This window comes from Maricaulis sp., from assembly GCF_034670125.1.
Taxonomy (GTDB): domain Bacteria; phylum Pseudomonadota; class Alphaproteobacteria; order Caulobacterales; family Maricaulaceae; genus Maricaulis.
Genome location: NZ_JAXMOC010000006.1, coordinates 57,193 through 114,580 on the forward strand (window position 1 = coordinate 57,193; position 57,388 = coordinate 114,580).

The following is a 57,388-nucleotide window of genomic DNA, read 5'->3' on the forward strand; positions in this document are numbered from 1 at the left end:
AGCTGGACGGCCCTGGCCGAAAAAGCCCTGCGCGGCGCCGATTTCGACGCCACGCTCGGCCGCACCACGATCGACGGCATCAAGCGCGGCCCGGCCTTCTTCGCGCGCCCGGATGGCAGCCATGCTGTCGATGCGGCGCCGCGCGACCTCCACCTGCCCTGGGGTATCCGTCAGACCCTGGTCGAAGCCTCGCCCGAGGCGGCCAATACCGCCGCGCTGGATGATCTGATGGGCGGCGTCTCCGAATTGGAGCTGCGGCTCGATCCGACGGGTCAATTCGGCCTCAAGGCGAATGAGATCGAATTGCTGGACGCGGCCCTGAAAGGCGTCGACCTCACCCTCGCGCCTATCCATCTGGACAGTCTGGGCGGACAGGGCCACCACGCCCACCTGCTGCTGACCCTGTTTGCCCGTCGCCGCATCGACGGGGAGCTTGTCAGCGGGGGACTCGGGCTCCACCCGGTCGAGCGCGCCGCCCGGCAGGGTATCGCGCTGGATGAGGATTGTTTCCCCAAGGCCGCCGCCCTGACCGAGCTGGCCCAGGCCGCTTTCCCCAATCTCAAGGTCTTCCGCTGCGACGCCGCCCACATGTTCGAGGCAGGCGCCAGTGAGAGCCAGGAACTGGCCATCATGGCCGCATCGGCTGCGACCTATATGCGCCTGATGATGAAGACCGGGCTGGACGCCAATGCCGCAGCCAAAGCCATTGAGGCGCGCCTGGCCGCCGACGCCGACATCCACCTCACCATCGCCAAGCTGCGCGCCGCGCGCCGCATCTTTGCCCGCATCGCGGAAAGCTTCGGCGCTACGGGTGAGGCGCGGCGCCTGTCGCTGCATGTCACCACCGCCGCGCGCATGCTCTCAGCCCGTGACGCCTGGACCAATCTGATCCGCAATGCCTGCGCCGGTTTTGCCGCGGCCGCTGGCGGCGCCGACGCGATCACCGTGCGACCGATGACCGAAGCCATCGGTCGCCCGACCGGCTTTGCGCGCCGGGTCGCCCGCAATCTTCACATCCTGCTCGCCGAGGAGAGCCATCTGGGCAAGGTCACCGACCCGGCTGCCGGCTCTTACCTGCACGAGACCCTGGCTGACAGCCTGGCGCAATCGGCCTGGTCCCTGTTCCAGGAGATCGAGCGTCGCGGTGGTCTGGTCGACGCCTTTGCCACAGGCTGGCTGCAGGGCGAGATCGGCAAATCGCGCGAGGCCTCGCTGGCCCGGATCGCCAGCGGCGAGGCCCAGATCCTCGGTGTCACGCAATACAAGGATCCCGACCCGCGCCCCGTCGAGACGGACGGGGCCTGGCCAGACCTCGACGCGCCGGAGGATGCACTTGTCGCGACCCGTTTCGCCGCGCGATTTGAAGCTGAGATGGAGGCGGCACAATGACCCTGACATCCCAAAACATTGCCCCTGATTTCACCACGATCGAGCTGGGCGAAGCACGCAGCCCCGGCAGTGGCTCCCGTGAGCCCTGGACGCCCGCCGAAGGCATTCCGGTGCAGTCGCAATACCGCGCCGAAGACAGCAACGGGATCGACTTTCTGGGCTCCGTCCCCGGCGCCGCCCCCTTCGTGCGCGGCCCCTACCCGACCATGTTCGGTCAGCGCCCGTGGACGATTCGCCAATATGCCGGTTTCTCGACGGCAGAAGACTCAAACGCCTTTTATCGCCGCAATCTGGCGGCCGGCCAGAAAGGCCTCTCTGTCGCTTTCGATCTGGCCACCCATCGCGGTTATGACAGTGACCATCCGCGCGTCGCCGGTGATGTCGGCATGGCCGGCGTGGCCATCGATTCGATCTATGACACCCGCACCCTGTTTGACGGCATTCCGCTGGATGAGATGTCGGTGTCGATGACGATGAATGGCGCCGTCCTGCCGATCATGGCGCTCTATATCGTCGCCGCCGAGGAACAGGGCGTGAAGCCGGAACAACTCTCGGGGACGATCCAGAACGACATCCTCAAGGAGTTCATGGTCCGCAACACCTATATCTACCCGCCGGTGCCATCGATGCGGATCATTTCGGACATTTTCGAGTACACGTCCGAGCACATGCCACGCTTCAACTCGATTTCGATCTCCGGCTATCACATGCAGGAGGCGGGTGCCCCGGCGGACCTGGAACTCGCCTACACGATCGCCGACGGGCTGGAATACATCCAGACCGGGATTGATGCCGGCCTCGACGTCGACACCTTCGCGCCGCGCCTCTCCTTCTTCTTCGGCATCGGCATGAATGTCTTCATGGAGATCGCCAAGCTGCGCGCGGCGCGCCTGCTGTGGGCCAAGCTGGTCAAGGAGCATTTCAATCCCAAGTCCGACAAGTCGATCTGCCTGCGCACCCACTGCCAGACATCCGGCTGGTCGCTCGCCGCCCAGGACGTGTTCAACAATGTCGGCCGCACGGCGCTGGAAGCCATTGCTGCCGTCGATGGACACACCCAGTCCCTGCACACCAATTCGCTGGACGAGGCCCTCGCCCTGCCGACTGATTTTTCGGCCCGCATCGCCCGCAATACCCAGCTATTGCTGGCTGGCGAAGCGCATCTTTGCGATGCTATCGATCCTTGGGGCGGCTCTCACTACATAGAACGCCTGACCCATGACCTCGCGGCCCGGGCGCTCGACCATATCGCCGAGGTCGACGCGCTGGGCGGCATGGCCAAGGCCATCGAGGCCGGCATTCCCAAACTGCGCATCGAGGAAGGCGCGGCGCGCACCCAGGCCCAGATCGACAGCGGTCGCCAGACCATTACCGGGGTCAACAAGTTCCGCCTCGACGAGGAAGAGGACGTGCCCGTCCTCAAGGTCGACAATTATCTCGTCCGCAAACAGCAGATCGAAAAGCTGGAACGCCTGCGCGCCGAACGTGATCCCAAGGCGCTCAAGGCCGCGCTGGACGCTCTCGCCGAGGCGGCCCGCACCGGGACCGGCAATCTGCTCGCCCTCTCCGTCGATGCCGCGAGGGCCAAGGCCACGGTCGGCGAGATCTCCGACGCGATGGAAACCGCCTTCAACCGACATGTCGCCAAGATCAAGACGGTCAAGGGTGTCTATGGCGAGGTCGCGGGTGATGATGACCGGGTGAAGAAAGCCCGCTCCCTCGCCGAGGCCTTCGAGGCACGCTTCGGTGAAAAGCCGAAAATCCTGATCGCCAAGCTGGGTCAGGACGGCCATGACCGTGGCCAGAAAGTCGTCGCCTCGGCCTATGCGGATCTGGGCTGGGAGGTCGTCGTCGGACCGCTTTTCCAGACACCGGAAGAAGCCGCCGGCCTGGCTGTCTCCGAGAAGGTTCACGCCGCTGCGGCCTCGTCCCTGGCTGCCGGGCACCTGACCCTGGTGCCGGAGTTGAGAACCGCCCTCAGCCAGCGCGGCCGTGATGATATCCTTATCGTGGTCGGGGGTGTCATCCCGCCCGATGACGAACCCGTGCTGCGCCAAATGGGCGCCGCCGCAGTCTTCCCGCCCGGCACCGTGATCGCCGACAGCGCCCTGGTGCTGCTGGAGCGCATGGGGATGGAGCTGGAGGACGGTTGAGGCAGCCGGTCCTCGCCCGAAAAAGGCGCGGTGGTGGTGCGCGCAGCGGGGGAGAAAGAAACGCGCCTGCCCCGCCGAAACTCGCGCGCCCCGCGGTTTGCGCCATACATGACTTGTCAGCGAGCAGGCCGCATCCGGTTTTCCAGCTCAAGGGTGAAACCGCGAAGCGGCGGCTATGCCGCCCTTGACCTGGAAAACCGGATACGGCGACGTCCCGGCAAGTGATGAATGGGCGGGTGAGCGCTGCGCGCCCCCTCCCGGACGCGACTTATCCCCGTTGTGCGCCTCTTTCCTTCTCCCTTGGGAGAAGGTGGCCGGAGGCCGGATGAGGGGGGAATTTTCCTGCGGTCACCGGGATTTACCCCTCACCCTGACCCTCTCCCAGGGGAGAGGGAAAGTGCGCGCCAGCTAATAATCGAGAAAACTTATCCTCCCCCCTTATCCGCCGACACATAATGGCTTCGGTTTTCGGGACGGGAGGCACGAGCTCAGTCACTTGTGCCCGGAAACGAGCGGAGCCTGTCCGCGCCTTGGATGTGACACTCCAAAGCTCCGGCAGGGCGTGCGACCAGGTCGCGGGGCACTAAACGACCGACCCCATCTACCTGACGCATTGGAATCGGGGTGGAGACAGCCCGGGAAACCTCCGCGAGCGGGATGCCGAGGACACCACGGACACCGCCTACCAGCCAAACGGACACCCTGGTGTCCGCCGACATCCCGTTCCCTCCCATCCTTCGGCGCTATTGCGTGCGAAGACGAAAAGCCGTGAACGTTGCCGAGGGAGAAATCCCTGGCGTGATACATTCGTCCTTCATCGACCTGTCAGCCAGCCTGTGTCACCCTGCGCTGTCATCATGCTTCAGGAGACAGCGATGCGACCGGTCCTTGCTTGCCTCATCCTTGCCGCCACGCTGACCGCTTGCGCCAGCAGCCCGTCCGTTTATGCGCCCGCTGGCGATGGCGACCGGGGCTATACAGACACCAGGATCGAACAGGACCGTTTTCGTGTCCGCTTCGCGTCCGGCGCGGACATGGAATTTGACGAAGCCGAGAGCATGGCCCTGCGCCGGGCCGCCGAGATCACGCTGAACAATGGTGGCGATTGGTTTTTGGTAACCAGCCGCACCCTGGATGGCAATGACCGCAACCCGGTCGGGGTTTCGACCGGCGTCAGCATCTCATCCGGGTCACGCGGGCGGTCATCCCGCGGTGTCGGTCTCGGCCTGCGTTTTGACGGGGATGCCGGTGAAAAATCGGTCTCGCTGGTGATTCTGATACGATCGGGGCCCTTGCCGCCAGATCCCAACGCCTATGACGCGCGCGACGTCCTGGTCAATCTGGCCGGGCCCTGAGACCTGTCACCGTATCAACCCGACCGCGTTCAGCCAGCCAGCTTTTTGGCCTGACCGACCCAGTCATCCCGCTCGATCCGGCCGCGACCATTGATGGCCGCGTCCCAACGCTCAATATCTGCGTCCGACCAGGCGGCAATCTGGGCCACCGAGGTCACGCCTCCCGCCTTCAGGGCAGCTGCAGCCTTCGGGCCGAGCCCCTTGATGGCACCGAGGTCATCACCGGCTTCGGCGGCTGGCTTGCCCGGCTTCGGCGCCGATTTCGGCGTCGGGCTGACTTTGGATTTGACGGCGGCCTTGGTGTCTCCAGCTACGACCTTCTCGGGCGCGGGCTTCGCGGCAGTTTTCGGCTTGGCTGACTTGGCCGCGGGTTTCCGCTTCGGTGTTGCCGGCGTCGCCGCGGCAGCTTCACGCTCGACCGTCTTCGGCATCGCGATCTCTGGCGCTTCGACGCGGGCCGGCGTCGGATCCGGCGCAGCCACGCGAGTTTGGGACATGGCCTCGCCGAGGCGGCGCGCCAGGTTCTCGTTTTCCTGACGCAAGCGCGCATTCTCGGCCACGGCCGCGTCGGCCTCGGCGCTGCGGGCATCGCCGGACCAGAGTTGGTAGCCGACGAAGACGCCGAACCCGACCGCCAACAGCAACAATATCCCCATTTCCCAGATCAGGTAAAACATGCCTCAGCCCTCAAGCGTCGCGATTGCGAATGATATGGCGTCGTCCTGACGATCAGTCAGAACGACGAAAACGCGCGGATTGTCCGCGACTACATTGGTGACCAGCCCGGTTACGGCGGCGACCCGCGCCTCGTCCAGCTCGGCATCATCGGCGCTGCGCCTGACCGAGACCGTCAAGGCCGCGTCGGCCGGGCACGCTGCGAACATGCGCCCGACCCGCCGCAGGGCAACCGATGTAAAGGGGCTGGGCGTCGCACCGGCGCGCTCGAAGCGCGGCATCTCGGTGCCTTGCGCAGCGAGGATCACCGCCGAGCAGGCGGCGACATTTTCCACCCGCACCTCCGCCGGTGCGCCGGCAGGTGTAATCACCGTCGCCGCCCGAAACGGGTCCGGCATGGCTTGCAGGGTCTGGGTGACCGAACGCGCGATCTGCGGGTTTGAAGCCTCTCCCACCAACGCGCCCTGCTCACCGCGCAGAACCAGCGCCCCACGGTCCAGGCGAGCGAGCTGCCCCAGGAGGCGCTTCGCGGCCTCCTCCCAATCCGGCGAGGCAGAGCCGCCCGGCACGAGGGTCAGATCGGTATCGGCCCCACCGGGAAAATTGGTGCTGGCATAGCGGGCAATGGCGTCACGGGCACCGGCATCGGTCGCATCACCCCGGATCAGCACCCGGCCATTGGTGGCGACGTCGGCGCGGAATACGAAACCGGCCTGCAGGCGTGCTTCAACCGTTTGGTCAATGACCCGGGTGACACCACCGGCAACCACACCGCCGCTCCAGCTTGAAGTCAGGACAGTGGCGATCGCATCATCGCGGGCTTCCACATCCGGCGCCGCCCCGGTCAGTATGGCGCGCTGGCCATCCATCTGGACGCTGGCCCAGTCATGATCACGCGAATCAAGGGCCTCACGCGCGCGCTCTGCGAGCCGGGCCTCGATCGAGCCAACCGAAAACGGTCCAAACGAAAACAGGATGACGGCTGCGAGGACAACGAGTCCGGCTGCTATCAGGACAGTTTTGCGAATGCGGGGAGTCATAACGAGGTCAGGCATGAATTCTTCCATCGAATGCGGCCAGAAATCACCGGAAAGAGGCGAATTGAAGGCCCGCGTCCACCCTCGAAATAGCATTAAAGGTCAGTGACCTCCATAGGGGAAACCGCATCCCCGCATGCAAAAAAGGGCCGGAGCTTGCGCTCCGGCCCTTCCTGTCACGAATGACCGTGTGCCTAGTTGCGCATACGCAGGGTCACGCCGTAGGTGCGCGGCTGACCAAGGAAGGCGTTGAACGAGCCAGGCTGGAACGGTCCGTCAAAACCGACCTGCACATATTCTTCGTTCAGCAGGTTGCGACCCCACAGCTCGAACGACCAGGCTTCGTCCTCGGCGCTGAGACCGACGCGGCCATTGAAGACCATGTAGCCGTCCTGGACCTTTTCCGGGTCAAGGTCAGAGCCGGTGTTCTGCTCGGACATCCAGCGGCCATCGAGGTGGGCAAGCCAGTTCATGCCGCCCTCAAGCTGACCGGTGTAGGACACCGAAGCCGAGGTGTACCATTCCGGCGCCAGCGAGAAGTTCTGGCCAGACAGGCGATCGACATCGGCCGTACCGGTCGGTGCGAAGTTGTCATAACGCGCGTCGGCGTAGGTGACACCACCCTGAACGGTCAGGCCCGGCATGCTGTCCGGCAACCACAGGATTTCCGCTTCCGCACCCTGGGTCGACGCGCCGTCGATGGAGGTGACGAAGAAGCCGATGCCGTTGAACGTGTTCAGTTGGTAGGTCTCAAAGTCAGAGCTGAACAGGTACAGGTTGGCCAGCAGCGTGTCGTTGAACCATTCGGTCTTGAAACCGAGCTCGACACTGTCGACGACTTCCGGATCGAAACGGGCCGGATAGGACGTCGGATCAGCCAGGACAGACTGGAAATCAACCGCAGACGAACCCGCCTGTGTGAAGCGGTCCAGGTTGAAGCCACCCGCCTTGTAGCCGCGCGAGAACGTACCGTAGACGAGAAGGTCGTCATTGATGCGGTGCGAGACGGAGAGCAGGCCGGAGAACTGGTTTTCTTCCAGCGACTGGGTGTTGTCGATCTGGGCGTAGACATCACGCGAGAACGGCAGGCAGGTGAAGGTACCGAACTGGACCAGCGAGGCCACCGGCACGCCCGAACCAGCCGAGAAGCCAGCCAGGATGGCCTGGTTGGTCGGGGTCGAGAAGTCCAGCGCATCGCCGAACACGGCTTCCCAGACGTCACAGGCCGGCACGGAGCTGTCTGCAAAGTCAAACGTCGCTTCCTTGTCGGTGCTGGTGTGACGCAGACCGAAGGTGATGTCGGTGTTTTCCAGCACATGCCAGGTGTTGTGCGTGAAGAAGCTCAGGCTTTCACCCTGCTGGGTGAAGGTGTCACCCAGCGGGTTGCCACCGCCGAGCGGGGCGCCGGAACCCGGAGCCAGACCGCCGAAGCCCGGAATGAAGGTAAAGCCGAGACCATTGGCCAGATCGGTGACCAGGGTCGGGCTGCCACCGAGCAGGCCGAGATAGGGTTCAAAGACACTGCCCATCTGGATGGCATCGCCGCGAACGAGGTTCTCGTCCGAGAAATACATGCCGAACAGCCAGTCGACGCTCTCGCCCTCGCCGGAGAAGCGCAGCTCGAACGTGGTGTTGTCGAAGTCAAACGTGTTGTTTTCCGCATTACGGAACACGATATCGGCACCGGTGAAGTCGGTGTCCTGACCGGAACGCAGGCTGTAGCTGCGGTCCGAGACGATGGCCGTCATGTCAAAGTTGTCGAACTCCCAGGTCAGCTCGCCGCTGTAACCGTGGTCGATGATGTTCTGACCGGTATCGCGGTTGGCCTGGATCACGCGGCTGAACGGGTCTTCGGACCCGGCCAGCGGGCGCGCGCCCGGCACCAGGGCATTGATTGCAGCGGCGGTCGGACCGGAGACAAGGCTCGGTGCGCCACAGCAGAATTCTTCCCGCTTGGTATAGTCAGCCGACAGGAGCAGGCTGATATTGTCGGTGAAGTCGAGCAGGAACTGCGTGCGCAGCGTGTAATAATCCTGATCGCCATCGCGGTCTTCGGTGCGCGGTCCGCCGAACGTTTCCACCGTCTGGAAACCGTCACGCTCGCGATAGGCGCCGAACACGCGCATTGCGAGGTTGTCGGCAACACCACCGGTGAAACCGCCAGCCACGCCATAGCCCTCTTCGGAGCCGGCGACATATTCCAGTTCCGCGTGCGAGCTGAACTCGTATTCCGGACGCTTGGTCACGACATTGATGATGCCGGCCGAGGTGTTGGCGCCGAACAGTGTCCCCTGCGGGCCACGCAGCACTTCGATGCGCTCAAGCTCACCAAGATCATTGAAGCCGACGCCATTACGGGCGCGCGGCACACCGTCGATCACGATGCCGACCGATGATTCAAGACCCGGATTGTCGCCAACCGTACCGATGCCGCGGATGCGGGCGGTGGTGACGAATTCATTCGAGGTCGACGTGACGTTGATGCCCGGCGCGATGACGGCCAGGTCTTTCAGGTCACGAACGCCGGCGTTCTGGAGCAGCTCGGCGTTGTAGGCCGTCACGGCAACCGGAACGTCCTGGATACCTTGTTCGCGCTTTTGCGCCGTCACGGTGATGACGTCGACTGAGCGGCTCTCCTGGGCGGCAGCCTGGGCGCCGGTCAAAGCGATGGCCGAGGCAGCTGCGAACAGAAGTGTGCGTTTGGTGGATGACATACTCTAACTTCCTCCCGTTGGGTCGACGGTCATGCCGTCGCTCGTTATTTCGTGCGGCCGACAGGGGGATGCCCCATCATTCGATCCCAACTTGATCGAATTGCGATGACGGGTGAAGCACAATTGCAGCGTTGCCCACACGGAAATCCGCACCGGATGCTCGAAAACAGACACTTTTTGGACAGCTGTTGCATCCAGGGCACAGAATTGTGACGCGCGTATGAGATGGATGACCGGGCGGCGCAGTCATCCGCCGAGCGAAGGACGGAGATAGTTTGTGTTCAAACCGATAGCGGGACTGTTTGCCGGCATATTCCTCACAAGTGCAGCCTGTGGGCAAACGAGCACACCCCTGACTCCCGACCTGATCTTCGAGCTCGAAGCCGCGTCTGCGCCCAGCATAACACCAGATGGTCGACAGATCGCCTATGTGCGCCGCACGAACGACGCCGGGACTGACCAGACCCGATCTTCTATTTGGCTGATCCGGGCGGATGGCTCCGACCATCAGCCCTTGGCATCGACGGCTGACACAACCGGTTCGCCACTATGGTCGCCGGACGGCCAGACGCTGGCCTATACCCACGCCGGTGAATCCGGTGTGAGTCTGCGCACCCGCAGGCGTGATGGACGGGACACGCTGGTGACCGAATTGCCCGGCCCGCCAGGCGGGCTGGCCTGGTCGCCCGATGGCCAGCGCCTGGCCTGGTCAATGTTCAAGGCCCTGCCGGGACCGGTCGCAGCCGCCCTGCCCGAGGCGGACGAGAATGCCGACCGCGCAGCCCCTGCCGAGGTCGAGAACCGGCTCACCTTCCGCCTCGACGGAGCCGGCAACATTCCGCCGGGTGTCCAGCAATTCTACATGATCGACCTGCGAACCGGGACAACCACCCTCCTCAGCGAAGATGGCTTGGGGGGGTCCGGCGACTTCGTCTGGTCAAGCGACGGCGCGTCCCTGATCTTTGCTGCCGACCGGCGCCCGCAATTGGGACAGTTGCCACCAGACAGCGAACTGTACCGACTGGACATCGCAACCCGTGAGGTCACCCAGCTGACGGATCGCGCAGGACCGGACGGGTCACCGCGAGCCTCGCCGGATGGCAGATGGATCGCCTATCTCGGTTTTGATGACCGCCGGATGGGGTATCACAATACCGAATTGTACATTGTTCCGAGCGAGGGCGGAGCCGCCCGGTCTCTGACAGCATTCCTCGATCGTTCGGTCGGCAATCCCCTGTGGGCCGCCGACAGTTCCGGCATCCATATCCAGTTTGATGACCGGGGCACGACCCGTGTCGGACTTGTCGGCCTGGACGGCTCATTTCGGATTGTCGCCGAAGGCCTGATCGGCTCGACATTCGGCCGCCCCTATACCGGAGGCGATTATGCGGTCTCGGCGACCGGCGACGTGGTCTTTACCACGGGTTCTCCGCAGCAGCCCGCCGAGCTGGCACTGGTCTCCGCCGATGGCGGACAGCGAATGCTGACCCGGCTGAACAGCGACGCGCTGTCCGGGGTCGCCCTGTCACCGGCCGAAGCTGTGAGCTGGGCCTCGCCGGCCGACGGGCGAGCCATCCATGGCTGGGTGCTCTACCCGCCGGGTTTTGACCCGTCACGGTCCTGGCCGATGATCCTGGAAATCCATGGCGGTCCGTTCACCGCCTATGGTCCGGCCTTTTCCGCCGAACTGCAGCTGATGGCCGCCGCCGGTTATGTCGTGCTCTACACAAATCCGCGCGGATCGACGAGTTATGGCTATGATTTCGCCAACCTGATCCACCACGCCTACCCCGGTGAGGACTACGACGACCTGATGGGTGGGGTCGACTACATGCTGGAGCGCGGCTTCATCGACGAGAACCGGCTGTTCGTGACGGGCGGCTCCGGGGGCGGGCTGCTGACCGCGTGGATCATTGGCAACACCGACCGCTTCGCGGCCGCAGCCTCGGTCAAGCCGGTGATCAACTGGACCAGCTTCGTGCTCTATTCCGACTTGCCGCAGTTTTTCTACCGCTACTGGTTCGCCAGCCCGCCGTGGGAAGATCCGGACGAATACTGGCGTCGGTCGCCGCTATCGCTGGTCGGCAATGTGACCACACCCACCCTGATGATGGTTGGCGGAGCCGATGTCCGTACGCCGCGGGCGGAAACCGAACAGTATTATTCGGCACTGCATATCAATGGGGTGCCGACGCGACTGGTCATCATTCCGGACAGCTTCCACGGCATATCCAACTCGCGCCCGAGCCGGCTGTTGACCAAGGTCGCCGAGATCCTGCGCTGGTTCGAGGAGCATGATCCGGGCGCCGCACCCCGATCTGCGCCGCAGACACCATGACCGCGTTCAAGCTCGCCGCCATCCAGGCCGCTCCGATTGTCTTCGACCGGCAGGCCTCCACCGACAAGGCCTGCGAACTGATTGCAGAGGCCGGACGCAATGGCGCGAGCGTGGCGGCCTTCGGCGAAACCTGGCTGCCCGGCTACCCCTTCTTCATCGAAGCGCCGTTGGGCGATCTGTGGTGGGAGGCCGCCGCGCTCTATCTGGAACAGGCCGTGCGTCTGGACGGGCCGGAAATCGCGCAAATCTGCAAGTCCGCCCGCGCGGCGGGGACAGATGTGGTGATCGGAATCGCCGAACTGGACCCGGCCACCGAGAGCTCGATCTATGCCAGCCTTGTCTTCATCTCGAAGGATGGTGAGGTCATGGGGCGGCACCGTAAACTCAAGCCAACCCATCATGAGCGCTCGGTCTGGGCGGATGGTGACGCGGAAGGACTGGTGGTTCGCCAACGCCCCTATGGCCGTCTGTCCGGGCTCAATTGCTGGGAGCACAATATCGTGCTGCCGGGCTTTTCCCTGATCGCCCAAGGCACACAGGTCCATGTCGCCGCCTGGCCGGGTCACGAGCCGCAAAGCGCGCCCAGCGATCCGGTCTGGGCGCGACAGGTATTATTGTCCCGGGCCTTTGCCAGCCAGGCTGGCGCCTATGTCATCGCCGCCGCAGGCCTGCGGCTCGATCAGCACGTGCCGGATCGGTTCAAGTCTCTGAACGCCTTTGAACACACCGGCCAGAGTGTCATCATCGATCCGCGCGGCGAGATCATTGCCGGACCGGCCAATGGCGAGACCATCCTTTATGCCGAGGCCCATCTGGACGAAGTCCGAAAGGCGAAAGCCGCCTGTGATCCGGCCGGTCACTATTCGCGGCCGGATCTGTTCGAACTGCGCCTGAAGGGTCAGACAGTGTTCCCGACCCGGCAGAGCTGACCCGGGCCGGCCCAAACCAGCTTCAGTTGTCAGGCATCGATGCTGGGGCGAGCGGCGACCGCCTCACGCCAGCGGGCCAGATTGTCCAAGCCTTCCGGCATGGGCAGTTTGATCCAGGCACTGAAGTCGACGAACACAAAGGCGGCGATATCAGCCGCACTGAACGCCTCGCCAGCCAGATAGGCCGCCTCACCCAGCCGGGCATCCAGATCCTTGAGGCAGGCCGTCGCCCGCGCCCGTCCGCGCTCGACCAGTTCAGGCACCTGGGCGTAGCGATTGGGGCCGGTGACCGAGGAATCCTTGAAAAACTCGGACCGGTTACGCAGCGCTTCGGCGACGCCCATCAGGCCCTCGCCCTCGACCCGGGCCGTCCACTCGGCGACCAGCGCCTTTTCAAGCGGCGTGCGGCCCAGCATCGGCGGATCCGGAAAGATTTCCTCGAAATAGCGGGCGATCGAGGCATTGTCGCACAGCACGGTGCCGTCATCGAGCTGCAGGGCCGGCACGGTACAGCGCGGATTGATCGCCTTGAATTCCGGCTCAAACTGGGCGCGCGAGCCCAGATCAACCTGCTCGATCTCGATATCGATACCTTTTTCGGCCATCAGGATACGGGCCCGGCGCGGACTGGGTGCCGCCTTGAAGTCATAGAATTTCATGGTCACTCCTGGTGGAAAGCGGGCGGATGATCATCCGCGACATTGAGCCGGCGTTCGATCTCGCGCCCCAGCGCGATCAGCGTGCCTTCTTCGAAAAGGGGTGCCCACAGGCTGGTGGTCTGCGGAACCCGGTGCGTGGCACCGCCATCACTCGCCGGATCGCCGAAAATGGTCCGGGTGGCCATCTGGTTATAGCCGGACTTGATCGCCAGTTGCGGATGGCCGGTATAATTGGTGATGACGAGCAGGGCATTGGCAAAATTGGGGGCGATCATGGCGTCCAGCCCCTCCATCACGCCGTCCATCATCTCCATCACCTCCCGCCGGAAGCGGTCGACATTGATCAGATCGACGGCGGAGATGAAGCGCGCCCGGCGCCAGGTATTCGGCCAGGCCGCCGGAGCCTGCCAGACCAAGCTGTCATCCTCGCCGGACAGGGTCAGATGTTCAAACGCGGCGGCGGATTCCGCTTCCACCACTGCGAACAGGCCATCATAGGGCAGATCGGGCAGTTCGACCTCGACCAGCTCGACGCCCGCGTCGCGGGCGGCGGCCAGCGCCGCACGGTCGGCATCACTTCCGGCCTCGAACCAGGCTGGATTGTAGCCGACCCGCATACCGCGAACCGGCCGGGCCGCATCAATCTCCAGTCCAACATCAAGCGAACCGGCATCCGCCGCGTCAAACCCGTTGAGCGCGGCGAGGACCAGACCGGTATCCTCGACCGAGCGGCAGATCGGTCCGATCTTGTCGAGCGACCAGCAAAGCGCCATCGCCCCGTGCCGGGAAACGCGTCCGAATGTCGGACGCAAACCGGTGGTGCCACAGCGATTGGACGGCGACACGATGGACCCCAGCGTTTCCGTGCCAATACCAAAGGCGATCAGACCCGCTGCGGTCGCCGACGCCGAGCCGGCGCTCGACCCTGACGAACCCTCCTGTGTATTCCACGGATTGCGGGTGATGCCGCCGAACCAGCGATCACCATAGGCCAGCGCGCCATTGGTGGTCTTGCCGAGCAGGACAGCCCCTGCCTCGCGCAATTGCGTCGTCACGGTGGCGTCGGTCTCGGCGACGCGGTCCTGATAGGGCGTCGCCCCCCAGGTCGCGCGCACGCCGGCCACGTCGACAATGTCCTTCATGCCATAGGGAATACCGTGCAGCGGGCCGCGATCCTGACCGGCTGCGAGCTCGCGGTCGGCCGCATCCGCCTGGGCGCGGGCGATGTCCTGGGTCACGGTGACAAAGCATTCCAGCGCGTCGCCATGCATCGCGATCCGGTCGAGATAGATGTCGGTCAGCCGACGCGAGGTCAGCACGCCGCGCCGGATCCACTGGCCCTGCTTCCAGACCGGCGCAAACGCGATGTCGGTCGGATTGGATGGCAGCGGCCCGGCATCGACGCCCGACGTGGTCATCCGGTTGCTTTGCTCCCGATAGCGTCGGGACCGAAGGCGCGGATCAAAAACCGTGGCCGGTGCCAGCGTGTTGGGTTTGGCGTGGGCCCGCTGCCGGCTCATCCGGTCGATCCAGCCATCGATCTCGGCGACGACCATTTCGCGCTCGGCATCGGTATAACGCACATCAAACAGGGCTTCGGCACATTGCAGCGACTGCGGTGTGACGGCTTCACCCGCCGCGACACCGGCGGCATTGTCCTGCCGCGCCGCCGCGGCCCCTGTTGCCCCGGCCGAGACGACAGCCAAAGCGCCGCCCTTCAACAAATCCCGTCGAGAGGTTCTGCGTTCTGCCATGATCTTCTCCCCCATTTTCGTTCCAGAAAGTGCGGTGCCGACCACCGCATTTCAATAGCTTGCACCAGATGGCCGCCCGTTTCCCCTCAAAATTGCCTCAATCCGAGCCATTTCGCTTCACAATTGCAAATTAACCATGATGTCAGAGCCAATCCGGCTTGGTCGAATGAGGGGGAGGCCATGCCCTTAGATCAGAACATCGTAGAAGCCGATCTGGAGTTACGCCCGGATCTTGCCGAATTCCGCGAGACCCGCGCGCCTGCCGCGCTGATCCAGCTGGGTCGTGCCCGCGCCATAGCCCGGGCCCGTCGGGCCGATCTCCTCAAATTCCGCCGCACCTGGGGCGGTGCCGTCGAGGATACAGAAGGAACGGACAAGCCGGCCGTCAAGCCGATTGACCGGGCCGCGATCTACCCGACTTCGCACATCCTGCATTTCTCAATCCTGGCAACGCTGGTCCTCTTCGAAGGTCTCGCCAATGCCTATTTCTTCTCCACCGGTTCCGACCTTGGACTGCTGGGCGGCTGGCTGCAGGCGATCACCGTCTCCTTCACCAACGTCATCGCCGGCTTCTTCCTGATCGGTTTCATCGGTCTGCGCCACATGTCCAACCGCAACCGGCCGATCATTTCCGGTCTCGCGGCCGTGGGCGTCATTATTGGTGCGGCGATCCTGGTGATGCTCAACCTGACCGCGGCCCATTATCGCGACCTGCTGGAACTGAACGCTGCGACGCTGGCGCTTGGCGGGTCCGAGTTGACCGGCACGGTGCTGGCCCCGGTCGTCGAGGCACGCGCCAACCCGTTCGGCCTGCAGACGCTGGAAGCCCTGCTGCTGTTCATTCTGGGCACCACTTTTGCCGCCATCGCCGCCTTCAAGGGGCGCACCTTTGATGATGCCATTCCCGGCTATGGCGGCGTTTCCCGTCGCCTGGAAGCGGCGTCGCGCGAGCTGGAGAAGGCGCTTGAAGCGGGCTGGAAAGACGCCCGCAAACTGTCACAGCCGGAGCTGGAAGAACTCGTCGAAGCCAAAAATCTCCTCGACGATATCTGTCAGGACTTGGCCGGGCCGCGCGAGCGCAGCTAAGCTGCACCCGTGGGTCACCGCCAGCGGTCGATTCACGGGTTAACGACCCAGGGGGTGGGGAATGTCCGGACGCGACGCCATAGGCCTGTTCAATCTCGCTGTCGTAGCGGCGGTCATCGGTGGCATCAGCTATGCCGCTTTCAAGCTCACGCCGGACGAGTATGACAGCCAGACCCTGTGTTTGGCCGACGCCCTGCCGCCGCACCGGGTCGTGGTCATCGACAAGACCGACCTGTACTCCCCGGAACAGGCGGGCGGCATTGAAGCCCTGATCCTGGCCGAGCGTGACGGCCTCGCGGTCGGTGAACGCTTCTCCCTGTACGAGTTGAACGAGAGCGGGCAGCTGCGCAATACCAACAGCTTCTCGCTGTGCAATCCCGGGGCGGGCGAACAGGTCAATCCGCTCTACCGCAATCCCGAACGCATCCAGGCCCGGTATGAGGCGCTATTCGCCGATCCGCTGGACCGGGCGCTGGCCGACCTTGTCCTTCCCAAGGACGCACCATCGAGCCCGATCATTGAGGCCCTGGCGCGCCTTGCCCAGGATCCCAGCTTCGACAACACCGTTCCCGGCCGTCGCATCGTGCTGGTCTCGGACATGCTGCAGAACTCCGAAATTTTCTCGGTCTATGGCCGCCGGCGCGGAGCGCTGGATGTCCGGATTCCACCCGCTGACACCGTTGCCACCGCTATCCGGGACACCTATGGCGACTCGCTGCGCGGCGTCGGCCTGGAGATCCATCTGATCCCGCGCGATCGCTGGGAAGCGGAACAGCGAGGGCCGCTTCGCGATTACTGGAACGAGGTTTTCCGTCGCCTCGGCGTCAATGCCCGCTGGGCCGACATCTGAATAATCCCATCAACGACAGGCAATCCGGTTATCCACAGGCAAACCCCGTGGATGCATAGAATATGCATTTGCCAGCGATGCGACCCACCCCACAATATGTTGTGTTGAATTCAGGCAGCAGCGCAACTGATGGGGTTTGATATGGCGATCACCGCCAGACAGCTGGAAGAGGCCCTCGCATCGCCGAGCCCGCGATCCAGCGCGCCTCCACCCCGCGACACTGTGTTGAACCGTGACGTGATTTCCCTCTGCGCCCGCCAGAGCCATCTCAACGAGCTCGCCTTCCGCCTGGCCGATCACGGCCATACCCATGTCGGTGATGTGATTGCCTTGTCGCGCTACACCCTGATCGATCTGGCCGATGGCGAGACGGCCTTGGTGGACAGCCTGGAACTGGTCCTCGGGCATCTCGGCCTGCAGCTCGAAACTCCGGCTGCCGGGTGGACAGCACCACCTGGGGACACCATCGACGCCCTGCTTGACTGAAAGCGCAGCGGCTGCGCTTTGCCTTTTGATCACGGCCCCCTATTTCCTTGGTCGCAGTCAGCCAGCCAGGTAGAAGTCCATGATCACAGTCCACCATCTCAACAACTCCCGCTCCCAGCGGATCCTCTGGCTGCTTGAAGAGGCCGGCCTGGACTACGAAATCAAGAAATACATGCGCGATGCGACCACCATGCGGGCGCCACAGGCGCTGCGTGACATCCATCCGCTGGGCAAGTCCCCGGTCATCTCGGACGGCGAGATCGTCGTCGCCGAGTCCGGTGCCATCGTGGAATACCTGGTCGACACCTATGCCCCCGCCCTCAAGCCGGAGGCCGGGACAGCAGCCTATCGCGACTATGTCTACTGGATGCACTTTGCCGAGGGGTCCTTGATGACACCCCTGCTGCTCAAGCTGATCAGCGACCAGATGCCCAAGTCCAAGGCGCCTTTCTTCGTCAAGCCGATCATCCGCCAGGTCGCGGCCCGGCTGCGGTCCAGCTTTGTCGATCCGGAACTGGCCTCCCTGTTCGGTTTCATCGAGGCCCGTCTCGAAGGGCGGGAGTGGATTGCCGGCGACACCTTCAGTGGCGCCGACATCCAGCTGACCTTCCCGCTGGAGGCCGCCGCCGCCCGGGGCGGGCTCGACGCGCGTTATCCAAACCTGAAAGCCTATGTCGCCCGAATGCAGGCCCGTCCGGCCTACAAGGCCGCGATCGAGCGTGGCGGGGCCTACGGGATCGTCGGCAGCTAGCAGCCCGGTCGCGAATGCGGGATCAGCGGTTCTGGATCCGGAAACCAATCCGGAAGACGGCACCGGAATAACTGCGCAAGTCGATATTTGAATCATTGTCCACGTAGCCGGCCTCGCCGAACAGGATCATCTGGTCGCCGAGATTGTGCTCAAGACGACCGGTTGCCCGCCAGCGGGTATCGTCCCGGTCGAACGCCTGTGCGATCGAGAACGGCCCCTCATAGGACCGCTGCGAGGCTTCCAGACGCAACTCGCCGCGCGTCGCTTCGGCCAGTTGCCACCAGGTCCGCGCTCGCAGCTGCGCCTCGGTGAAGCTGAAGCGCTGGGCGTCGGCCCGGGAGTCGGTGAAGAAGCCGGCCAGGTACCAACCGGACCGGCGCTGCTGGCCATAGCCATATTGTTCAAGCCCCACGCGCCATTGTGACTGGTCCAGCCCGGCGACAACCTGATCGCCGAAGTCGTACTGGTTGGCCCGCAAGCGCAGCACGGTCTCGCCGCCCGGCTGGCCGCGATAGCGCAACTGCCCCTCGGCCTGGAGGCGCGTGTAATGGCGATCGCCGTCGCGATTGAGAACCGAACCTTCCGCGGCGACCCGCATCTGCCAGTTTTCACCGACCGGGGCCCAGTATTGCAGGCGCGGGGTCAACAAGAGGGAGTTGAGATCATCCCGGTCATCGTAGCGGCGCAGGCGCGCCTGTTGTTCGAAGCGCCAGACCCGCCCCTCGCCGACCGGCCGTACGAAGCGGAACCAGTTATTGCTGTCGAAGCCGGTTTCCAGGTCGGAGGCTCCTTGTGGTTCCAATACGTCCTGATCGATGAACGGGTCTGACCGCTCAACAGCATTGTCCGACCGGAATTCGAAGCGCGCATCCTGGGCGCTGGCCGCAGCCGGCATCATGGCGAGCCCGATCGCACTGCCCAGCAGGGTCTTGAGGCGGAATGTCATGGCGAAACCCCCGATTGTCATCTCGTTGCCTGAAGCTTATCGCCGCGGTTCGGCTTTCACCATCGCCTTGGCGCCTTAATCTTGATAATTTCAAGCCGTAGTCTCCCAACGGGGCCGAAATTGGACGGGCATGTTCAGTCTTCCGACAGGTCCGGAACATGCAGGAGTGACCATGGCAGGCAAGGATCGTCAGGACCGCTCCGGTCCGGGTAAATCGGCCCGGCCGGCTGACTTCTTCCGCTCGGTCGACAGCGCCCCCAAGGGCATAAGCGTCAAGCGCGACCGGTCGGTTACCGACGGTTTCCTGATCACCTTCCTGGCACTCACCATCCTCGCCCTGTCGACAGCCGCCTGGGCGAACACTCGCTGGCCCGGCAGTGTTCCGACCGATCTCATTTTCTTTACGGCCGACCGCTTCAACGCCGTGCTTCCGATCCGCATCTTCCTGGTGATCTTCTTCATCAGCTACGCCGCCTATGCCTACGGCCCGGTTCTGGCCAAGCTGCGGCTCGGTTTCAGCTTCCTGATCAAGCTGGCCGGCGTTGCCGCCATTGTAGACGGAGCGGCGATGCTGTCCTGGCAACAGGCCGACGCGGTCTGGCCCGTCCATGTGCAGCAGATCCTGGTCGGGCTGTCGGGTCTGGCGATCTTTCCGCATACCGTGCTCAACCAGGCGCGACTGCCGGGGCCTTGCGGGTCACCGGTAAAACGTCGCGGTCGATACCATGAATACTGGCTGGTCAGTCTCGCAGCTCTGACCTCGGCCATCGGTGCCGTGGTGGCGCTGACGCTTTATGGTGGCGAGGTAGAACAATTGCGCAATCTGGCGCTGCTCGGCGGCATGGGCCCGGGCGTGTTTCTTGCCCAGCAGTTCTTCACCGTGCAGCTCGCCTCGATTGGCTGGATGCGGAACACCCTGTCGCGACGCCGGTCCTTTTCACCGCCCGTCGCGGTCCTGATTCCGGCTCACAACGAGTCCCACCTCATCGCCCAAACCATCGACGCCATCGACGAGGCGGCGGCCCATTATGACGGTCCGGTGCGCATCCTGTTGATGGAGAACTGTTCCAGCGACGATACCGCCGACGTGGCCCGGCAGGCGATTGCCCAATGCCGCTGCGCCCGCGGCGAGGTGATCGAGAGCCTCATTCCCGGCAAGGCCAAGGCGCTCAATCAAGGCCTCGAAATGATCACCGAGGACTACGTGGTCCGCATCGATGCCGACACCCAGATCGACCCGCAATCCTTGCGGCTGGCCATGCGCCATTTTGCCAACGAGACCGTCGGCACGGTCGGCGGACTGCCGCTGCCGCTCAAGCGCACCGGCCTGCTCGACAAGTTCCGCACCATCGAAGTGCTCAACCGCCACGGCTATTTCCAGGTCGCCCTGGGTGCCTTCAACGGCATTCTGGGCATTCCGGGGATGTTCTGCATCTATCGCCGCGACGTGCTGATGGAGGCCGGCGGGATTGTCGAGGAGATGAATGGCGAGGACACCGACATTGTCCTGCGCATGACCAATCTGGGCTATCGGGCTGTCTCCGACCCGCGGGTCAAATTCCGCACCGAAGTGCCCGACAGCATGGAATTCCTGCGCGAGCAGCGGACCCGCTGGTTCCGCAGCCTCTACCATGTCACCGCCCACAATCGCGACATGCTGTTCCAGGGCAATCTGATCACCGGCGCCCTTGTTTTGCCCTTCACGCTGATGAATGGCGCACGCCGGGCGATGATGGCCCCATTGGCGATATATGGCTTTGTGCTGTTCTTCATGTTCGGCGGAATTTACGACCACCCCCACCTGACAACGGTGCTGGCGGTGATGTTCGGCATGCCCTTCATCATGGCCTGTGCGGTGGTCGCCTTCTGGCGCCGCCCGGACCTGATCCTCTACATGCCGGCCTATATGGCGTTCCGGCTGCTGCGCTCCTACTACACGCTGGGAGCCACACTGACGCTGGTCTATCCGCGCTCGTCCAAGGACCGTCAGTTCGAACCGCCCAAGCCGCTATCGGTACCGGCGGAGGAGCGGGTCGGACTGGTCGAGAAGCCCCCGATCGTTGCCGGATAAGCCATCAGCCAATGGCCGCTGGGTTGAGTTTAGCCGAGCTGGCCTGGCCCGGCCGGACGGGTCAGTCGAGCGTCAGGACCGCGCCCTCATCATGGACAACCGCGACATGCTCCTGCCCGATCTGCGAGCGCATCAGCGTGGGCGGCGTGCCCAGCGCATGGGCGACCAGACCCGGAACGGCGACAATCCGGTCAGGCTGGCCCGGCCCCGGACGCGGCAGAATGGCGGCGACCGCCTGCAAGATGGCGACATTGGCAACCGAGCGGATGTCGGCCGTGTCGACACGGCTGGTCCGGTTCATCTCGATCCGATCACCCTCAATAACAATGGGCAGGTCGACATTGGACGGCGCGTGATTGATCGCGATGAAAGGCTCGACTGCCTCTGAAGCGGGGCCGGCCGATGGGTCGACATAATCGAAGTCGATCTGTGCCGACAGCGGCACAAAACTGGCGACCACCTCGGATCCCAGTTCCAGGGCGGCCAGACGGTCCGCTCCGCCCAAGCCGGCCGGGAAGCGCAAGGCGACCCGATCGCGGAACAGGTGCGGCAGACCGGCCAATCCGGCCAGCGGCGCCGTGCCCTCGTCATAGAGGAAGCCTGATTCGGGCAGCAGCTGGACCGGATAGCGGCGCGCCGTGATGGTGCAACCGCCGGCTTCCCGGTGGCGCTGCACCGACACTCGCAGATCATTGCGCAGGTTCTGCACTTCATGCGGCAAGGCCAGCGTGAACGTGTTGAGGCGGCCGGTTTCCATGTGACGGCTATCGATCAAAACACCGTTCAGCTCGGTGTGGATGAGATTGGTAAAGTCGCCCGGCCCTTCGGGCAGGCGGACGGACAACCGCAGCCGGTCGGGCACACGGCCGTCCGGCAGGCTGGCCAGACCGTACCCGACATCCCAGCTACGCGATTCGGCGATCCGCTGGATCGAGGTGTCGACGCCGATATCGCCAAAACGGGTCATCAACGTGTCGTCATGGGATTCGACAAACTCGGTCGGCGACACAAAGGCCGTCCGCGCCAGGGGCAGCATGTCCGAGGTGATGAAGTCGGCAACGTCCATGCGGCCGGCTTCCGTCAGGCCCAGATGAACGAAGTCGCCCTGGCGCCACAGCGTTGCGGCGCCATCATGGCCGGCATTGCCGGACAGGCGGTCGAAACCGCTCGCGGCCAGCTGGTCGGCAGAGCCCAGCAGGATCAGGCCGCGCGACGACAGGCGGTAACGCTCGAGCGCTTCCAGGTCCATGAATTTGACGACATAGCCCCGCTGGGTCATGCGGGCACCCAAGCGCAAGGCCAGCGGAATGAAATCGGCATCGCCGGTTGCCGGCACGGCGATGGTCACTTCCGCCGGCAGCAGGTTGACGACATCGCGCAAGGACGAAACCGCGCTGCGCAAATCCATTTCGATGCCCGAGCGGGAGCCGAGCGTGACAACGGCCCCGATCGACCTGTCATTGTGGCACAGCGCATCCGGCAGATCGCCATGCAGCTGGATGCCAACATTCAATTCCTGACCGTGCAGCACGCTTTCCGGCAACGCGATCACCCACCGGAACTCACGCGAACCGGGGACCAGAACGCGTTCAAGCACCCGTTCGCCATTGACCACGACACGCATGGCCGCGATCGCGGTTTCCGACAGGTCCTGCGTGCCCTGCAGCACCAAGCGGACCTGGTCGACGGGGGTGTCGCGCACAACCGGCAGCTCAAAGGTGGCGTAGGAGGGGTATCCAGCGATGAACAGCCCGTCGCTTTCACCGATATCGGCCAGTGTCACGCTGGAGGGCTGTTCGGGTCCGGCGTCCGCGCGACCTGTGATCACGGTGCCGAACACGTCGGTAACGAACAGGCCAAAACTGCCACGACCGGCGTTGAGGGCACCGGAGTTGAACAGGGTGATCACGCTGGCGAGCGCAATGATGATCAGGATGTAGGAGAACCAGGGCTTCCGCTTGTTCCGGTCGGTGTTCGAGCGCATCACATCCCCCATCGACCGATCCTGTCCGGGATCATTGGCCGGGTTGATTGCGTCCCTCATATCCGACGCCCCCCAGCGACCGAATGATCAAGGGTTAGGCCGTCATTACGGTCAAAGCGCGACGATTTGCGATGAAATCTGGATCAATCGGGGCAAAACTGCGGCACAGGACAAAACGAGCGGGGCACCCGGGTGCCCCGCTCGCTTCAGTTCAGCGTTCCGGCCGGGCGTTCCGACTATTCGTCGTTAGCCGGCTGAGGGGTGGTGCGGAAGTCCACGTCCAGCTCGGCGGCGAGATAGACCAGCGCCACATAAGCCGCGACATTCTGGGCCAGCTCGTCCGGATCGATCTTGTCGAGCGTGTCATCCGGCGTGTGGTGCAGATCGAAATAATCAGTGCCGTTCTGGTTCAACCGCACCGTCGGCACACCCTGCATGGCCAGCGGAATGATGTCCGGGCCGCCGCCGGGCACGTTTGATCCGCCCCGGACGATGCCGAGCGGTCCGATGATGTCACCGACAGCGTCGATGGCCGGCGTGCCTTCCGCGGACACATTCGAGACCAGCTGCCAGACAGTCCGCGCGCCAAAATCGGATTCGGTTGCGAGGACATGATTGCCGATCTCGTCGGCATGCTGTTCGGCATAGGCGCGGGCGCCCAGAAGGCCGACTTCCTCGGCCCCGAACATGACCACGCGGATCGTCCGGCGCGGCCGCTCGGGCAATTGCGCGATCAGCGCAGCGGCAGCCGTGGTGATGGCGACACCGGCACCGTCATCGACGGCGCCTGTTCCCTGGTCCCAACTGTCGAGGTGTCCGCCGATCAGGACGATCTCCTCGGGGTTTTCGCGTCCGATCAGGTCGAGAACAACATTGCCGCTGGTCACTTCCCCGCGCCAGCCGGCGGTCGACCGGATCCGCATCTCGATCGCCTCGCCCGCATTGTGCAGGCGGCGCAGGTGATCCGCATCAGGGTTGGAAACGGCGATGACCGGGATTTCGGCCCACTCGCCATTCATTGAACTCATCATGCCGGTGTGTGGCATGCGATGACTGTCCGACCCGACCGAGCGCACCACAAGCGCCTCGGCTCCGCCACGTTCGGCATGTTGCCAGCCGATACGCCGCCGCTGATTGCTCGGGCCATAACCGGCACCGGTCTGGCTGGGCACCATGGCGTCGCCGTCAACAAAGGCGATCTTGCCGTCCAGCGCGCCATCCCCGACCGCGGTCAGCGCGTCGATATTCCGGAAATAGACAATCTCGGCATTGACCGCCCCCAGGAAGGGCGAGCGCCCCGAACCGCCCAGAGCCGAACCGTACAGTGCCTGTTCGTAGGGCGCGGTCATGACGATTTCCATCTCGCCGCGCTCCCAGTATTCCATGGTGAAAGGCTCGACGCTGACGCGATCGAACCCGAGCTCCCGGCCCAGCGCCTCGCCCCAGTCGCGGCCTCGGGCTTCGGCTTCCGAGCCGGCCAGACGCGGTCCGACACTTGTGGTCAGCGACTCGACAATGTCCCAGGCCAGATCACTGTCCAGCGCGGTCTCGACGAGAGCCTGCGCCGTTTCGGCGTTCTCCGCAGGCAGGACAAATCCGTCCTGGGCCAATGCTTCCGCAGACAGAAAGACTGTCATTCCAAGCGCGATAATTGATTTCATGAAGTCCTCCCGACACATTCGGCGCTCACTATGAGGCCCGCAGCGCATGGCGCAAGCCACACCAGTGTGAGCGCGGGATACAATTTCAGTCGGAGGTGCAGGATGACCGGTGCAATCGCTCAAAAATTCGCGGGCACGCCCAAGGATCTCGGCGGATTCGCTGTCCGCCGGGTCCTGCCATTTGCCCGCCAGCGCATGGTGGGCCCCTTCATCTTCTTCGACCAGATGGGCCCGGCCGAGTTTGCCCCGGGTCAGGGAATCGATGTGCGGCCACACCCTCATATCGGCCTTGCCACGGTCACCTACCTTTTTGATGGCGCCCTCGGTCATCGCGACAGTCTGGGCGAAGACCTGGTAATCCGGCCCGGTGACGTGAACTGGATGACCGCCGGCCGTGGCGTGGTCCATTCCGAGCGCACACCGGCACCCGAGCGCGCCGCCGGACACCGCATGTTCGGCATCCAGACCTGGGTCGCCTTACCGCAAGGCAGCGAGGACATGCCGCCCGCCTTCCACCATCACAAGGCCTCGACCCTGCCCGAGTTTGACCGCGATGGCGGTCGCTTCAACCTCATCCTCGGCACGGCCTGGGGTCACGCCGCACCTGTGGACGCCTTCTCGCCGATCTTCTACCTGCATGGCCTCATGCCGGCCGGTAGCGGAACCGCTCTCGATATCGATCATGCCGAGCGGGCCATCTACGTCGTCGAGGGCGAGGTCACGCTGGACGGAGAGCAGGTCGCTCCGGGCGAAATGGCCGTGCTGGATCCGGGAACGGTTGCGCATCTTCTCGCCCGCACGGACAGCCGGATCATGATGTGCGGCGGTGACAGCCTTGGCCGGCGCCACATCAACTGGAATTTCGTTGCAGCCGACCGGGCATCGATCGACCAGGCCCGCAAGGATTGGTCAGACGCCGCCCGGGCCGGATTTCCGGCCAATGGCCGCTTCATCCTGCCCCCGGGAGAAACCGAGCATATTCCTCTGCCGGAATGAGGCCCCGTACCGGTTTCTTCCTGGCCCGGTACGCGGGGCAGCACTATTGGACACCCGGCGCTTCGAGGGCCCGCTGGGTGACCAGATAGGTCGCGAAACTGGCCAGCCAGTGCCCGCCGGCGTAATCCTCGCCGGTCACCGAAGCGATACCGCTCTCGGCATGCCGCGCCGAGGCCGCCAGCAAGCTGGCACGCCGCGGATCGTCCAGCGGCAGGGCATGGGCAATGGCCTCGAGATTCCAGGCTCGCGACAGGTTGACGCCATCCAGATGGACCAACTTGCCATCGCTCGGGTCGAGAACCACACCCGGTACCAGCCAGTCATCCGGGCCATCCGTCGGAATCACCGGCAGGAATTCGGCCAGCCAATCCGAATAGGCAGCCTGATCGAGAACCCGTCGCATCAGGTCCGCCTCCATCAGGCACGGAGACAGGAAATCCTCGCCGGACGGCTCGTAGCCGATCGGGCAGGCGCGGTCGTCGCGATGAAACCGCAGGCTTGCCTCCACCAACTGCGCTTCGAGCGCCTCATCCTCAACGGTCCGCGCCCAATCCAGGGCCAGGGCAAAACCGAAGGCCGACTGATTATGGGTGCCGATCCGGATTGGATAAGCAAGGTTCGGCAGCCAGCTGCGATACCGGTCGGCAACGACCGCTTCCAGCGGCTGCAAGGCCGCTGCCCAACGGCGCGCCCTGGGATCATCCCATTCCCGCAACTCGGTTCCCAGTTGCAACAGCCAGGCGAGACCGTACGGGCGTTCGAAGGACGCCGTCCCCTCGCGTTGGAAATAGGCGATTTCGCCGGCGATGGCCTCGGGCGTCAGATGCCGGTCGAGCGCTGCCGTTGCTGCCAGGTCGGCATCACTGTCGAGGCCACCGCGCAGGAGGCGAACGATCAGCCAGTGACCATGCACGGCAGAATGCCAGTCATAGCAGCCGTAAAACGCCGGGTGCATGTCGCTCGGGGTCCGGGCGTCGGAGTCGCCCTGCAATACGTGCGAAATCTTGTTCGGGTACTCCCGATCAACACAGTCCAAGGCCAGTTCAAGAAAATGCGTTTCACGCTCCTGTGGAACGGTCTCGGCCTGAGCTTCGGCGATGTTGCTGCAAAGAAACGCAAAATTCGCAATGGCAACAAAAAATGTTCGCGATAACATGAACTTCACCCGCCTATATTGAGTTTCCAAGCCGTGCCTTTTTGGCTTTTCTGGACTCTTTCGATCTGCTACCGGCCCCATACCATGAGGGTTTGGCGCGACTGGCAAGTGACTTGCGTCCGCTGACGTGAATGACCTGGCCCTGCCTCGTTTCGAGGCGATTGCCGGGCAAACAGGTGTCCTGCCCGATAACGCGGCAAAAGCGTTGCGGGTGCACTGGGGGTAAGGAAAAACATGTCCAAGTCAGAACGTCTCGATGGCGGCCTCGAAGCATTGGGTGTCCAGGCCGGAACAATCAATCTCAACTGGAACGAGCCACGGCTTTATCAAGAAGCGGTTCAACGCGGTGAGGCCGAGATTGCCGAAGGTGGCGCCCTCGTGGTCAAGACAGGCGCCCATACAGGACGCTCGGCCAAGGACAAGTTCACGGTCCGCGACAGCGAAACCGAAGACCAGGTGTGGTGGGACAACAACGCCGCCATCTCGCCGGAGCATTTCGACGCGCTCTGGACCGACTTCCAGGCCCACATGGCCGGCAAGGAGCTCTTCGTCCAGCAATTGTTCGGCGGCGCCGATCTGGATCACCGCCTGCCGGTGCGGGTGGTCAACGAGCTGGCTTGGCACTCGCTCTTCATCCGCCATCTCCTGCGTGTTCCAGCTGCTGACGAGTATGCGGACTTCGCCGCCGAGTTCACCATCATCAACCTGCCCAGCTTCAAGGCCGATCCTGCCCGTCATGGCTGCCGCTCCGAGACCGTGATCGGTGTCGACTTCGCGCGCCGCATGGTGCTGATCGGTGGCACATCCTACGCCGGCGAGACCAAGAAATCGGTCTTCACCATCCTTAACTACCTGCTGCCTGCCAAGGGCGTCATGCCGATGCATTGTTCGGTCAATTCGGACAAGGACGGCGAGGACGCGACGATCTTTTTCGGCCTGTCCGGCACCGGCAAGACCACCCTCTCCGCCGATGCCAGCCGCACGCTGGTCGGCGATGACGAGCATGGCTGGTCGCCCAATGGATTGTTCAATTTCGAGGGCGGTTGCTACGCCAAGATGATCCGCCTGTCGGCCGAGGCCGAGCCGGAAATCCACGCCACCACCAAGATGTGGGGTACGGTGTTGGAAAACGTGGTCATGGATCCGCAGACCCGCGTTCTCGACCTTGATGATGACAGCCTCGCCGAGAACAGCCGCGGCGCCTATCCGCTGTCGGCCATCCCGAATGCCTCGGACACCGGTCGCTGTGGCCATCCGAAAAACGTCATCATGCTGACCTGCGACGCGTTTGGCATCATGCCGCCGATCGCCAAACTGACCCCGGCCCAGGCCATGTATCACTTCCTCTCCGGCTACACCGCCAAGGTGGCCGGAACCGAGAAAGGCGTGACCGAGCCGTCGGCCACCTTCTCGACCTGTTTCGGCGCCCCCTTCATGCCGCGTCACCCGGCCGAATACGGCGCCCTGCTGCGCGAGCTGATCGCCGAGCACCAGGTCGATTGCTGGCTGGTCAATACCGGCTGGACCGGCGGCGCCTACGGCACCGGCAACCGCATGCCGATCAAAGCCACCCGTGCCCTGCTCAACGCCGCCATGGACGGCTCACTCAACGGCGCCGCCTTCCGTGAAGACCCGAATTTCGGCTTCATGGTGCCGATCGCGGTCGATGGCGTTGACGCCAGCATCCTAGACCCGCGTTCGACCTGGTTCGACAAAGATGCCTATGACGCCCGCGCGGCCGAACTCGCCACCATGTTCATAGAGAACTTCAAGACCTTCGAAGACCATGTCGCGCCCTATGTGCGCGCGGCAGCACCGAAGGTGCGTGAGCTGACCGCGGCTGAGTAAGGCTGGCGTCACTGCGAGAACGACAAAGCCCCGGCCGGTTGGTCGGGGCTTTTTTCTTGGCTGCTCGAGGAAAAGCGCACGCGCTCTCCGCGCCATAAACCCCTTGCCGGGAGTTAGCCGTATCCGGTTCTTGAGCTCAAGGGTGAAACCGCGAAGCGGCGGCTGCGCCGCCCTTGACCTCAAGAACCGGATACGGCCCGCTGGCTGACAAGGGATCTATGGATCAAGGTGCGCGCGAGGCGCGCCTCTTCTCCTTCAATCCTCAAAAACCGTCATCTCACGGAGCGCGCGGAGCGGACATCCGGGGGATGACGGTGGATTGGGGGCTTTTTCGTTTTATCGAGGGAGGAGTACTAGGCATGGAGCCAAGCGCGCGCGACAAGTCAGAACCAATCCGCGCGACTTGCCCCTCACCCCCGCTTGCCCGCCAGCCGATAACCCAGCCAGGCCATTGGCAGGAAGACTGCCAGTCCGAACGCCCACATCCACAGCGGGCTGGGGATGAAGATGAGATTGCTCAGACCGGCGAAAAGCAGACCTCCGCCAGCGACCAGCGCCAGGGCCAGATGATGCCGGCGCGCCAGCGTGGTGGTCAGCCAGCCCGCCATCAGGGCGCCTCCGCCCCAGGCGGCAATCACCGCCACCCGGTTGATGTCCGGGACCTGCGCAAGCGCCGCATTCAGAGCCTCCCGGTCACTGAGATCCTCCGGGATCAACCCGTCCGGCAAAGGGAAGACCATATGGCCCAGAGCCTCCAGCAGGCCTGTCACAATCCCGCCGCCTATCACGCCGGCCAGTACCGCCAAAATCATCCGGACCATATTGCCTCCGTCGGGTCTGCGCGGGCGACCGTGCGGCGCCCCCTGTCCTGATCGCCAGAGTGCACGAGCCGGCAGTCCTGCGCCAGCATTGACCGGGCCTCCGGGTCATCTCGGCCAGCTTTCTACTCGCCCTGATGAAGAAATCATGCCCGAGAATGCCCGTCTCAACACCTGATTACAGGAATCCTGCCAAAAAGGGTTTGACCGCGCGAAATTTTTGCGCACTTCTTGTCATCGAGTTTTGCAGGTGCAGCAATCATGCTGGACCGGCCCGCCGCCGATGCGGCAGAGGATTTGTCGAAATGGCCCATGCCATGGACATTGCCAGCACCCTCCGGTCGACCCCTTCGGGGTCGGGCGTGACCGGTTGCGCCATCGAAAGCGGCCTCGGTACCACCACCATGATTACCTCGACGACCTCCTGGATCAGGGGGCGGACGGCGTGACGTAGCGGGACCAGACAAACCGCAACACACCGAACCCGCTCCCTCACCGGCAGCGGGTTTTTTCATGCCGATTTTTCACCGATCCAGCTTCACCCAACCCCATCAGACCTCAACCCGACCCATCCCACGACCCGACCCGAAGGACCCGACCCATGGCCTTGCCAGACCAACCCAAACCCGAACAAGCCGGCCACCGCCTCAAACTTTGCGTGCTGAAATTCGGCAGCTCCGTCCTGTTCAAGCCTGACGACTACGCCCGCGCCGCCCACGAGATCTATCGCCATGTCCGCGCCGGCGAGAAAGTGGTCGCGGTGGTCTCGGCGCTCGATGGCGAGACCGATGCGCTGTTCGGGGTCGGCAATGATGTCGGCCAGGGCTGCAGCGACGCGCTGCTGGCCCGCCTGGTGCGCTGCGGCGAGTTGAAATCGGCGGCCCTGATGGGGCTTGCCCTTGAACGCTCCGGCATCCCTGCCGCCGTCCTCGATCCCCACGAAATGGGTCTGCGGGCTGAAGGCGAGGCGCTGGATGCCAACCTCACCGGTCTCGACGCCAACCGCGTGCTCAAGCGCTTCGCCTCGGTCGATGTGATCGTGGCTCCGGGCTTCTTTGGCGAAGGCGCCGACGGTCCTGTCACCCTGGGTCGGGGCGGCACGGATCTGACGGCGGTCGAGTTCGCCCACTGGCTGGGCGCCGACCGGGTCCGCCTGATCAAGGATGTCGACGGGGTCTATACCGATGATCCGGCCAAGGTCGCCAATGCCAAACGGTTCGACCAGCTCGATTATGATGAAGCCGCCAGGGTCAGCCGGGGTCTGGTGCAGGACAAGGCCATCACCCGGGCCAGGGAACAGGATGTTGTGATCGAAGTCGCGGCGCTGGGCCGACCCTACGCGACGCGGATCGCCGCGGTCGAGAAACGCGCCGGCGACGGTCCGGACATGAAGCCGCTGCGGGTTGCCGTGCTGGGACATGGCGCCGTCGGCGCCGGTGTCTGCGCCCACCTGCTGGCCCATCCCGGCCGTTTCACGCTCAACCCGGTGCTGGTGCGCGACCCGGAGCAGCACAGCGCACAAGCCGCCACGCCTTTGCGTTTCACAGCCGATCCGGCCGAAGCCCTGGGCGGCGAGCCGGACATTGTCGTCGAGACCATCGGCGGAACCGGCCTGGCCCGCGCCCTGTCGCAAAGCGTTTTGCGCGACGGGGCCCACCTGGTGACTGCCAACAAGGCGGTCATCGCTCTCGACTTTGACCGCTTGCATGATCTTGCCGAGGAAAATGGTCGCTCGCTGCGCTACTCCGCGTCGATTGGCGGCGGCGTGCCCGTGCTCGAGCTCGTCGACCTCCTGGCCCGGAATGACACGCTGCTATCGGTCGAGGGCGTCCTGAACGGAACCTGCAATTTCGTGCTCGGTCAGCTGGGCCAGGGCGTGCCGCTCGCCGCCGCCGTCGCCGAAGCCCAGCGCCTGGGCTTTGCCGAGGCCGACCCCAGCGCCGACATTGACGGCCTGGACGCCGCCGACAAGCTGGCCATCCTGGTCCGCCACGCCTTCGGTATCGCGCTGCATCCCGACCAGATCGCCCGCGAAAGCCTGAACGACCTGTCGGCCGAGCGCATCGCCGCCGTCAACGAACAGGGGCTGGTCTTCAAACAGATCGCCTGTTGCAGCACGAACTCGGAGGGCCGCGTGGAGGCCCGGGTCGAGATCCGCGCCCTGGCGCCGGATCATCCGCTGGCCGGCCTGGTCAATGAGGGCAATGGCGCCCTCCTCAACCTGCCCGGCGGACAGGTCGGCGTATTCGGCAAGGGGGCGGGGCGCTGGCCCACCGCCGAGGCCGTCTTTGCCGACATCATGGACATCCAGCGCGAGACATTGCGGCCCTCCCAAGCCGCGTCGCGCCAGCCGGAGAATCCACTTAACCATGGTCGCCGGATGTCGAGGACGGTGGCATGAGCAAAAAACCCTCGCTGGCGCGCGCGAGTGCACCGGCCAGTATCGGCAATGTCGGGGTCGGCTTCGATGTGCTCGGCCTCGCCTTCGACGCCGTGCGCGACACCGTCACGGTCCATCGTGACGGTGCGCCGGGTGTCCGCCTGGGCCATGTCTCGGGACTGGTCGAGCGCCTGCCTGAAGCCGTCACCGAGAATTGCGCCCTCGCTGCCGCCGATGCCGTCCTTCAGGCCGCCGGTTCGCCTTGCGGTCTCGTCGTCGATATCCACAAGGGCGTGCCGCTGAGTGCCGGCATGGGTGGATCCGCCGCCTCCGCCGTCGCGGCTGCCGGTGCCGTCAATGCCCTGCTCGGCTCGCCCTTCAGCCTGAGCGAGCTCCTGCCACTGGCGATGGAGGGCGAAAAGGTCTCCGCCGACCCGCCGCCCTGGGACAATGTCATGGCCGCGCTGATGGGTGGGCTGGTGGTCGCCGGCCGCCTCGACCCGCCGCTGATCCGCCGTCTGCCGCTGCCCGCCGGGGTAGCCTGCGTCCTCTTCCATCCCGACCGCAAGGTCGAGACCCAGCGCGCCCGCGAACTGCTCGCCCCGACCATCGCCAAGGACATCGCGGTCGAGCATGCCCGCAACATGGCCAGCTTCGTCGCCGGTTGCGCCATCAATGATCTCGATCTGGTCCGCGCCGGGCTGAGCGACATCTTCATCGAACCGCAACGCCTGCCCCTCCTGCCCGAGCTGGCCGCGGTCCAGAGCGCCGCGCGCGAGGCGGGCGCGCTGGGATGCTCATTCTCCGGTTCCGGCCCCTCGGTCTTTGCCTGGGCCGCCGAGACCGAGCTCGCCGCCGTCGAGCGCGCCATGGCCGCCGCCTTTCGCGCCGCCAATTGCGACGCCAACGCCTATGACGCGCCGATCGACTCGGCCGGCCTGCGTGTGGAGTCGGTGGAATGATGTATCGCTCGACCCGCGGCCAGGCCCCCTTGGTCGACGCCGGAGCCGCGCTGCGCGCCGGAGTCGCGCCCGATGGCGGTCTCTACATGCCGCAGGAGCAGCCGCACTTCACGGCGGGCGATTTCAACGACACTCCCGACATGCCCGGCCTCGCCGCCCGACTGCTCGCCCCCTTCTTCGCGGACAGCGCGATCGAGCCTGCCCTCTCATCGATCTGCGCCGACGCCTTCGACTTCCCCTGCCCGCGTGTACCGCTCGCCACGACCGATAACGGACCGGACATACTGGAGCTTTTCCACGGCCCGACCGGCGCCTTCAAGGATTTCGGGGCCCGCTTCCTGTTTCGCGCCTTTGCCGCCCTGGGACAATCAACCGACCGCCCGGTCACCGTGATGGTCGCCACGTCCGGCGATACCGGCGGGGCCGTCGGCTGCGCGGCGGAAGGCGTCGCTGGCACCCGCGCCGTCATCCTCTTCCCGGCCGGACGGATCTCGCCCTTCCAGGAACACCAGCTGTGCTGTTGGGAACCACCGGTCGAGGCCGTGCGGGTCAGCGGTGATTTCGACGCTTGCCAGGCGCTGGTCAAGGCGGCGTTCGCCGACCCCGATCTCGCCCGCCGGCACAATCTCACCTCAGCCAATTCGATCAGCATTGGCCGCTTCCTGCCGCAAATGACCTATTGGGCCCGCGCCGCGCTGGACGTCACCGCCGAGACCGGCACGCCGCCCGGCCTGATCATCCCGACCGGCAATCTGGGCAATGCCTTCGCCGCCGTGCTGGCCCGCGCCTGCGGCGTCCCGATCGGCCCGATCGTGCTGGCCACCAATGCCAATGTGACCCTGTCGGACTGGCACGCCTCGGGCCAGTATGAAGGCCGCCCCTCCATCGCCACCCTCGCCAATGCCATGGATGTCGGCACCCCCAGCAATTTCGAACGCCTCGCCGACCTGTCGCCCGGCCAGATCGAGGCCGTGATCCGCGTCAACGACGACACCATCAAGGCCCGCCTGCGTGCCACATTCGACCAGTCCGGCTACATCGCATGCCCCCACACCGCAACGGCGCTGGAAGCCTTCCACACTCTCGACGCAGACCACCGCCAGGCCCGCCGCTGGATCATCGGCGCCACCGCCCACCCCGCCAAGTTTGCCGACACCGTCGAGCCGGTGATCGGCCAGCCCGTCGCCCTGCCACCAGCGCTGGAAGCGGTGCTGGGACGCGAAGCGCGGTGTCAGGACATGGATGCCGGATTGCCGGAGCTGGCTGGGATTTTGGCGGGGTGAGGTAACCTGACGCCGGCCTCGTCGGCAGAACCCCAAAAAGAAAACCCGCCAACTCGTTGAGTTAGCGGGCTTTATTGGGTGCGGGGGTAGGATTTGAACCTACGACCTTCAGGTTATGAGCCTGACGAGCTACCGGACTGCTCCACCCCGCATCAGGGTGTCCCGGACGGCGCGGCCTGGCGGCACTGCCTGTCGGGAGCGCGTGTGTAAGCTGCGATACGTGTACGGTCAACAGCATAGCTGCGCTTGGCCTGTTTTGAAAAGCATGGCTTAAACTGGCGGCCATGACCGAGACAAATCCCACCGCCAGCGAGACAGCCCAAACGGCTTTGAGCGACTGGCATGCCGGCCGCCATGACGCGGCCTTTGACACAGCCGAAGCGGCGACACGGACCGGTGACGAAGCGGCCATGGGCCTGCTGGTCCAGTTGAGCGGCCTGCCGGAGGCGAAGCCCGATTTCGCCGCCCGGACCCGGGCCGCGCTGGACACCGCACCGGCCGGCGTGATGCGCGACCGGCACCGGGCCTATTTCCGGGCGGCCGGAATCGGGGCTGACCGGGCCGACTGGAACGGTGCCCTCGCAGACCGGATGGCGCAAGCCGAAGCCGGCGACTGGGTTGCGCTGACCGAACTGGGCCTGCTGGCCGTGATGACCGGTGATGCCGCCACCGGCCGGGCCTGGCTGGAACAGGCCGGAAAAAGCGGCTCGGGCCTCGCGATCGCCGCCTTGATGCGCGAATCCCTGGAAGCTGGGGAACGCTTCGCCTGCCTCGACACGCTGGGCCAGGGCCTGGCCAATTCCGGTCATCCGATGGCCGGTGGATTAATGCATCGCTGCGCCCAGCTTCCGGCAGCAGCCACAGGCACAAGCGCGCCCCCGCCCGACGATCCGGACGCGGTTCTTGCCCGCATGGCCGCAAGCCTCGAGGCCCCGGTCGGGGAACCGGACCGGCTTCATGACAGCCCGCGCATTGATCGCTGGCCGGCCACACTGGCGCCCAGCGCCTGCGACTATCTGACGGTTGGTGCGGCGCCGCTTTTGAAACCGGCCCAGATCATCAACCCGCAAACCGGCCAGCTGGAAAACGACCCCTATCGCAGCTCATTGACCGCCCCGATGCCTGAACAGGCGATGGACCTGGTCTCCTGGGCCATCAAGTGCCGGATGGCCGCCCTGTCCGGCCAGCCGCCGCGCCACGGCGAAGCGCTGGCAGTCATCGTTTATCGCCCGGGCGAGGAGTACCGCGCCCATTTTGACTTCATCCTTGATTCCAAGGGACAGGCGGCGCGGGACATTGCCCGGCGTGGCCAGCGGATCGCGACCTCGCTTGTTCGCCTCAACGAAGAGTTTACCGGCGGCGACACGGTCTTTCCGCGCATCGATGTTCGCTGGACGGGCAAGCGCGGCGACGGGCTGAGTTTTGACAATGTTGACGCCGATGGCAGCTGTCACAAGGCCAGCCTGCACGCCGGCGAACCCGTCTCCAACGGCGTCAAGGTGATCGCCAGCCTGTGGCTGCGAGAGCGGATCTGACGCAGGCCGGCCGACGGCGACCCGGGTCGGCACAGAGCGCGTCCTGACCGGCGATGATGGGCCGGACAAAAAATGCCCCGACCTGAACACAGGCCGGGGCAGTCAGTGGATGATGATTTCAGTCGTGTCGGGTCAGCGATAGCCGCCGACACCGCCGTCCAGCATCAGGGTCATGGAGACCGTCTGGCGACGTTCGCGCTCGACTTCGTGACGCACGCGCTCGGTGTAACGCTCCTCGCGGCGCATGAAGACCATTTTCACGCCCGGACCGTGCATCCGCAGGAGCGAGCGTTCATTGCAATTGCGGCGCGGTATCTGGGTTTCGCAGCGCAGGTTTCCGCCAGCGGCATGACGCAGGGCTTCGCCCTTGCGGCACATGATGGTCGGCGCGTCGTCCCAGTCATAGACTCCGTCGCGAACCCAGCCGATCGTGGTCTGCATCGCGGTACCAGCCATGCAACGGAAGATTTCACCGTCGAACGTGGCCGCAACCCGGTCGTCCGCATCGACCCGGGACGCCGGGTGCGGGGTGCCGTTGTCGTCGACACAGACGGACCGGACGACGCGCCATTCCTCGACCCAGCGGGTGCGCTCTTCCTCATAGTATTCGTACTCGGTCTCCTCCTCGACACCGACCACATTCAGCCCGGTGATCGCGGTCGCGGCGGGCGCTGTCGTCATCGGCGAGTAGGAGCCCCCACCGATAAATGTCACTGCGCCAGCCCCCGCGCTGGCGCCCGCTCCGGCATTGGCGTTGGCCGAGGCATTGACGTTGACATTGGTGTTCACATTGACCCGCGTTGAGACATTGACGCCAACATTGATATTGCCGCCATGGATATTGATGTTCGGGACATTGACCGTATGACCACCGCCATGTGTGCAACAGGATGGAGGCGGGGGCGGTGCACAGCATCCGCCGCCACCGCCACCACCGCCGCCGCCGCCGCCGGCTGATGCCGGGGCAGCAAACAGGGCGAACGCAGCGGTCGCTGGGATCAAAAAGGCGTGCCGGGCTGAAACGCGCATGGTCGTGCTCCTTACGTATTGCCCCCGTCCATGCAAACGCAGGGCCAATTTGCCGCTGGCCTGAGGACTTCCGGTTTCGCGCCCCTGAAGAATGCCGCCAGACGGCTTTCCCGCCTCAGGGGTATGGCCCCGATCTTGAAGCGGGACAGGCATGAACGTCGGCCGGTGTGCCACGTCTCAACCTGACCGACCGAGTGGAGACACCCATGCGCCATGCGCAATCACAAGCCCTGCATGCCTATTGGCAGACCCGACGCCAGGGCGGCGCCGCACCGCACCGTGCCGATATCGAACCGCAGGATATTGCGCGGCTTCTGGGCTATGTCTTCATCCTGTGGCGTGCCGATCCGCAACACCATATCTTCCGCCTGGCCGGCACCCATCTGTGCGACCTCTATCAGCGTGAATTCCGCGAACAGAATTTCCTGTCCCTCTGGCAGGGCCATGATCGCATTCATGTGCAGACGGTCCTTGAGGCGTCGATCACCGGCGCGGCTCCGGCTTCCATGATTGCCCGCGCCACGAGTCTCGACATGCACCAGCTGCCCGTCGAAATCTCATTTCTCCCCTTGCGCGGTCCATCGGGGGCGATCGACCGCACGCTGGGCCTTTTCCAGCCACTCGACTCGACCGAGGCCTTCAAGGGGCGCCCCGCGGTCCGCACGACCTTGCGAGAAATCCATCCGCCAGCCCTGCCCGACCGCATATTTCCAGGCCTTGCGATCGACATCGGGACGGGTGCGCAAAAGGTCGCAAACGACCAATGATGACAAAACCTTTTTAACGCCTTGCGACTAGGATGCTGGTTCGCAGGAGGTCATAGCAATGACTGACGAACCCGGCCGGCTCGACCGACGCAAGATCAAGATCGCCGCACGCGGCTCGCAGGAGCGTCGCCGCCACGCCCGCATGCCGTTGCAGCTGCACGGTCGCTTCTGGTCGGAAGCCAATGGCGAACATGCCTGCCGCCTGATCGACATATCGCCCGGTGGCGCCCGCGTCATTGCCCGCCTGCAAATCGCCGCCGACACCCGCATCGTGCTGATGATCACATCGATCGGGCGGGTGGAAGGCCAGGTCGTGCGTCAGGACGGCGACGAGATTTCCATCCGCTTCAACGCCCCGATGCGCAAACGCGACAAGCTCGCCGACGCCATCACCTGGCGCTTCAACAAGGACCGGCTCGGATTGGACGAAGACCGGACCGCCCCGCGTCGGCCAGGGCGTGGCCGGGCCCGCGTTATCCTGTCCGATGGCGTCGTCATCCAGGCCAATGTCGTGGATGTGTCGGTCACCGGCGCGGCCTTCGAATGCCTCGAACGTCCGCGGGTTGGTGAGGGGCTTCGTGTCGGGGAAATGTCAGGACGTGTGGCGCGCATTCTGGACAATGGCTTCGCGGTCGTGTTCGATCCGCCTGAAGCCTCGTCCACGGGCTATGAAGCAGCATAAATGAGTCGCTGATCGCCAATTTGTTCGCCTTTTCGGGGTTATCTCCATCTGCGGCCCGATTCTTGCCGTATCAGGGTGATAGGCGGTACGTAGTAAAGTGCAAAAGAGATCTGAAATGCCTCGCGATGACGGAATCGCAATGTCCTGGTTTGTGAAAGTTGAGGGCCGTGTCTACGGCCCCTATACCCCACAGCAGATGAAAGCCTTTGTTGGCGAAGGGCGCATTGCTGCGCACTCCCACGTGTGTCCGGAACGGGACGGCCTGTGGCAACACGCCTCGGACATTGACACCTTCCGGGAATGGTTAGGCGAATCAAAGGCTTCACCAGAAGCTGAAAAGCGCGTGACACCGGGTGCAAGGCCCGCGAACTTTGTCGTCATCGCCGAAATCGAGTCCGAGAACGGAACCGAATTCCACAAGGCGTTGAGCGCCTATGGCGATCTTGAGCCAATCACCGGCCATGTCTGGCTGCTCCGCGGCCCGACCACATCGGCCGTGCTGCGCAACGAGCTCAGTCACATTTTGGGACGCGAAGATAAGCTGCTGGTGATCGACGCGTCGCATGACCGCGCAGCCTGGTTCAATCTGGGTCGCGACGCCGACCAGAATATCCGCGAATTGTGGAGCCGCGCCCATTAGGGCTGGCGGGTTCGAACCCGTGCTTCAGTCGATCCGGCGCAAGCCTGCCTTGTGCGCCTGCCAGTTGGCGACGTAGTGGTCGGCCGACGCCTTGAGCAATTCGGCCATCTCCGGACCAAGCGTTTTCATGACCCGGCCGGGTGCCCCCACGACCAGTGAATTGTCTGGGATTTCCTTGCCTTCGGTGATCAGGGCATGAGCGCCGATTATACAATTCCTGCCGATTTTCGCCCCATTGAGGATGGTCGAGCCGATACCAATCAGGCAGCCATCACCGATCGTGCAGCCATGCAGCATGGCTTGATGCCCGATCGTCACCCCTTTGCCGACCGTCAGCGGGATGCCCTCATCGGTGTGCAGGACGGCCCCGTCCTGAACGTTGGAGTTCTCACCGATGGTGATCGGGTCATTATCGCCGCGAATGATGGCGCCGTACCAGACGCTGGCCCCCGGCTCGAGCACAACCCGCCCGATGACCTGGGCGCTCTCGGCAACCCAGTAGCGGCCGTCTTCCGGCAGGACCGGGCACGAATCGTCCAATGCATAGATCGCCATCTTGGTCTCCCAATATCTTTTGCGTGAATTATTCGCGACGCGGTCGTTCAGACCTTCTTCACCGGGTTACACTGACACTGTAACCGCGATTCGAGACCTGCCCATCCGGCCTTGCATCGTTTCGGCAACTCCAAAGGAGGCACCGGGTAGACGGTATGACCAGTCTGCGACCCAGCCCGCCAGGATCATCCGGTTCATCCGGACCCCATTCCTTCGAGTCCCTCGAATCGTTTTCGTTGCAGTGTGTCTTCGCCCCTCGCCTTCCGGCCGAGGGGTTTTTCATGTGTGGAGGTTCCAGCCATGGGTAAGCGTATCGTCAAACGTCGCCAGCGTGCCGAGTTCAACACGGCGCACTATCAATCCGAAGAAACCAAGGTCCGAGCCCTTTTTCCGGGGACCAATTGGTCCCCGGATGCCAGGGAGCCCATGCGTGACCAGCGTTTCATCAAGAATGTGAAACCGCGTTCGCAGGGCCAGGCCGTCCTCATGAAATCCATCGAGGACCACAATCTGGTTCTGGCGCTGGGACCGGCAGGCACCGGCAAGACCTTCCTCGCGGTCGCCAAGGCCGTCGAGGCCCTGGAGGCCGGATCGGTCAGCCGCATCGTCCTGTCCCGCCCCGCCGTCGAGGCTGGGGAGTCGATCGGTTTCCTGCCTGGGGCGATGGAGGAGAAACTCGCGCCTTACCTGCGGCCGCTCTACGACGCACTCGCAGACCGGCTCAGCCCGAAAAAGCTGAAGGCCATGATGGCCGAAGGCCTGATCGAGATCGCGCCGATCGGCTATATGCGCGGTCGCACCCTCAACAACGCCTTCGTGATCGTCGACGAAGCCCAGAACTGCACCTATGGCCAGCTCAAGATGTTGCTGACCCGGCTGGGCTGGAACTCGACCATGGTGGTCACCGGTGACCCGGCCCAATCCGACCTCCTGCCTGAAATGTCAGGCCTGGCCCAGATCGCCGACAAGATGGACGCGCTCGATGACATCGCGGTCTGCCGACTGGCGGCCGAGGACATTGTCCGCCACCCTCTGGTGGCAACCATGTTGACGGTTCTCTGACCCGCCGCAGCCGGCCGCAGGGACGCAATCCACGCGGTGAACAGGGCGCGGGGCTGGCTGGCCTCGCGCCCTTTGTCGGCGGGCCACCAACGGCCGCGATCCGGCAGGCCCGGCTTCAATGCAGCGTCACAGGCTTCCTGCGATAGCGCACCAGGATCCGCAAGGTCAGCGGGTGCCGGGCGTCGGGATCGAGTCCGAGTTTGATGATTTCAGCCCTGGCCCGCTCGCGCAGCCGCCGGGCCCGAAGGTACTGCACCGCAACAAAGGCACCGATCAGCAAATAGGCCAGATATTCGGCAACCCCGTACCAATCGGGCAGAAACAGCCAGACCCCCAGCGCCGCCATCGCCGCGAGAATGATGTCCAATGGCCAGTTCTCGGACGGATCAAAGAAAGCCAGCACCGGGAAAATGGAGCGATCGACATCGCCTTCCGGGTCGATAAGGGTCAGCAGTTGTTCGAACTCGGCCGACTGGGTTGCCCAGACCCGGTTCAGCTGGGTCATCTCGGTATAGGGCTCGGCCCCAAGCGGCAGGTCCTTGTTGAGCATCATGCAGGCGCGCATCAACCATTCACCGTCCTGAAGGCGCCCGGTACCGGCATATCCACTCATTGATCGGCTCCCGGGCCCGTCCGCAGATGTTCCAGCAACCAGCCTGCCGCCTGGGCCGGCGTTTCGCGGTTCAGGTCGACGCGGCGATTGGCCTCCCGCATGGCATCGCTGTCGATGGTTCCGACAAGGCCGGACAGGACATTGACGAGTTCCGGATTGGCCGCCGCGTCCGGCGACAACAGGATGACCGCATCATAGGGCGGCAGGACGCCCAGCGGGTCCTCCAGGACCAGCAGGTCGAAGGCGGCGATGCGCCCGTCGGTCGTATAGGCCGAGATCATGTCGACCTGCCCGTCCCGAACGGCGCCATACATGAAGGCCGCGTCCATGGCGCGGGTCTGCATGGCACCGAGACCGTATTGATCGCGGGTCTTGACCCATTCCGGTCGCGAAAAGACTTCGGCATCACCACCAACAGTCATGCCATCGGAATGTGCGGCCAGGTCGGCGAGACTGCTGACCCCCAGCGCTTCGGCCCGGTCACGCGCCATCGCGAAGCCGTAGGCATTCTCAAACCCCAGCCCGCCCAACGCCAGGATGCCGTGCTCGGCGTACAGCCAGCCGGTCATTTCCGCGAGCATGGCATGGCGATTGACCGGTTCAGGCCGGTTCATCACCGTCGCCCAAATGGTACCGGAATAGTCGACATAGACATCGATCTCGCCGGTACGCAGAGCATCAAAGGCGATGGTTGATCCCAGATTGTCGAGACGTTCGACGCGGGCCCCTGCCGACTCCAGCCGCGTCTGCATTACGGCACCAAGAATGTATTGTTCGGTGAAGGCCTTGGCGCCGACCACAATGGTTTCGTCAGCGAGGTCGTTGCGATCCCCCGTCTGCGCCATATCCGCCCCGGCGCGGCGAAACACGCCTGAGGGGACATGGCTCGGCGCTATCGTGATCACGATCAGTGCCGATAGCGCCACTCCGACCCCGATCGCCAGACCCCGCCGGCGATCACGGGCGGCGACTTCCAGCAGCCGGATGATCTGGTCGAGCGCAATCGCCAGCCCGGCTGCAAACAGGCAACCAAACAGGACGGACAGCCAGTTTCGGGTCTGCAGGCCGGCAAAGATGTAATTGCCGAGGCTGGACGCACCGACCGGTGTGGCCAGGGTCGCAGCACCGACCACCCACACGACGGCGGTACGCAAGCCCGCCACGATGACCGGCAATGCCAGCGGCAACTCGACCTGCCACAGGCGTTCACGCGCCGTCATGCCGATACCCCTGGCGGCTTCGCGCACAACCGGATCAAGTCCTTGAAGTCCGACAATCGTGTTTCGAAGGATCGGCAGGATCGAATACAGCATCAGCGCCAGAAAGGCCGGCGCATAGCCGATCATGCCGCCCAGAAGCGGCACCATGAGTGCCAGCAATGCCAGACCGGGTATGGTCTGGATCACACTGGCAAGATTGAGAACGACCGCCGCGAGACGCGGCCGGGCCGCCGCCAGGATCCCCAGCGGCAGGCTGATCGACAGGCCGACCAGGATGGCTGCCAGCGACAGCAACATGTGGCCGGCCAGAAGGTCCGGAAGCTCAGCCCAGCGTTCGGCGAGATTGTCGCTCACTGCGCCAGCTCCGCGATGGCCCGCATCTGGCGGCGCGGCGTTTCCAGCAGGTCGGACACATAGTCGTCCGCCGGGGCGATCATCAGGCTGTGCGGGGTGCCTTGCTGGATGATCCGACCGTCGCGCATCACCGCGACCACGTCGGCCATGATCAGGGCTTCAGCCATGTCATGGGTGACCATTACAGCAGCAAAACCGAGCTCTGCCTGCAAATCCCGGAAGTCCTGTTGCAGCCCGTCCCGGGTGATCGGATCAAGCGCGCTGAACGGTTCGTCCATCAGGACCAGTTCCGGACGTCCGGCCAGGGCTCGGGCAAATCCGACGCGCTGGCGCTGGCCACCGGACAGTTCGCCCGGCATCCGGTCTCCGAACTCGTGGGGGTCGAGGCGCACCATGTCCAGCATCTCACGGACACGCAACTCGACACGCGCCGCATCCTGCCCGGACATGGCCGGGATCAGGCCGACATTGCGGCGGACACTCATGTGGGGAAACAGGCCGTCGCCCTGCATGACCCAGCCGATACGGCGGCGCAGGGCGACCGCATCCTGGCCGGCGATATCCTCGCCCCCAAACATGATCGAACCGCCCGAGGGTTCCTCGAGGCGGTTGATCATTTTCAGCAGGCTTGTCTTGCCACACCCCGATGCCCCCGCAAGGACAAGGAGCTGACCTGTCTCAACCTCGAGCGAGACGCCTCGCACAGCCTCGACATGGCCGGCATAGGTCTTGGAGACCTTGCAGACCTCGAGGACGGGAGGCGTCGTTTCGCTCAAAGATCTTCCAGGTCGATATCCAGGATGGTGATTTCAAACGAGTATGAGGTTTCGCCCTCATCGATAATCTTGGCGACGACGCCAAGGCACTCGTCTCCAATATGGATTTCGGCGCACTCATCGGGACGGTTGCGGCACTGCACGACCATCTCCGGGTTGAGCTTGGCCTGCAGGAACATCTGGAGCTTGGCCGCTTCCAGCATGGTCATGTTCTTGTTCACGGGATCATTCTCCGGTCGGGGGATTCGAAGTCGGCGCCAACTAACCCCATGCAGGGGGGGCACGTCCAGTGAGTTGCTGTCGTCGTGACGCCCGCAAAAGCAGGCAGATCGGTTCAACCAGAGCCTTGCGGCAGGCTTTGGTCCATGCTCCTGGCCGGGTCCTTGCCGCAGCTTCCGACCACCTTGGCCGGAACGCCGGCGACCGTGCAGCCGGCCGGCACCGGCTCCAGTACAACGGAGCCTGCAGCGATCCTCGCTCCGTCGCCGACAGTGATATTGCCCAGCACGCGCGCTCCGGCGCCAATCAGGACGCCCTTGCCGACTTTGGGGTGACGGTCTTCGTGCGCGGCGCCGGTTCCGCCCAGGGTAACCTCATGCAGGATCGAACAATCATCTCCCACCACCGCGGTCTCACCGATCACAACGGAGGTCGCATGATCGAGCATCACACCACGACCGATCCTTGCAGCCGGATGAATATCCAGCCCGAACCGCTCACCGACGCGGCTTTGCAGGTGGAACGCCAGGGTCTGGCGCCCCTGCGACCACAGCCAGTGACCAACCCGGTGGGCCTGCAGGGCGTTGTAACCCTTGAAATAGAGGAAGGGCTGGAGAAGGCTCAGACAGGCCGGGTCGCGCTCATCGATCGCAATCATGTCGGCCGCCGCCTGCTGGACTATATCCGGGTCTCCGGCAATCGCTTCCTCGGCAACATCGCGGGCCAGCATCGCATCCAGCTGGGCATCGGCCAGCTTGGCGGCGATGCGATAGGCCAGTGCGTCGGAAAAATTGTTGTGGCGCAAGATGGCCGCATTCAGGAAGCTGGCCAGAATCGGCTCCTCGGCAGCTGCCGATGCGGCTTCCACGCGAAGTCGCGCCCAGATGGACTCTGTGCCGGTCCGGGCTTCCACAGGTTTTTCGACTTGGCTGAGCGACATCACACTCTCCTCGCGCCTTGATCCAGCATGGCGGCCGACAGATCGGAGTCCAGCTCACCCTCCCGGGCCATGTAGTATGCCTTGAACAGCATCGCTACCGTCAAGGCATCGGTGATCCGGCCCGATGTCACCTCTTCGAGAGCATCACGAAAGTGCAGCTCGCGCGTGCGCAGGTCTTCGGTCCCGTCGGGTTCCGCGTCGCCCGGGGTCAGGCCGGTTGCCAGATAGCCGATCGCCGTTTCGTCGGTAACCGAGTTGGACAGGTCCATGCGCAGTATTTCGCGCCAGTTTGTCGCGGTATACCCGGTCTCTTCGCGCAGTTCCCTCGCCGCACCTTCGAGCGGATCGGCATCCAGCGCACCGCCGCCCTCGGGGATCTCCCAGCTGTATCGGTTCTGGGGAAAGCGATGCTGGCCGACAAGCACAATATGCCCGTCCGCCCGCACTGGCAGGATCGCAAGGGCATGATTGGCAAACCCGACCACACCATAGATGCCAGCCTTGCCGTCCGGGCGTGTCACCGCATACTCGGTCAGGCATACCCAGTCATTGCGGTAAACCTCTCGATCGTCCAGCACGGTCCAGGGGCCACGCGTCCGGCTCATCATGCACCTTCGTCACTATGGAACACCCCGTCAGAGCTAGGCGTGTTCGGGCGTGCCGGGCAAGGTCAGCGCCGCCCGGCGCGACCGCTCACGCTGGAGCGCATCGGCCAGGCGCCGCTTTTTCTCCGACAGGCGCATCAGGAATGTGAAGGCGGCCGGTGCAAACACCAGCGCCAGCAGCGCCGACCCGGCAACACCGCCGACCATGGCCGCGGCAAAGGGCAGCCAGAAGCTGTCGCCAGACAGGATGAGCGGAATAAATCCCCCGATCGTTGTCAGCGTGGTCGAAATGATGTGCCGTGTGGCGTCAATCACCGTCGCCTGGACAGCACCGTCCTCCAGCGCCACGGCGGCCGGATTGGCCCGCAGCGCCGACAGGACGACGATGGCACCATTGATCGACAGGCCCATCAGGCCCATCGACCCGACAATGGCATTGAAACCGAGTGGCGTCCCGAACGCCCAGACCCCGAACATGGCCAGCCCGACCGACAGGAAGGCGACGATGAAAATGACGCCGGCAAAGCGGAAGGAGTTGAAGGCCAGCACGACCGAACCGATCATCAGGACCAACAGCGGCAAAGCTGTCCCCAGCAGGCCCGCCATCGCGTTGCCACGCTCTGCGGCCTCGCCGGCGATCTGCAAATCATAGCCTGGTGGCAGGATGATTCCAGCTTCATCAAGCGCCGAAAAGAAGTGTTCCAGCGCCGGAGCCGGCAGCGTGTAGGGATCGAGAAAACCGTAGATCGAGTTGACCCGGCGGCCATTCTCGTGAGGAATTCCCGCGACCTGCGGGGCCAGCACAACCTCCCCCAGTGCGGCCAGCGGTGCCGACAGGATATCCTGTCCCGGTGTCGCAAGAGGAGAGGCGGAAACGGCTGAAAGGCTGGAACGCCGCGAGTCACGGGCAATGACCCGAACCGGCAATTCCTGGACACCTTCCAGCACGCTTCCGCCTACAACGCCGTCCAATTCGCCCCGCAACCGGTTGGCGAGGTCATCGAGACGAATTCCGGCAAGTTCAGCTGCGGCCTCATCGGCCATGATACGGGCGACCGGCTCACCCATCTCCAGCAGTGCGAGCGTATGGGTGACGGTCGGGGTTTGCGCCAAGACGGCCCGGATCTCGTTACCCAGGCGGTTCAACTCGGTCAGTTCCGGCCCGACCAGGACCAGTTCGATCGGCGCCGGGATCGGCGGGCCCTGCTCGAACGGCAGGGTCAACAGGCGGGCGTCAGGAAACGCCGTCATCACCCGGCGCTGCAGGTCCGGCAGGATACGCGCCGTTGCCTGCGGCGATGCCATGTGGACAAACCCGCTGGCGTAACTGGAGACGCCCGACTTGTTGCCGACCGCGTTGTAATAGGTCCGCGGCGCGCTTTCACCGATCACCCAGGAGACCCGCTCGACATCCGGATAGGATTCGATCAAGGCCGTGGCACGCTCGGTCTGGCGCCGGGTTTCCTCAATCGAGGTCGAGGACGGCAGCTCGAGGGAGAGCTGGAACATGTCGCGGTCGGTCGGCGGGAAGAACTGCATGGGCAGGGTCGAGGCCGCCAGGAAACCGGCAATCGGCAGGAGAAATCCGCCGACCAGACCGGTCCATGGGCGCCGGGTCACAGCGTCCAGAACCGCCCGATAAGGTCCGGCGAGCGGGCCGGCGCCCAGCCCCTGCCGCCAGAAACGTCGCGGGCCGTCGGCAATGGCCGGGTCATCAAACCAGGCCGCAAAGGCGCCGACCACCGTCATGGCAAGAATGAAGGATGAGACCACGGCGAAGATCACCGAAATCCCGATCATCGAAATGAATTCTCCTGCCGCTCCGGGCATCAGCGCAATGGGCGCGAACGCGAAAACAGTGGTCAGGGTCGAGGCCAGCAGTGGGGCGAACAAGTGCCGCAAGGCCCTGTCCAGCGCGTCCAGCGGGCCGGCACCGCGGCCCCGCATCAGACGGTATTCATCGACCACAACGATGGCATTGTCGATCAACAGGCCCAACGCAACCACAAGGCCGGTTACCGACATCTGGTGCAGCGGCTCGTCATAGAGGCTGGTCAGCAGCATCACGGCCAGCACCGTCAACGGCAGGGCCGACCCGACAATCAGGGCAGCGCGCCACCCCATCATCAAGAACAGGACGGCGAAAACGATCAGCGCCGAATAGCCCAGATCACGAGCCAGACCGCTCAACCGGCTGTCGACATAGTCAGCTTGGCGGAAAATGGTCTCGACCCGTACGCCCGGGACCGAGCCGGCAAACTCGGCGACAACCGCATCGGCGGCCTGCGACCAGTGATCAACCCGCAATTCCGGCTGCAGATAAGCGGCCACGAAGACAGCGCGGCGCCCATTGGTTGTGGCCAGCGCATCGACCGGTGTTCGGGCGCCCTTCTCCACCTCCGCGACATCACCGACGCGGATGAAGCCTCCGTCGGGACCTTCGCCCAGAGCGATCGACCGGATCCGGTCAAGGCCATCGAACTCGCCGGCAATCTCGACATTGAGATCGACGCCACCCGCGCGCAGCTCTCCGGCCGGTGACTTGGCATCTGCGCTGGCCGTCAGGCGGGCCAGATCCGCCATGCCGAGGCCCAGCGCAGCCAGGGTGTCGGGGTCGGCAAGAATGCGGATTTCTTCCTCGACCTCGCCGAAAACCGCGGTCTCCTCGGTCCCGTCCATATTGCGCAAACGGGATTCCAGATCGGCGGCGAGGCGCGACAGGATGGCCGGGTTTTCGGCGCCGGCCTCGCCCCAGCTGAGCGAGACGATCATAGTCGCCGCGCCCAGATACTGACGACGTACGTCCGGTGCAATCACGCCCTGCGGCAGGGTGGGCCGGACGCTTTCAACCTGCTCGCGGATCTGGGTCCAGGCCTGGTCCACCTCGGTGGCATTGAGGTCTTCCCGGATTTGCAGATGGATGACCGACACGCCCGATTGCGACGTCGAACTGGTATCGTTTATCTCGGCGAGCTCGTGGATCGCATTCTCGATCGGCTCGGTCACCAGGGCTTCAACCCGCTCCGCCGATGCGCCGGGAAAAGCCGTCACGACCAGGCCGAAGCGTTCGGTCAGCGACGGGTCTTCCTGCCGGCCCAGCGTCAGCAGCGCGCCCAGTCCTGCTGCAACCAGCAGAATGACCGCCAGCGCCGTCAGGCGTGAGTATCTGAAAAACAGCGTGCTCATCGCGCAACCGCCTCGAGCGTCGCCGGAATGACAATCTGGCCCGGTGTGATCCGCTGCAGGCCGGACGCGAGCAGGAGTTCGCCAGGCGCCACAGCGCCACGGACATAGATGCGCTCTGCTTCCACCCGGACGGTTTCAACCACGCGTGGCTCCAGCCGATAGGAATTGCTGTCCAAGGGCACAAGAACATAGACCGACCACAAGCCGCGTCGGCCCTCCGCGAGGGCCGCCGTGGGGACCCAGAAGCCATCGGTCCCGATCGGAGTCTGTACAGACAGGCGAGCGATCTGCCCGGCCGCGACAGCCTGCCCCGGCTCAAGGTCGAACACGGCGGTGACGGTGCGGGTCTGCCGGTCCACAACGCTGGACGAAGCCCGGAAATAGGCGTTCAGCGGCGCCCGGTGGCCGTCCACCGCGAACCGGGCCGTGTCGCCGGGTCGGAAGCCGGCAGCGACAGCCGGCGGCAGGCCCACATTGATTTCCAGCTGGTCCAGTTCGACCAGTTCGAGCAATGGCTGGCCTGGCGAGGCGATCGCGCCTTCGTCGGCCCGGCGGGCTGTCACGACACCGTCAAACGGCGCGATCATCACCGACAGGTCGAGTTGGACCCGCAGGGAGTCAGCAGCCGCGGCGGCGGCGTTCTGGCGTGCCAGGGCCGCCCGGGTCGACGTGCGGACCTCGTCGAATCTTTGTTGGGAAATATGCCCGCGCTCAAGCAACTGCGCCTGCCGACTTTCGGTTTCACTGGCAAGCGCCGTCTGGGCGGCGGCCTCGGCGGTCTGCGCCTCGGCGGCCGCAATCTGCGCCTCGACCGCGCGGACATCGAGCCGGGCCAGGACATCACCGGCCAGCACCCTGTCCCCGACGTCTACATGGATCCGGTCAATGCGACCGGCCCGCTCGAAGCCGAGCGCGCTCTGGCGCCGCGCCGCAACCAGGCCCGGAAAGAACTCGGCAATGCTCGCGTCGGGATCATGCGTCGCGGTGAGCACTGACACACTGATCGGGGTCGGGGCCGCGGCCACAATGTTCGCCTCGGCTCGCAAGGCGGTAACGCCAAACACCAGAATGGCAACCAGCAAAGCCGCTAGCGCGACGGCAGATCCGGCCCCAAGGCGCCGCTTGTAGAGAGACATGTGAGCATCCTCGTCCTGTCACAGACGGGATATAGGTCACTAAATGTCGTTTGCAAAGTGAACGGCGTTCACATTTCTGCGAATACCAGTTATCCGGATTTGGAGAGGCCGCGCATGATCATGTCCATGTGCAGGTCTATGACCGCGTCGGTGGTTACATGTTCGGACCCCGGCATGCCGTTGGGAAAATCGTCGAGGCAGACAATCAGCATGGTCAGGCCGTGCAGGCTCGCCCAGACACTCTTGGACGCCACTCGCGGATCAACCTGCCGGAAAGCGCCCTCAAGCTGTCCGGCCTGGATCATGTCGACCAGCTTTTCCTCGGCCTCGAACGCCACTTCCTTTTCATCATGGATGTGCGGTTTCGTCGTCACCGACGGGGAGAACGCCATCATGTAGTGATTGGGCTCTTCCATGCCTGTCTCGACATAGGCGCGCATGCAGCGGGCACACAGCGACGCGGTTTCGCCGCCCTCTTCCATCGCCCCGTGGATCCGCGACAGGAGGCGTTCGAAGAACATTTCACGGATCGCCGTGAACAAGTCATCCTTTGACGCAAAATACTTGTAGATGGCGGCCGGTGAGTAATCGATGGCCTCGGCCAGACGACGCATCGAGATGCCTTCTTCCCCTTCCGAGGTGAAGATCGTCTCGGCGGCATCGATAATGGCCTCGCGCACCTTGCGGCGGCGCCGGTCTGCCGGCGTATCGTCTTCAATGGCGATTTCAGCGTTCATACTTGATACGTTTCCCCAACGAACTCAATTTGAGTGCAGTCCCCGTCAACAGGTATACCGACCCCGGACCATCCAGGTCAAAGATAGTCTCGCAGCCAGCAGGTCAGGCATCATAATGAATGATACCCCATTTCCGTCATTTCCCGCACCCGGCGAGCGCCTGTCGCCGTGCCACGAGAGCCCGGATACCATCGACCTCCTGACCCGGCGACGGTCCGCAACCGCGGTGACCATGACCGGACCCGGCCCCTCACCGGAGCAGATCGATCATCTTCTTGGTATAGCCGCGCGCGTGCCGGACCATGGCAAGCTGGCTCCCTGGCGGTTCATCCTCTTCGAGGGCGCTGCCCGGGAACAGTTCGGCCAGGTACTCGAACACGCCTTCGCCGACTCGACACCCGACGCGACCGCCGCACAGCGGAGTTTCGAGGCCGCCCGCCTGACCCGCGCGCCTTTGGTGATTGCGGTGGTTTCCTGCGTCACGGAACGTCACAAAGTGCCAGAGTGGGAGCAGGTCCTGTCAGCCGGCGCCGTTTGCCAGAACATCCTGATCGCGGCTTCGGCGATGGGCTTTGGCGCCCAATGGCTGACCGAATGGTACGCGTTCGATCAACATATTAAGAACGCGCTCTGCCTGAAGTCGGGCGAACGCATCGCCGGCTTTCTCTATATCGGCAATGTCACCGACGAGCCGGTGGAGCGGGCGCGCCCCGTCGCCCGTATCGACCGATGGATGAAAACCGAAAGCTGACAGGTCCGCTCACAGCGCGCTGGCGGGCCGGTTCGACCGAGTGTCCCCGTCCATGCCCCAGTCACTGCACAAGTCGAATGCGCGCGGCCTGTCGATAGCGCCCTGTCTCATGTCGCATTGCCGAGGGGCTGGTCAGCCCCGACCGCGATACCCGGGCACATCCTGATCGGGAATCCAGACGCCTTTGGGCGGGTCACCGGTGGCGAAGAAGACATCGATCGGGATGCCGCCGCGCGGGTACCAATAGCCACCAATGCGCAGCCAGACCGGCTCGATTTCCCGTACCAGGCGTTGTCCGATCCCTGTGGTGCAGGCTTCATGGAAAGCGCCATGATTGCGGAAGCTGCCAAGATAGAGCTTCAGCGACTTGCTCTCCACGATCCAGTCACGCGGGACATAGTCAATGACCAGATGGGCAAAATCCGGCGCTCCGGTCACCGGGCAAAGCGAGGTGAATTCGGGGCAGACAAAGCGCGTCATGTAGGGGGCGTCACACGGATTGGCGACGCGTTCCAACGCGGCAGTTTCCGGATTGTCGGGCAGCGGGGTTGCGGACCCAAGCTGGCCAAGATTGTCGTAGCGATCATCTGTCATGGCGCCGACTTAATCCCCGGCCCGCCGCGAGGCAAGCCTGTCAGTTGACCTGGACCTCGTCCGGGACCGGCATCGCGGTGCGGGAAAAAACCCGACGAATGGTGAAGCTCGACACTAGACGCGTCACGCCCGGGAGGCTGGACAGGACTTCTCGGTGAACGCGCTCATAGTCATTGGCATCGCGCACCAGCACCCGCACCAGATAATCCGCATCCCCGCTCATGAGATAGCATTCCATCACTTCGGGAACATGCTCGACCGCCTCTTCAAAGGCGACAAGCGTATCGCGCTTCTGATTGTCGAGCGTGACCTGGACATACACCGTGATGCCGCGGCCCAGCGCGAGTTCCGACAGAATCGCCACATATCGATCAATCACCCCGGCACTTTCCAGCGCCTTGACCCGGCGATGACAGGCCGACGCCGACAGTCCGACCCGCTCGGCAAGCTCGGCATTGGTCAGCCGCCCCTGTTCCTGCAGACGATTGAGGATGGCGATATCAACGCTATCAAGTCGCAAGGCACACTCTCCCGATCGACAAAGAAAACTCCGCATATCATTCTGGATTATTGCGAAACGCTGGTATATACGTCGCGAACAGCACCGAATGTTGCACGATAATTCACAACAGCCGGTCGAAGTTGTCAATTTCAATCGCGCAGGCCGCTTTCCGATCGGGATTATCGAAGGAAGCCGCGTACTGCCCAGCCCTTGAGGGATGATCATGCGTATCGGGGTACCCAGAGAAATCAAAGTCCGCGAATACCGGGTTGGCCTGACGCCCAACAGCGTCGCGGAATTCGTTCGTCACGGACACGAGGTCGTCGTCGAAACCAATGCCGGCGAAGGCATCGGTTTCACCAATGACGACTACATCGCGGCGGGCGCATCGATCCTTCCGGACGCGGCCGCCGTCTTTGACGCTGCGGAGATGATCGTCAAGGTGAAGGAGCCGCAGCCGTCCGAGACGGCAATGCTGAAGCCGCACCACACCCTCTACACCTATCTCCACCTCGCCGCCGATCCGGTTCAGGCCGAAGGACTGCGCAAATCAGGCTGTCTGTCGATCGCCTATGAAACGGTCACCGATCGCGATGGCCGCCTGCCCCTGCTCACGCCGATGAGCCAGGTCGCCGGGCGCATGTCCGTCTCCGTCGCAGCCCACTGCCTGATGAAGGCCCAGGGCGGTCGTGGCACGATGCTGGGCGGCGTGCCCGGCGTGCTGCCGGCCAAGGTCGTGATCATCGGTGGCGGTGTCGCCGGTACCCATGCAGCCGAAATGGCCATCGGTGCCCGCGCCGATGTGACTGTATTCGATCGCTCCAACCGCCGCCTGGCCGAGCTGGACGAGCAATTCTCCGGTGCCGTGAAGACCGCCTACTCGACCCAGGCCGCTCTCCAGGACGCCGTTCGTGAAGCCGACGTCGTCATCGGCGCCGTGCTGATCCCGGGCGCCGCGGCGCCCAAACTGGTGACGCGCGAGATGCTCAAGGAGATGAAGGACGGCGCTGTGCTCGTCGACATCGCCATCGACCAGGGCGGCTGCTTTGAAACCTCCAAGGCCACAACCCATGACGACCCGACCTACATCATCGACGGGGTCGTGCATTATTGTGTCGCCAACATGCCGGGCGCCTATGCCCGCACCTCCACGCTGGCCCTCAACAACGCGACCCTGCCGCTCGGTCTGGAGATCGCCAACAAGGGCACAAAGCGGGCCATCAACGAGAATGCTCACCTGCGCGAAGGCCTGACCACGGCCGATGGGGAAGTCTGCCACAAGCTGGTCGCCGACGACCTGGGATTGCCTTGCGTCAAGCCGGACTGGCTGAACGCCTGACCCTCGACACTGCGGGTCATGCCCGGGCGTCAACATCATCGAGGCGGGTGCCACAGGGTGCCCGCCTCTTTGCTTTTTGGCGCTGGCACGGTTACAGCGTGCAACTGTCACAAGAATCGTGGAGCCTGTGACAAACAGGCCGTCGGGGAAGCGCGGCCGCATGGGGACAGTGAACGTGCCGAACCGCTATGATCTGGTCATCTTCGATTTCGATGGAACCCTGGCCGACAGCCTGACCTGGTTCCGCGGTGAATTGCCCGACCTGGTCGACAAGCACGGCCTCGCGCCCATTTGCGCTGACCGGGCCGAGTCGCTGCGCGGGCTGACGCCCAAGGCGATCATGGACGCGCTGTCCATCCCGACCTGGAAAATACCGTTCATCGCCGCAGATGTGCGTGCCCGCGCCGCGGAAAATGTCGACAAGATCCACCTGTTCGACGGGATCCGGGATCTGGTCGCCGACCTTGTCGAGCGCGGCATCGAGCTGGCCGTGGTGTCATCGAATGGCGAGACCGCCGTGCGCGCGGTCATGGGTGAACAACTGGCCGGCCAGTTCAGCCAGTTCGCCTGCGGTGCGGCGCTGTTCGGCAAGGCGTCCATATTCCGCAAGGTGATCAGTCGGGCGGGCACCACGCCGGCGCGAACCCTGTGCGTCGGCGATGAGGTCCGCGACATCGATGCAGCGCGAGACGCGGGCTGCGCCTCCGGTGCCGTTGATTGGGGTTTTGCAACGGCTGAGATTCTTGCGGCCCAATCCCCCACTCACCTGTTCGGCCGACCGTCCGAAATCGTCGCTCATCTGAGCCACAACGACACCTGTCAGGCCAACGCCTGACCCCCCATCGCGGGGCGTTTGCACACAATACCCCGCCCGGCCTTCACCGGACGGGATGACTGTGGAAACACCGTCGATTGCCTAACCGAGCAGGCGAGCCCGGGCCGCGTCGTACTCGGCCTTGAGCTGATCGATATAATCGGCGGCCGGACGAACCTGCCTGACCGAGCCGATCCCCTGGCCAGAACCCCAGATATCCTTCCAGGCTTTGGCCTTGGAGCCTCCGCCGGAGCCGAAATTCATCGCCGACGGGTCGCTCTCCGGCAGCGCGTCCGGATCAAGGCCGGCATCAATGATCGAGGCCTTGAGATAATTGCCGTGCACGCCGGTAAACAGGTTGGTGTAGACAATGTCCTCGGCCGACCCGTCCACAATCCCCTGTTTGTAGGCGTCCTCCGCGCGCGCTTCCGCCGTGGCGATGAAGGCCGAGCCGATATAGGCGTAGTCGGCACCCATCGCCTGTGCGGCCAGAACGCCGCCGCCGGTGGAGATGGCACCGGAACACAGGATCGGTCCGTCAAACCAGGCCCGGGTCTCGGCAATGAAGCCAAAGGGGGACAGGGCGCCCGCATGACCGCCCGCTCCCGCCGACACGCATATCAGCCCCGTGGCTCCCTTCTCGATCGCCTTGTGAGCGAAACGTTGGTTGATGACATCATGCAGCGTGATGCCGCCCCAGCTTTTTACCGCCGTGTTGACTTCCTCGCGCGCGCCGAGCGAGGTGATGACCACCGGGACCTTGTATTTCTCGCAAAGCGCGATGTCTTCCTCGAGGCGGTTGTTGGACCGATGGACGATCTGGTTGACCGCGAACGGTGCCGCCGGCGAGTCCGGATTGGCGCGATTATAGCTCTCCAGTTCGGACGTGATCTGGTCCAGCCACTCATCCAGCTGGCTGACCGGGCGGGCGTTGAGCGACGGAAACGAGCCGACAATACCCGCCTTGCACTGGGCAATGACAAGGTCGGGATTGGATATGATGAAAAGCGGCGCGCCTATGACGGGCAGGCGCAGCTTCCCTTTGAGAATATCGGGTTCGGCCATGGGTTGCTCCCCTCTTTGATCGACCAGGCTCGCGACCGCTTCTGTGGCAGCTCGCGATTGAACAGGGTTCAGGGCGGACGTTAGAGAGAGCGGTATGGGATGTCGAGCACGCCGTGAAGCAGGTTACTCATCATGGCTGGCAGCCGCCTGCACGCCCTCGGCCGCGCCTGAAAAGACCAGGGCGACGATCAGGCCGGTCAGGGCGCTACCCGTGAGAAGCCAGCCAAGCAGCCAACCACCGGCAAACAGGCCGGCATCGATGAGGAGACGTCTTGTCATTCCCGCATAAGGCCCGCCGATCCCGGCCAAGATAAGGCCGTTTGGAGGCAGGTTCAGCGGGAGACGGTGTCCTTCGGTCCCGGTTGCACGGCGACAATTGGCCCGCCACCGCTTGGCGGCGACGTCAATCCGGTGGCGCGTCGACATGGGCCCACATGTAATAGGCCAGCCAGGACCTGTATGGCTTGAACAGCGCGGCGGTGCGGACGGTCTTGCGGCGCTTGGATGTCAGGCGCTCAAGCGTCTTTCGGGCCGCCACATCTCCGTCCGGCCAGACATCCTGCTCACCGAAGTAGAAAATGTTCATCATGTCGGCTGTCCATTGACCGACGCCCCAAATTTCGGTCAGGCGTTCGGTCCGACCGGCCAGCGACATGGCTCGCAAGGCCTCGGTATCCAGGCCGACCGATCGGTGTGTTTCCGCTATGGTGATGATGGTGCGTGTCTTGGCGCCGGAGAGACCGCAGGCGCGCAAGGTTTCGGTATTCTCGGGACAGAAATGATCCAGCAACGGCCCTCCCCCGGCGCTGGCCTCGACCCGGCCCCAAATGCTTTGCGCCGCCTTCACGGATATCTGTTGGCCGGAAATCGCCCGGCACAGGTAATCGGGGAATGGCAGGTCATTGCGCTGTGGCAATTCGAGCGGTCCAAGACGACGGATGGCGGCCTCAAGATCCGGGAAGAGCGGGGCGGATGCATTCACCAAATGGGCGTGGACGTCATGGCTGGACATGCTGTCACGCTATAGCCGCTCCGCCCGGCCGTCGATAGTCCATGCCGGACGGCTCGCCTGCCAAGCCTGCATTGCGGCACTGGTCCGCGGCCCGTCCTTTGGGGTAGACCGGTGCCCAGGGTCGCTTTGTGAAGCGGGAGACTCACGCATGAAGACCTTTCGCCTGATGAGCCAGATCCACCTGTGGCTTGGAGCCGCGTTCGGCGTCCAGGTCATGCTGTGGCTGATTTCGGGTCTGGCCATGGTGCTGATTCCCATCGAATCCATTCGCGGGGAGCACCTCAGATCGGACGAACCCACGCCGGCAATTGATTGGGCCGACCGCGCCCTGCCTCTGGCGGAGATCATTGATGGACAGTCGCTCACCGTGCTTTCGGCGCGGACCGGCATGCTCGCCGACACTCCGGTCTGGCGACTGGAAACTCCGGCCGGGCCGGTCATGGTCGACGCTATCGCCGGTCAGTCCCTGACCCCCGTCAGCGAGGCCCTGGCCACACAAATCGCACTGTCGCGCCAGATCGGTCTTGGCGAGATTGTGTCTGTCACCTCGCTCGACAGCCCGCCCCGTGAAGCCGGCCTGTCAGTACCCGCCTGGAGGATCGAGTTCGCGGCCGGCGAAACAACGCCCCCGACCACTTTTTACATCAACAGCCGGACCGGCGAGCTGCGCGCGGTGCGTACCGCGGCCTGGCGGATTTATGACATCTTCTGGGGCATTCACATCATGGACTGGTCGAGCCGGGAGAATTTCAATTCCTGGTGGATCAAGGTAACCTCGATCATCGCCATCCTGTTCGGCCTGACCGGCGTCTATCTGACCGTCCATCGGCTGTGGATGATGGCCCGGCGGCGGAAGGCGGAACGGCTCGGAGGCGGCGGATCCTGAACGTCGCGGACGACCAACGACGGTATGGAAAGCTGGTGCGGGCGGCCGGACTTGAACCGGCACGACCTTGCGGTCGACAGATTTTAAG

Annotated in this window: 50 protein-coding genes and 2 tRNA genes (2 of these 52 running past the window's edge); 24 read left to right on the forward strand and 28 right to left on the reverse strand. The window is 64.1% G+C overall.

From position 1 onward, the window contains the following. The 3 genes from VOI18_RS11975 to VOI18_RS11985 all read left to right on the forward strand — a co-directional run. Positions 1-1,389: the 3' portion of a methylmalonyl-CoA mutase family protein gene (locus VOI18_RS11975; protein ID WP_323762650.1), read on the forward strand. It extends 54 nt beyond the left edge of the window; 1,389 of the gene's 1,443 nt are visible here — the last part of the coding sequence; its start codon lies beyond the left edge, outside the window; its stop codon occupies positions 1,387-1,389. Next, positions 1,386-3,542 (forward strand): methylmalonyl-CoA mutase, encoded by a 2,157-nt coding sequence (scpA, locus tag VOI18_RS11980; protein WP_323762651.1) that lies wholly within the window; start codon positions 1,386-1,388, stop codon positions 3,540-3,542. The genes VOI18_RS11975 and scpA overlap by 4 nt, the downstream gene beginning before the upstream one ends. A gap of 875 nt (positions 3,543-4,417) precedes the next feature. Then, positions 4,418-4,897: a CC0125/CC1285 family lipoprotein gene (locus tag VOI18_RS11985; protein WP_323762652.1), complete on the forward strand. Its 480-nt coding sequence runs from the start codon at positions 4,418-4,420 to the stop codon at positions 4,895-4,897. 29 nt (positions 4,898-4,926) lie between these two features. Here the strand turns inward: VOI18_RS11985 and VOI18_RS11990 are convergent, their stop codons facing one another. The 3 genes from VOI18_RS11990 to VOI18_RS12000 form a co-directional block, all read right to left on the reverse strand. Beyond that, positions 4,927-5,574, reverse strand: a complete 648-nt coding sequence (locus tag VOI18_RS11990) for a hypothetical protein (protein ID WP_323762653.1) — start codon at positions 5,572-5,574, stop codon at positions 4,927-4,929. A gap of 3 nt (positions 5,575-5,577) precedes the next feature. Then, complete coding sequence (locus tag VOI18_RS11995) at positions 5,578-6,627, reverse strand: hypothetical protein (protein ID WP_323762654.1); 1,050 nt, start codon at positions 6,625-6,627, stop codon at positions 5,578-5,580. Between the two features lie 176 nt (positions 6,628-6,803). After that, positions 6,804-9,323, reverse strand: coding sequence for a TonB-dependent receptor (locus VOI18_RS12000; RefSeq protein WP_323762655.1), 2,520 nt, complete (start codon positions 9,321-9,323; stop codon positions 6,804-6,806). Positions 9,324-9,600: 277 nt separating this feature from the next. Here VOI18_RS12000 and VOI18_RS12005 point away from each other — a divergent pair, with 277 nt between their 5' ends. Together VOI18_RS12005 and VOI18_RS12010 are read left to right on the forward strand one after the other, a co-directional pair. Then, a complete protein-coding gene (locus tag VOI18_RS12005) occupies positions 9,601-11,661 on the forward strand; it encodes a S9 family peptidase (protein WP_323762656.1) in 2,061 nt (686 codons plus the stop codon). Then, the gene (locus VOI18_RS12010; RefSeq protein ID WP_323762657.1) at positions 11,658-12,590 is read left to right on the forward strand and encodes a carbon-nitrogen hydrolase family protein; all 933 of its coding nucleotides are present in this window, start codon (positions 11,658-11,660) and stop codon (positions 12,588-12,590) included. Before VOI18_RS12005 ends, VOI18_RS12010 begins: the two co-directional genes overlap by 4 nt. Before the next feature lie 29 nt (positions 12,591-12,619). Here the strand turns inward: VOI18_RS12010 and VOI18_RS12015 are convergent, their stop codons facing one another. After that, on the reverse strand, positions 12,620-13,249 hold the full coding sequence (locus VOI18_RS12015; RefSeq protein WP_323762658.1) for a glutathione S-transferase family protein: 630 nt from the start codon (positions 13,247-13,249) through the stop codon (positions 12,620-12,622). Between the two features lie 2 nt (positions 13,250-13,251). Next, a complete protein-coding gene (locus VOI18_RS12020) occupies positions 13,252-15,003 on the reverse strand; it encodes an amidase (RefSeq protein WP_323762659.1) in 1,752 nt (583 codons plus the stop codon). A gap of 180 nt (positions 15,004-15,183) precedes the next feature. On the opposite strand from VOI18_RS12020, the gene VOI18_RS12025 reads away from it, so the two are divergent. From VOI18_RS12025 to VOI18_RS12040, 4 genes are all read left to right on the forward strand, one after another. Beyond that, positions 15,184-16,089 carry a hypothetical protein gene (locus VOI18_RS12025; RefSeq protein WP_323762660.1) on the forward strand — a complete coding sequence of 302 codons (906 nt, stop codon included), beginning with the start codon at positions 15,184-15,186 and terminating at the stop codon, positions 16,087-16,089. Positions 16,090-16,150: 61 nt separating this feature from the next. Beyond that, a complete protein-coding gene (locus VOI18_RS12030; RefSeq protein WP_323762661.1) occupies positions 16,151-16,939 on the forward strand; it encodes a hypothetical protein in 789 nt (262 codons plus the stop codon). A 129-nt stretch (positions 16,940-17,068) separates the two neighbouring features. Beyond that, complete coding sequence (locus VOI18_RS12035) at positions 17,069-17,425, forward strand: hypothetical protein (RefSeq protein WP_323762662.1); 357 nt, start codon at positions 17,069-17,071, stop codon at positions 17,423-17,425. Between the two features lie 79 nt (positions 17,426-17,504). Further along, positions 17,505-18,176 (forward strand): glutathione S-transferase, encoded by a 672-nt coding sequence (locus VOI18_RS12040; RefSeq protein ID WP_323762663.1) that lies wholly within the window; start codon positions 17,505-17,507, stop codon positions 18,174-18,176. 22 nt (positions 18,177-18,198) lie between these two features. Here the strand turns inward: VOI18_RS12040 and VOI18_RS12045 are convergent, their stop codons facing one another. Continuing rightward, positions 18,199-19,122: a hypothetical protein gene (locus VOI18_RS12045; protein ID WP_323762664.1), complete on the reverse strand. Its 924-nt coding sequence runs from the start codon at positions 19,120-19,122 to the stop codon at positions 18,199-18,201. Between the two features lie 172 nt (positions 19,123-19,294). On the opposite strand from VOI18_RS12045, the gene VOI18_RS12050 reads away from it, so the two are divergent. Further along, positions 19,295-21,193 carry a glycosyltransferase gene (locus tag VOI18_RS12050; protein ID WP_323762665.1) on the forward strand — a complete coding sequence of 633 codons (1,899 nt, stop codon included), beginning with the start codon at positions 19,295-19,297 and terminating at the stop codon, positions 21,191-21,193. Positions 21,194-21,254: 61 nt separating this feature from the next. On the opposite strand, the gene VOI18_RS12055 is transcribed toward VOI18_RS12050, so the two are convergent. Both VOI18_RS12055 and VOI18_RS12060 read right to left on the reverse strand, forming a co-directional pair. After that, entirely contained in the window at positions 21,255-23,237 is a 1,983-nt protein-coding gene (locus VOI18_RS12055) for a hypothetical protein (protein ID WP_323762666.1), read from the reverse strand. A gap of 176 nt (positions 23,238-23,413) precedes the next feature. Then, positions 23,414-24,838, reverse strand: a complete 1,425-nt coding sequence (locus VOI18_RS12060; protein WP_323762667.1) for a M20/M25/M40 family metallo-hydrolase — start codon at positions 24,836-24,838, stop codon at positions 23,414-23,416. Between the two features lie 102 nt (positions 24,839-24,940). Between VOI18_RS12060 and VOI18_RS12065 the strand changes: the two genes are divergently transcribed. After that, entirely contained in the window at positions 24,941-25,834 is an 894-nt protein-coding gene (locus VOI18_RS12065; protein WP_323762668.1) for a pirin family protein, read from the forward strand. Positions 25,835-25,877: 43 nt separating this feature from the next. Here VOI18_RS12065 and VOI18_RS12070 read toward each other — a convergent pair whose 3' ends face one another. Continuing rightward, positions 25,878-26,990, reverse strand: coding sequence for a DUF2891 domain-containing protein (locus VOI18_RS12070; protein ID WP_323762669.1), 1,113 nt, complete (start codon positions 26,988-26,990; stop codon positions 25,878-25,880). Positions 26,991-27,224: 234 nt separating this feature from the next. On the opposite strand from VOI18_RS12070, the gene VOI18_RS12075 reads away from it, so the two are divergent. Further along, positions 27,225-28,838 (forward strand): phosphoenolpyruvate carboxykinase, encoded by a 1,614-nt coding sequence (locus tag VOI18_RS12075; RefSeq protein WP_323762670.1) that lies wholly within the window; start codon positions 27,225-27,227, stop codon positions 28,836-28,838. A gap of 410 nt (positions 28,839-29,248) precedes the next feature. Here the strand turns inward: VOI18_RS12075 and VOI18_RS12080 are convergent, their stop codons facing one another. After that, positions 29,249-29,659: a hypothetical protein gene (locus tag VOI18_RS12080; protein WP_323762671.1), complete on the reverse strand. Its 411-nt coding sequence runs from the start codon at positions 29,657-29,659 to the stop codon at positions 29,249-29,251. 598 nt (positions 29,660-30,257) lie between these two features. On the opposite strand from VOI18_RS12080, the gene VOI18_RS12085 reads away from it, so the two are divergent. Genes VOI18_RS12085 through thrC form a run of 3 tightly spaced genes read left to right on the forward strand, consistent with a single transcriptional unit; the run spans position 30,258 to position 34,281 of the window. After that, the gene (locus tag VOI18_RS12085; protein WP_323762672.1) at positions 30,258-32,057 is read left to right on the forward strand and encodes a homoserine dehydrogenase; all 1,800 of its coding nucleotides are present in this window, start codon (positions 30,258-30,260) and stop codon (positions 32,055-32,057) included. Further along, the gene (locus VOI18_RS12090) at positions 32,054-32,998 is read left to right on the forward strand and encodes a homoserine kinase (RefSeq protein ID WP_323762673.1); all 945 of its coding nucleotides are present in this window, start codon (positions 32,054-32,056) and stop codon (positions 32,996-32,998) included. Before VOI18_RS12085 ends, VOI18_RS12090 begins: the two co-directional genes overlap by 4 nt. Further along, entirely contained in the window at positions 32,995-34,281 is a 1,287-nt protein-coding gene (gene thrC / locus VOI18_RS12095; RefSeq protein WP_323762674.1) for a threonine synthase, read from the forward strand. The genes VOI18_RS12090 and thrC overlap by 4 nt, the downstream gene beginning before the upstream one ends. A gap of 75 nt (positions 34,282-34,356) precedes the next feature. Here thrC and VOI18_RS12100 read toward each other — a convergent pair. Further along, positions 34,357-34,433: transfer RNA gene (locus VOI18_RS12100), tRNA-Met, on the reverse strand. A gap of 132 nt (positions 34,434-34,565) precedes the next feature. Here VOI18_RS12100 and VOI18_RS12105 point away from each other — a divergent pair. Next, the gene (locus tag VOI18_RS12105; protein WP_323762675.1) at positions 34,566-35,816 is read left to right on the forward strand and encodes a 2OG-Fe(II) oxygenase; all 1,251 of its coding nucleotides are present in this window, start codon (positions 34,566-34,568) and stop codon (positions 35,814-35,816) included. Between the two features lie 132 nt (positions 35,817-35,948). Here the strand turns inward: VOI18_RS12105 and VOI18_RS12110 are convergent, their stop codons facing one another. Then, positions 35,949-36,845 carry a hypothetical protein gene (locus VOI18_RS12110; protein ID WP_323762676.1) on the reverse strand — a complete coding sequence of 299 codons (897 nt, stop codon included), beginning with the start codon at positions 36,843-36,845 and terminating at the stop codon, positions 35,949-35,951. A 206-nt stretch (positions 36,846-37,051) separates the two neighbouring features. On the opposite strand from VOI18_RS12110, the gene VOI18_RS12115 reads away from it, so the two are divergent. The 3 genes from VOI18_RS12115 to VOI18_RS12125 all read left to right on the forward strand — a co-directional run bounded on the left by VOI18_RS12115 (position 37,052) and on the right by VOI18_RS12125 (position 38,934). After that, positions 37,052-37,612 (forward strand): PAS domain-containing protein, encoded by a 561-nt coding sequence (locus VOI18_RS12115; RefSeq protein ID WP_323762677.1) that lies wholly within the window; start codon positions 37,052-37,054, stop codon positions 37,610-37,612. A gap of 58 nt (positions 37,613-37,670) precedes the next feature. Further along, entirely contained in the window at positions 37,671-38,294 is a 624-nt protein-coding gene (locus VOI18_RS12120) for a PilZ domain-containing protein (protein ID WP_323762678.1), read from the forward strand. 115 nt (positions 38,295-38,409) lie between these two features. Further along, positions 38,410-38,934: a DUF4339 domain-containing protein gene (locus VOI18_RS12125; RefSeq protein ID WP_323762679.1), complete on the forward strand. Its 525-nt coding sequence runs from the start codon at positions 38,410-38,412 to the stop codon at positions 38,932-38,934. 24 nt (positions 38,935-38,958) lie between these two features. On the opposite strand, the gene VOI18_RS12130 is transcribed toward VOI18_RS12125, so the two are convergent. Beyond that, entirely contained in the window at positions 38,959-39,489 is a 531-nt protein-coding gene (locus tag VOI18_RS12130) for a gamma carbonic anhydrase family protein (RefSeq protein ID WP_323762680.1), read from the reverse strand. A 300-nt stretch (positions 39,490-39,789) separates the two neighbouring features. Between VOI18_RS12130 and VOI18_RS12135 the strand changes: the two genes are divergently transcribed. Beyond that, positions 39,790-40,551 carry a PhoH family protein gene (locus VOI18_RS12135; protein ID WP_323762681.1) on the forward strand — a complete coding sequence of 254 codons (762 nt, stop codon included), beginning with the start codon at positions 39,790-39,792 and terminating at the stop codon, positions 40,549-40,551. A gap of 115 nt (positions 40,552-40,666) precedes the next feature. Here the strand turns inward: VOI18_RS12135 and VOI18_RS12140 are convergent, their stop codons facing one another. The 9 genes from VOI18_RS12140 to VOI18_RS12180 form a co-directional block, all read right to left on the reverse strand. After that, positions 40,667-41,164, reverse strand: coding sequence for a hypothetical protein (locus VOI18_RS12140; RefSeq protein WP_323762682.1), 498 nt, complete (start codon positions 41,162-41,164; stop codon positions 40,667-40,669). Then, on the reverse strand, positions 41,161-42,738 hold the full coding sequence (locus VOI18_RS12145) for a glycine betaine ABC transporter substrate-binding protein (RefSeq protein ID WP_323762683.1): 1,578 nt from the start codon (positions 42,736-42,738) through the stop codon (positions 41,161-41,163). The genes VOI18_RS12140 and VOI18_RS12145 overlap by 4 nt, the downstream gene beginning before the upstream one ends. Continuing rightward, a complete protein-coding gene (locus VOI18_RS12150) occupies positions 42,735-43,514 on the reverse strand; it encodes an ATP-binding cassette domain-containing protein (RefSeq protein WP_323762684.1) in 780 nt (259 codons plus the stop codon). Before VOI18_RS12150 ends, VOI18_RS12145 begins: the two co-directional genes overlap by 4 nt. Next, positions 43,511-43,735: a DUF3126 family protein gene (locus VOI18_RS12155; RefSeq protein ID WP_011643008.1), complete on the reverse strand. Its 225-nt coding sequence runs from the start codon at positions 43,733-43,735 to the stop codon at positions 43,511-43,513. The genes VOI18_RS12150 and VOI18_RS12155 overlap by 4 nt, the downstream gene beginning before the upstream one ends. Positions 43,736-43,848: 113 nt before the next feature. Beyond that, the gene (cysE, locus tag VOI18_RS12160) at positions 43,849-44,673 is read right to left on the reverse strand and encodes a serine O-acetyltransferase (protein WP_323762685.1); all 825 of its coding nucleotides are present in this window, start codon (positions 44,671-44,673) and stop codon (positions 43,849-43,851) included. Beyond that, positions 44,673-45,278: an NUDIX hydrolase gene (locus VOI18_RS12165; RefSeq protein WP_323762686.1), complete on the reverse strand. Its 606-nt coding sequence runs from the start codon at positions 45,276-45,278 to the stop codon at positions 44,673-44,675. The genes cysE and VOI18_RS12165 overlap by 1 nt, the downstream gene beginning before the upstream one ends. Before the next feature lie 36 nt (positions 45,279-45,314). Then, the gene (locus VOI18_RS12170) at positions 45,315-48,464 is read right to left on the reverse strand and encodes an efflux RND transporter permease subunit (RefSeq protein ID WP_323762687.1); all 3,150 of its coding nucleotides are present in this window, start codon (positions 48,462-48,464) and stop codon (positions 45,315-45,317) included. Next, positions 48,461-49,600 (reverse strand): efflux RND transporter periplasmic adaptor subunit, encoded by a 1,140-nt coding sequence (locus VOI18_RS12175; protein WP_323762688.1) that lies wholly within the window; start codon positions 49,598-49,600, stop codon positions 48,461-48,463. Before VOI18_RS12175 ends, VOI18_RS12170 begins: the two co-directional genes overlap by 4 nt. Before the next feature lie 89 nt (positions 49,601-49,689). Beyond that, complete coding sequence (locus VOI18_RS12180; protein WP_323762689.1) at positions 49,690-50,337, reverse strand: TetR/AcrR family transcriptional regulator; 648 nt, start codon at positions 50,335-50,337, stop codon at positions 49,690-49,692. 115 nt (positions 50,338-50,452) lie between these two features. Between VOI18_RS12180 and VOI18_RS12185 the strand changes: the two genes are divergently transcribed. Then, complete coding sequence (locus VOI18_RS12185; RefSeq protein ID WP_323762690.1) at positions 50,453-51,088, forward strand: nitroreductase; 636 nt, start codon at positions 50,453-50,455, stop codon at positions 51,086-51,088. Positions 51,089-51,220: 132 nt separating this feature from the next. On the opposite strand, the gene queF is transcribed toward VOI18_RS12185, so the two are convergent. Together queF and VOI18_RS12195 are read right to left on the reverse strand one after the other, a co-directional pair. Next, positions 51,221-51,682, reverse strand: a complete 462-nt coding sequence (gene queF / locus VOI18_RS12190) for a preQ(1) synthase (protein WP_323762691.1) — start codon at positions 51,680-51,682, stop codon at positions 51,221-51,223. Between the two features lie 40 nt (positions 51,683-51,722). Beyond that, a complete protein-coding gene (locus VOI18_RS12195; RefSeq protein ID WP_323762692.1) occupies positions 51,723-52,202 on the reverse strand; it encodes an Lrp/AsnC family transcriptional regulator in 480 nt (159 codons plus the stop codon). Between the two features lie 205 nt (positions 52,203-52,407). Here VOI18_RS12195 and ald point away from each other — a divergent pair, with 205 nt between their 5' ends. Together ald and VOI18_RS12205 are read left to right on the forward strand one after the other, a co-directional pair. Continuing rightward, positions 52,408-53,523 carry an alanine dehydrogenase gene (gene ald / locus VOI18_RS12200; protein WP_323762693.1) on the forward strand — a complete coding sequence of 372 codons (1,116 nt, stop codon included), beginning with the start codon at positions 52,408-52,410 and terminating at the stop codon, positions 53,521-53,523. Positions 53,524-53,698: 175 nt separating this feature from the next. Continuing rightward, positions 53,699-54,358 carry an HAD hydrolase-like protein gene (locus VOI18_RS12205; protein WP_323762694.1) on the forward strand — a complete coding sequence of 220 codons (660 nt, stop codon included), beginning with the start codon at positions 53,699-53,701 and terminating at the stop codon, positions 54,356-54,358. A gap of 81 nt (positions 54,359-54,439) precedes the next feature. Here the strand turns inward: VOI18_RS12205 and VOI18_RS12210 are convergent, their stop codons facing one another. The 3 genes from VOI18_RS12210 to VOI18_RS12220 form a co-directional block, all read right to left on the reverse strand. Beyond that, positions 54,440-55,402 (reverse strand): nitronate monooxygenase family protein, encoded by a 963-nt coding sequence (locus VOI18_RS12210; protein WP_323762695.1) that lies wholly within the window; start codon positions 55,400-55,402, stop codon positions 54,440-54,442. 123 nt (positions 55,403-55,525) lie between these two features. Beyond that, positions 55,526-55,681 (reverse strand): hypothetical protein, encoded by a 156-nt coding sequence (locus VOI18_RS12215; RefSeq protein ID WP_323762696.1) that lies wholly within the window; start codon positions 55,679-55,681, stop codon positions 55,526-55,528. Positions 55,682-55,805: 124 nt separating this feature from the next. Next, complete coding sequence (locus tag VOI18_RS12220) at positions 55,806-56,414, reverse strand: DNA-3-methyladenine glycosylase 2 family protein (protein ID WP_323762697.1); 609 nt, start codon at positions 56,412-56,414, stop codon at positions 55,806-55,808. A 148-nt stretch (positions 56,415-56,562) separates the two neighbouring features. On the opposite strand from VOI18_RS12220, the gene VOI18_RS12225 reads away from it, so the two are divergent. Then, a complete protein-coding gene (locus VOI18_RS12225) occupies positions 56,563-57,300 on the forward strand; it encodes a hypothetical protein (RefSeq protein WP_323762698.1) in 738 nt (245 codons plus the stop codon). A gap of 33 nt (positions 57,301-57,333) precedes the next feature. On the opposite strand, the gene VOI18_RS12230 is transcribed toward VOI18_RS12225, so the two are convergent. Beyond that, positions 57,334-57,388, reverse strand: a tRNA-Leu gene (locus VOI18_RS12230); it runs 32 nt beyond the window's last position.

Bases quoted from the DNA above. Each gene is read 5' to 3' on its own strand.
- VOI18_RS12015 (WP_323762658.1), bottom strand. From the start codon at position 13,249: ATGAAATTCTATGACTTCAAGGCGGCACCCAGTCCGCGCCGGGCCCGT.
- ald (WP_323762693.1), top strand. From the start codon at position 52,408: ATGCGTATCGGGGTACCCAGAGAAATCAAAGTCCGCGAATACCGGGTT.
- VOI18_RS12070 (WP_323762669.1), bottom strand. From the start codon at position 26,990: ATGTTATCGCGAACATTTTTTGTTGCCATTGCGAATTTTGCGTTTCTT.
- VOI18_RS12120 (WP_323762678.1), top strand. From the start codon at position 37,671: ATGACTGACGAACCCGGCCGGCTCGACCGACGCAAGATCAAGATCGCC.
- VOI18_RS12215 (WP_323762696.1), bottom strand. From the start codon at position 55,681: ATGACAAGACGTCTCCTCATCGATGCCGGCCTGTTTGCCGGTGGTTGG.
- queF (WP_323762691.1), bottom strand. From the start codon at position 51,682: ATGACAGATGATCGCTACGACAATCTTGGCCAGCTTGGGTCCGCAACC.
- VOI18_RS11990 (WP_323762653.1), bottom strand. From the start codon at position 5,574: ATGTTTTACCTGATCTGGGAAATGGGGATATTGTTGCTGTTGGCGGTC.
- VOI18_RS12085 (WP_323762672.1), top strand. From the start codon at position 30,258: ATGGCCTTGCCAGACCAACCCAAACCCGAACAAGCCGGCCACCGCCTC.
- VOI18_RS12025 (WP_323762660.1), top strand. From the start codon at position 15,184: ATGCCCTTAGATCAGAACATCGTAGAAGCCGATCTGGAGTTACGCCCG.
- VOI18_RS12105 (WP_323762675.1), top strand. From the start codon at position 34,566: ATGACCGAGACAAATCCCACCGCCAGCGAGACAGCCCAAACGGCTTTG.
- VOI18_RS12110 (WP_323762676.1), bottom strand. From the start codon at position 36,845: ATGCGCGTTTCAGCCCGGCACGCCTTTTTGATCCCAGCGACCGCTGCG.
- VOI18_RS12035 (WP_323762662.1), top strand. From the start codon at position 17,069: ATGGGGTTTGATATGGCGATCACCGCCAGACAGCTGGAAGAGGCCCTC.
- VOI18_RS12185 (WP_323762690.1), top strand. From the start codon at position 50,453: ATGAATGATACCCCATTTCCGTCATTTCCCGCACCCGGCGAGCGCCTG.
- VOI18_RS12065 (WP_323762668.1), top strand. From the start codon at position 24,941: ATGACCGGTGCAATCGCTCAAAAATTCGCGGGCACGCCCAAGGATCTC.
- VOI18_RS12140 (WP_323762682.1), bottom strand. From the start codon at position 41,164: ATGAGTGGATATGCCGGTACCGGGCGCCTTCAGGACGGTGAATGGTTG.
- VOI18_RS12170 (WP_323762687.1), bottom strand. From the start codon at position 48,464: ATGAGCACGCTGTTTTTCAGATACTCACGCCTGACGGCGCTGGCGGTC.
- VOI18_RS12225 (WP_323762698.1), top strand. From the start codon at position 56,563: ATGAAGACCTTTCGCCTGATGAGCCAGATCCACCTGTGGCTTGGAGCC.
- VOI18_RS12180 (WP_323762689.1), bottom strand. From the start codon at position 50,337: ATGAACGCTGAAATCGCCATTGAAGACGATACGCCGGCAGACCGGCGC.
- thrC (WP_323762674.1), top strand. From the start codon at position 32,995: ATGATGTATCGCTCGACCCGCGGCCAGGCCCCCTTGGTCGACGCCGGA.
- VOI18_RS12040 (WP_323762663.1), top strand. From the start codon at position 17,505: ATGATCACAGTCCACCATCTCAACAACTCCCGCTCCCAGCGGATCCTC.
- VOI18_RS12130 (WP_323762680.1), bottom strand. From the start codon at position 39,489: ATGGCGATCTATGCATTGGACGATTCGTGCCCGGTCCTGCCGGAAGAC.
- VOI18_RS12165 (WP_323762686.1), bottom strand. From the start codon at position 45,278: ATGAGCCGGACGCGTGGCCCCTGGACCGTGCTGGACGATCGAGAGGTT.
- VOI18_RS12210 (WP_323762695.1), bottom strand. From the start codon at position 55,402: ATGGCCGAACCCGATATTCTCAAAGGGAAGCTGCGCCTGCCCGTCATA.
- VOI18_RS12080 (WP_323762671.1), bottom strand. From the start codon at position 29,659: ATGGTCCGGATGATTTTGGCGGTACTGGCCGGCGTGATAGGCGGCGGG.
- VOI18_RS12045 (WP_323762664.1), bottom strand. From the start codon at position 19,122: ATGACATTCCGCCTCAAGACCCTGCTGGGCAGTGCGATCGGGCTCGCC.
- VOI18_RS11995 (WP_323762654.1), bottom strand. From the start codon at position 6,627: ATGCCTGACCTCGTTATGACTCCCCGCATTCGCAAAACTGTCCTGATA.
- VOI18_RS12125 (WP_323762679.1), top strand. From the start codon at position 38,410: ATGCCTCGCGATGACGGAATCGCAATGTCCTGGTTTGTGAAAGTTGAG.
- VOI18_RS12135 (WP_323762681.1), top strand. From the start codon at position 39,790: ATGGGTAAGCGTATCGTCAAACGTCGCCAGCGTGCCGAGTTCAACACG.
- VOI18_RS12220 (WP_323762697.1), bottom strand. From the start codon at position 56,414: ATGTCCAGCCATGACGTCCACGCCCATTTGGTGAATGCATCCGCCCCG.
- VOI18_RS12020 (WP_323762659.1), bottom strand. From the start codon at position 15,003: ATGGCAGAACGCAGAACCTCTCGACGGGATTTGTTGAAGGGCGGCGCT.
- cysE (WP_323762685.1), bottom strand. From the start codon at position 44,673: ATGTCGCTCAGCCAAGTCGAAAAACCTGTGGAAGCCCGGACCGGCACA.
- scpA (WP_323762651.1), top strand. From the start codon at position 1,386: ATGACCCTGACATCCCAAAACATTGCCCCTGATTTCACCACGATCGAG.
- VOI18_RS12175 (WP_323762688.1), bottom strand. From the start codon at position 49,600: ATGTCTCTCTACAAGCGGCGCCTTGGGGCCGGATCTGCCGTCGCGCTA.
- VOI18_RS11985 (WP_323762652.1), top strand. From the start codon at position 4,418: ATGCGACCGGTCCTTGCTTGCCTCATCCTTGCCGCCACGCTGACCGCT.
- VOI18_RS12090 (WP_323762673.1), top strand. From the start codon at position 32,054: ATGAGCAAAAAACCCTCGCTGGCGCGCGCGAGTGCACCGGCCAGTATC.
- VOI18_RS12010 (WP_323762657.1), top strand. From the start codon at position 11,658: ATGACCGCGTTCAAGCTCGCCGCCATCCAGGCCGCTCCGATTGTCTTC.
- VOI18_RS12050 (WP_323762665.1), top strand. From the start codon at position 19,295: ATGGCAGGCAAGGATCGTCAGGACCGCTCCGGTCCGGGTAAATCGGCC.
- VOI18_RS12000 (WP_323762655.1), bottom strand. From the start codon at position 9,323: ATGTCATCCACCAAACGCACACTTCTGTTCGCAGCTGCCTCGGCCATC.
- VOI18_RS12060 (WP_323762667.1), bottom strand. From the start codon at position 24,838: ATGAAATCAATTATCGCGCTTGGAATGACAGTCTTTCTGTCTGCGGAA.
- VOI18_RS12030 (WP_323762661.1), top strand. From the start codon at position 16,151: ATGTCCGGACGCGACGCCATAGGCCTGTTCAATCTCGCTGTCGTAGCG.
- VOI18_RS12075 (WP_323762670.1), top strand. From the start codon at position 27,225: ATGTCCAAGTCAGAACGTCTCGATGGCGGCCTCGAAGCATTGGGTGTC.
- VOI18_RS12115 (WP_323762677.1), top strand. From the start codon at position 37,052: ATGCGCCATGCGCAATCACAAGCCCTGCATGCCTATTGGCAGACCCGA.
- VOI18_RS12055 (WP_323762666.1), bottom strand. From the start codon at position 23,237: ATGAGGGACGCAATCAACCCGGCCAATGATCCCGGACAGGATCGGTCG.